Here is a 57,671-nt window from a genome sequence, read left to right as displayed (position 1 = left end):
TGAAATTTTGTGCTAATCGAGACGCGAATATTGCTGGGGAACAGCACCCATTAGTGGGGGAGTTCGCTCCGAAATCGGGGGGAGGGCCGCTCTTTCTGCCCATTCCTGCTCATCTGCCCCCGGCAGTTTTTAAACGAACGTGACTGGACAACGGTGGCGCCCTATTGAGTATCGACGACGTGCGCCAAGCCGTGTCGAAGGTGGGCGAAGGAACGCTGTTGCGTGCCTGGGTTTTGCCGACCACCTTTAAAAAATTGCCGCGCAGTTGACGTTCAGTTGGCGACCAACAGTTCCGGGCCGAGGTAGTCGTTGATGTGGTCGATATCGTCGTCGCCCAGACTGCCCACCGAAGAGGCCAGGCGCAGGCGCGACATCAAGTAGCGCAGCTTGGCCTCGAACAGATCGTGGCGCGCAACGAAGAGCAGCTCTTCGGCATTGAGGACGTCCGAGTTGGTGCTGGTGCCGCCTTCTTTGAAGCCCTTGCGTGTCGAAGTCAGTGAGCGTTCGTTGGACTCCACTGCCCGCTCCAGCGCGTGAATACGTTGGGCGCCGCTCTCTACGCCACGATACTCGCGGGTGGTGCCGGTGATGACTTCCTGGCGCGTGGCGTCGAGTTCGTCCAGCGCCTTATAGCTATTGGCACTGGCCTGGCGTGTCAACGCGCTGGTGCCGCCACCGTTGTACAACGGAAAGTTTACTTCCAGCCCGATTGAGGCGTATCGGTTGCGTTGATTCAGCTCGGAGATTGATTGGCTCTCGCCCGCGGTGTAACCGGCAACGAAATCCAGTGTTGGCCAGTGGCCGGCCCTGGCGCGCTTTACTTCTTCTTCGGCGAGGTCGCTGCTATGCCGGCGCGCATGGATCAGCGGGCTGTCGGCCTGGGCTTTGACCAACCAGTCTTGCAGGTTGCTCGGTAGCAGCGGTGGCGTATCGAAGCTCGGACGCAAGGTGGTCAGCGATTCGGGGGTTTCACCGATGAATTCCTCAAGCTTGCGGCGCGCGTTGACCAGGTTGTCCTGCGCTTCGATCAGCTCAACCGCGGCGAGGTCGCGGCGAGCGGCCGACTCGTCGATGTCGGTGACGGTGCCGGCCCCCAACTCCATGCGCCGTTTCGCCGAGGCGAGTTGCTCGTCGAAGGCGCTCAGCTTGGACTTGGCAAGGGTGATGGTTTCGCTGGCCAGGAGCACGTCGAAATAGCTTTCAGCCAGGCGCACTGCGGCGTCCTGACTCTTGGCATCGAACACCGCGACGCTGTAGTCGGCACGCTGCTTGCCTTGGCGGTACTCGGCCATCTTCTGTTTGTTGAACAGCGGCTGGCGCAGGCGCACGTTAGCGCCCTTGGAGTCGTAGTCGAGATCCCTTTCGATGCCGCTCTGACGCTGGGTGCCATTGACCTTGTTGTCGTAGGCCGAGGCATTGATTTGCGGTAGCAGGCCGGCCATGCCGATGGCGCGGTTTTCCACACCGGCCTCCTTTTCATGCACGGCGGCGCGATAGACGGGGCCTTGGTACTGCAACAGATCCCAGGCTTGTTTGAGGTCCATGGCGCTGGCCGGAAGGGACAGCGCCAGCAGGCAGAAGAACAGGCAATGACGGTCCATTTCATTGTTCCTTGAAGGAGCTGTCAACACGCTCAAGCATTGGTTTGAGAAGGTAGCTCATCATGTTGCGCTCGCCCGTCTTGATGGTGACGCTGGCGGGCATACCGGGACGAATGTGATTGCTGCCAAGAAGGCTCATGCCATCGGGCGTAACTTCCACCTGAGCCAGATAAAACGGTTGCTTGCTTTCCTCGTCGAGCAGACGGTCGGCAGAGACGGTCTTCACGCGGCCGGGTATGTTGGGCGTCCGGGCATGGTTGAAGGCCGGGAAGGCGATGTCCACGGCCAGGCCGGGGACCATCTTGTCGATGGCCTGCACGGGGATCATCGCGTCGACTTGCAGCGGTTCGTTGTCCGGAACGATTTCCATGATCTTGAAGCCGGGCTGAATGATCCCGCCGATGGTAGCGATGCTCAGGGACTGGACCATGCCATCGATGGGCGATCGAATCACCGTGTGGGTCACTTCATAGTCCAGCGCACGCAAGCGGTCGGCCAAGGTGGTGTTTTCCTTGGCGGTGTCGGTGAGCTGCGATTCGACTTCCTTCAGGTAATCGTGCTGGCGCTGCAGGATGCGCAGCTTGATTTCGGTGGTCTGGCTACGCACGCGAGCGATGTTGTTGAGGTTTTCGGCCTGGCCGGCGGAGAGGTCGGCATTGCTGCGTTCCAGCTCAAGCAGACGGTTGCGCGGCACATAGCCTTCGGCCGCCAGCACGCGGGTGCCTTTCAGTTCCTGGTCGAGGAAGTTGATCTGCGAGGCACGGGCGCCATAGACCTGCTGCAGACCCTTGAGCTGCACCGCCGACGCCGCGAGGTTTTCCTGCAGGATGCTGATTTCACCAGCGAGGCCGGCACGCCGTGTGTCCAGCAGGCGTTGTTGCAGATCCATGGCGGCCACCAGGCGGTAGTCATTGCCGAAGCGCTTGAGCAATTCGGGATCGTAGTTCACCACATCGCGGCCGTCACGTTCCGCTTCCAGGCGGTTTTCCACAGTCTTGCTGACGATGTACTGAGCGCTGACCGCACCCTGTTCGGCAGCGGCACGCAGCGAGTCGAGGCGGACCACTTCCTGGCCCTTTTTCACTGTATCGCCTTCGCGAACAAGAATGGCCTCCACGGTACCGCCGCTCAGATGCTGCACAGCTTTGCGATTGCTGGTGACTTTTACCGTGCCTGTCGCTACCACGCCGGCATCCAGCGGCGCCAGCCAGGACCACAGGAGGAAGCCGCCGAAGCCGGCGAGCATCAGCAACATGCCCCAGCGCACGGGTTTGCCGACGTCCAGATCCACCACGTTCCTGGGATCGGCGAGAATCATGTCGGTGTGTTGGCTCATTTGCATGATCGGTTACTCCCGTGCTTTGACGGAGGCCAGCGGAGTTGACGCGCCTGCAGGCATCACACTGGCCTTGCGCAGCGCTGCGAATACTTCGTCGCGAGTGCCGAGCATCTGCACACCGCCGTCACGCAGCATCAGCACCTTATCGACGGCGCAGAGCACATTGGGACGGTGGGAAATCAGAATGACGGTGGCACCGCGGCTTTTGAGTTGGGCCAGCGCATCGACCAAGGCCTTTTCACCGACGTCGTCGAGGTTGGCGTTCGGCTCGTCCAGCACAATCAGATTGGGTTCTCCATACAGCGCGCGGGCTAAGGCGATGCGTTGCTTCTGGCCACCGGAAAGCGGACTGCCATCGGTGCCCAGACGGGTCTCATAACCCTGCGCAAGACGCAGGATCATCTCGTGCACTCCAGTCGTCCTGGCGGCGCTGATGACCGCGTCGCTGTCCACTTCGCCAAAGCGCGCAATGTTGTCGGCGATGGTGCCCTCGAACAGCTCCACGTCCTGTGGCAGGTAACCGAGCCAGGGGCCAAGTTCGCCCTTGTTCCAGGTGAATATGTCTGCGCCGTCCAGGCGCACCTTGCCGGCCTGTGCCGGCCAGACGCCGACCAACAGGCGGGCGAGGGTGGATTTGCCCGAGGCGGATGGACCAATAATGCCAAGGCTTTCGCCGGGGGAAAGGTTGAAGCTCACCCCGCGCAGAATCGTGTTGCCGGTGCCGGGGGCGCCGGCATACACATTTTCCACCGCCAGCATGCCCAGCGGCCGCTGCAGTGACATGCTCGGTGGCCGTTGCGGATAGTCGTTCAGCATCTCGTTCAACCGGCCCCAAGCCGAACGGCAGCCAAGCAGCTGCTTCCACGACGCGATGACTTGTTCCACCGGGCCCAGCGCGCGGCCGGTGAGGATCGAGCAAGCAATCATCATCCCGGGGGTGATCTTGCCTTCGATCGCCAGCAGCGCGCCGGCGCCGAGGATCAGCGACTGCAAAGTGATACGCACGAAGCGCCCGGTGCTGCTGATCAGGGCGGCACGGTCGGAGGCCAGGGTCTGCATTTCCAGTATGCGCAAATGGCTTTGGTACCAGCGCTTGCCGATCGACGGCAGCATGCCCATGGCCTCGATGACTTCGGCGTTGCGCAGGTTGTTGTTGGCGTAGCTGGCGGAGGAGAGGGCGGCCTGATTGGCTTCGGCCAGCGGCTTTTGCGTCGCCTTCTCGGTGAGATAAGCCAGGCCCACCAGAATCAGCGAGCCGATCAGCGTGACCAGTCCGAGCAGCGGGTGGATCAGATAGGCGACCAGCAGGTAGATCGGCGTCCATGGCGCATCAAAGAAAGCGAACAGGCCATTGCCGGTGAGGAACTGACGCACCTGCGCGAGATCCTGCAGGGCCTGGGCCGGATTACCTCCGGCGCGGCTCAGGTTGCGCTCGAATGCCGCGGTGAAAATGCGTCGATTGAGGTCCATGTCGAGGCAGTTACCGACCCGGATGAGCACGCGGGTGCGGAACATTTCCAGCGTGGCCATCAGCAAGAACAGGCCTATCACCAGAATGGTCAACATCGTCAACGTTGTGACGTTGCGACTGACCAAGGCCCGATCATAGACCTGCAGCATATAAATAGCTGGCGTCAACATCATGACGTTGATGACGCCGCTGAACCCTGCCAGCGAGTAAAAACTGCGGCGAAGTCGAAAAAGCGCGTCAGCCAGTTCTGATCGAGTGCTCGATTGTTTGTGCATTTGGGTGACCCCTCTTCGAAAAGCCGTTAGCCCTTGCGGCGCAACAGCTAACAGATGTAGTCCGCAGGCAGTTTGTCGATACGCAGGGTGGTCGCTCTAGGGCGGATCTCCTGCAAATCTCTGCGTTGCTTCCATAGCCAGCAACGTAGGTGGCGTCGAAACAATCTGAAATAACATTTCGCTCTAATGCTGCAATGAACTATCTATAAGTCTTTTAAAAACAGATAGTTGTGAGGTCAATCGCCAGTCGTCTGTTTTGCATGTCGTAAAATTGACAATTTTTCGCTGTGCGACTTTAGTCTCAGTCATTGAGGGAGCCGCTCGCCTGAAGCCTGTCAACTTTTTGGCAACGCAAGGTGTGATGATTTTCCCGATGGAGCACACCATGTCGATGATTTCGTTCTACTGCGGAGTGAAGGGGCTGTTCAGGAAGTTCGCCGTTACTTCAAGTTTCCATGGCCCACCCAAGGCTCGGGTTCGCTCTGCCTAATCGCCGAGCGAGCCATTCTTTCGCGAATTCCAGGCGTGCATCCCGGGGAGCCGTGTAACGGCTTTGCCATCCCGCGCCAGCGATCGCCAAAAAAAAAAGAACCAACACACTGCGCAAGCCAGCACCGGACTGGGCGCGGGAGGATTCTTATCGTCCCGTGTCCTTTCCCCAAAGAGATCGAGGGCAATCAAAATGGCCAATTTCAACAAGTCGGACCTGGAGTTCATCCTCAAGCAAATCTTCATCGCAGAAGCGCATGCCGACGGCGCCAGCCTCAGTGATTTGCTACCTAACAGCCAAGTGCCATTCGGCCTGCGTACCGTCGATGGCAGCTACAACAATCTGGTCGCCGGGCAAAGCGAGTTTGGCGCCGCGGACAATTCCTTCCTGCGCCTGCTTGATGCCCAGTATCGAGCGGCGTATGCCGCGTCAGGGACGGTGGTCGACCCGCAGCCACGGATTATCAGTAACCTGATTGTCGACCAGACCGCCAATAACCCGGCCGCAGTAGCGGCGAATGGCGGTGCAGACCCGGTGATCAGCCCCGGTCTGGATGGCGTGTTCGGCACGGCCGACGACAAGGAAGTGTTCTTCATCCCCAACGTGTCGGCGGACGCCGGTCTGACCGCCGGCTTCAACTCGTGGATGACCTTCTTCGGCCAGTTCTTCGACCACGGCCTCGACCTGGTCACCAAGAGCAGTACCGACTTCGTTTTTATTCCGTTGCAGCCGGACGATCCGTTGTTCGTACCGGGCAGCCCGACCAACTTCATGGTGCTGCCACGTGCAGTGCATACCCCCGGCGCGGACGGAATACTCGGCACTGCCGATGATGGCCAGCCCAACACCACCTCGCCGTTCGTGGACCAAAGCCAAACTTACAGCTCGCACCCCTCGCATCAGGTGTTCCTGCGCGAGTATGTCCTCAACGCGGCAGGTGACCCTGTTGCAACGGGGCGCTTGATTACCAACCGCGATCTCGGCGCCGACGGCAAGTTCGGCACTGCCGATGATGGCGACGGCGAAAATGGCGGCATGGCGACCTGGGCAGTGGTCAAGGCCCAGGCCCGTGACATTCTCGGCATCAACCTGACCGACGCTGATGTGCACAACGTGCCGCTGCTGGCAACGGATGCGTATGGCAACTTCATCCGGGGGGCGAGCGGCATGCCGCAGGTGGTGATGCGCGTCAGCAACGGTGCTGACGGGATCGCCGGGACAGCGGATGACGTCACTCAACTGGTCGAAGGCAATCGGGATGCTCCGATCAGCCTGGCCAGCGCCGTGAGCGCCGGGCATGGCTTCCTCGACGACATCGCCCACAATGCCGCGCCGGTAGTCGTCGGCGGGGTTCTGCAGGCGGATGCTGACACTGATATTGGCAATGCTCAGCCGGTTGGTGCGGGCGGCAACAACCTGACCTACGACAACGAACTGCTCGACGCTCACTACATTGCCGGCGACGGCCGGGTGAACGAGAACATCGGCCTGACCACTGTGCACCATGTGTTCCACTCCGAGCACAACCGCCTGGTCCAGCAAACCAAGGACACCCTCCTTGCCGCCGGCGATCTGGCCTTCCTCAATGAGTGGCTGGTGGACGACGTGGCCGCCATACCGACTACACCCGCTGGAATCGCGGCGTTGGTGTGGGACGGCGAACGCCTGTTCCAGGCCGCCAAGTTCGGCACCGAGATGCAGTACCAGCACCTGGTGTTCGAGGAGTTCGCGCGGACCGTTCAGCCGCAGATCGACGGATTCCTTGCCCCCAACGGGTATGACACCTCGATCAACCCGGCAATCCTCGCCGAGTTCGCCCACGTGGTGTACCGCTTCGGTCACTCGATGTTGACCGAGACCGTCGATCGCTTCGACCCCGAATTCAATCCGCTCCTCACTGACCCGAATAACCCGGACTCGCAAATGGGGCTGATCGCGGCCTTCCTCAACCCGCTGGCGTTTGCCGGCAGCGGGGCTACTGCGGACGAAGCGGCAGGGGCGATCATTCGCGGTGTGACCCGTCAGCTAGGCAATGAGATCGACGAGTTCGTCACCGAAGCGTTGCGCAACAATCTGCTCGGTCTGCCGCTCGATTTGCCGGCCCTGAACCTGGCGCGCGGTCGCGACACTGGCATCCCCACGTTGAATGAAGCGCGCCGTGAGATGTACGCATCAACCGGCGACAGCCAACTCAAGTCGTACATCAGTTGGACTGACTTTGCGGACCACCTCAAGCACCCCGAGTCGCTGGTCAACTTCATCGCTGCCTATGGCACGCATGACACGATTACGGCGGCGACCACCCTGGCAGACAAACGCGCTGCAGCCTTGGCGCTGGTATTCGGCGGTGCTGGTTCACCGGCTGACCGCCTGGACTTCCTTAACAGCACCGGTGCCTTTGCCAACGTAACGCTGGCCGGCAAGGATGGGCTGCCGGGTACTGCCGACGACGTGACGGGTGTGACGATCACGGGCCTCGACGACATCGACTTCTGGGTCGGTGGCCTCGCCGAGGAGAAAATGCCGTTCGGCGGCATGCTCGGCTCGACGTTCAACTTCGTGTTTGAAACCCAGCTGGAGGCGTTGCAGAACGGCGACCGCTTCTACTACCTGTCGCGTACCGCGGGCCTGAACTTCGGCACCGAGTTGGAGAACAACTCCTTTGCCAAGCTGATCATGCTCAACAGCGATGTCACCCACCTGTCGAACACCGTGTTCCTGACGCCGACGTTCAGCCTCGAAGTGAATCAGGCCAATCAGTTCACTAACCTTGGCGCGGACGGCAGCGCCGATCCGACGGGCGGCCTCATGATCAACGGAGTGGAAATCGTGCCGCTGGTGATCCGCGACAACCCCAACACCGTGGGAGCGGACAGTAATTATCTGCAATACACCGGTGAAGACCATGTTGTCCTAGGCGGTACCGCCGGAAATGACATCATCATCTCCGGTGACGGCGATGACACTGTTTACGGCGACGGCGGTAACGATCGCCTCGAAGGCGGTGCCGGCAACGATGCGGTACTGGGCGGTGCGGGCGATGACATCATCACCGACTCGTTCGGCGACAACCGTCTGGAAGGTAATGCCGGCAACGATGTGATCGTGGCCGGTAGCATGCTGGTTGCAGGCAACCTGATCCTGGGGGGCGACGGCCAGGACTTCATCGTCACCACCGAAGACATCACCACCACCTTCGGCGGTCAGGGTGACGATTTCATCCTCGGCGCCAAGACCAACCTGCCACCTACCGGCAACGAAGGTGATGACTGGATCGAGAAAGGCACCCAGGACGGTGCACCTGGCGATAACGCCGCGCCGTTGCTCACTGACGATACGATCGGCAACGACATCTTTGTCGGTGGTGGTGGCTTCGACGAAATGATCGGCGAGGGTGGCGATGACATCTTTGTCGGCAGCGATGCCCAGGACAAGATGGACGGCATGTCCGGTTTCGACTGGGTGACCTACAAGAATGACAGGGTCGGCGTGACCGTCGACCTGTCCTTGGCCGCGCTGGCTCAGCCACACGGCAACGCGCCAAACCAGAACACCGGGGTGTTCAATCCGGTCGGTGCCTCGCCGGCCTCGATTCTCGACCGTTTTGCCGAGGTCGAAGGCTTGTCCGGTTCGAAGTTCGCCGATGTGCTCAAAGGCGATGATGTTGATGCGGTCACGATCATCAACCACGGTGGTGCCACGGGCGGTGCACTGACCAATGTGGCGTTGATCCGCGGACTGGAGCAGTTTCTGGCCGATGCCGGTTTGCCGACCACCGGTTTTGCCACGGGCAACATCATTCTCGGTGGCAATGGCAGTGACCTGATCGAGGGTCGCGGTGGCGATGATCTGATCGACGGCGACAAATGGATCAACGTCAGAATTGCAGTGTATGCCCCCGGTGACACCAACCATACCGGCCCCGAGATCGCCACCTTCGACAGCATGGTCGATATGATTCCGTTCATGCTGGACGGCACGTATAACCCGGGTCAGCTCAAGGCTGTACGGGAAATCATGCCCGGCACCTCGACGGGCGGGGCGGCCTTCGACACCGCCATTTACTCCGGGCTTCAGTCCGAGTATGTGGTGACGCGTGACACCCGCGGTACGGCCAATGTGGCGGACGATGTCTGGACGGTGACCGATACCGAAGTGGGTCGTGACGGCACCGATACCTTGCTGCATATCGAACGCCTGCAATTCGCCGATACCCAGCAAGTGCTGGTGACGGGGCTGAACGCACAACCGGTGGGCAGGCCGACCGTCACGGACGGAAACGGCGGCGCGATCACCGTGGGCGACACACTGACGGTGAGCATGGCCGGTGTGCGCGATGCCAACAACATCGGGCTGGGTAACCTGCAGGGTACTGTCAACAACACCTCAGTGTCCTACTACTGGCAGTTCGAATCCACGCCTGGCAGTGGCGTGTTCGAAGACATCATCCTGCTGCCTGCAGGTGACCTGGCGTTCCAAAGTGCCGACGGCACCTCGTTCAAGGTCTCCCCGGACCTTGCCGGGCTGTCACTGCGGGTCAAGGCGATCTACCTGGATGGTCATGGCACGACTGAAATAGTGTTCTCGCAGCCGACGGCCGTGGTGGTTCCCGGCGCGCCGGTTGTGCCGACGGTGCAGGCACCGGTAGTCGATGCCACTGCGGGTGGCGAGGGCCTTCACATGGTCCGCTCCGACCTCAACTTCATTCTTGATCAGATCAAGATTGCCGAGGCAGACGCGGCCGGTCAGGACATCCTCTCGCTGATCCCGAATATCCGCGCGCCGTTGGGCCTGCGTGCGGTCGATGGCTCGAACAACAATCTGATGAACCTCAACGGCATTAACAACACCGAGTTTGGTGCCGCGGATAACACCTTCCCGCGTTTGACCGATCCGGTCTTCAATCCGGCGGAAGGTGCACCTGCCGGCTTCTTTGGCCCCGGCTCGCCAGCCATCCCGGGATCGTCTTACCAGCAGAACAGCGGCTATGTGTTTGACTCGCAGCCGCGCACCATCAGTAATCTGATCGTCGACCAGACGTCGAACAACCCGGCGGCCTATGCCACGGCTTACGACGTGGGCGCGGACGGTGTGCTCAACTTCGGCACGGTGGATAACGACGACGTGCTCAAGGATGGCGTACGGATAGTCGCCAGCCCCGGCATGGATGGTCAGTTCGGTACTGCCGACGACCACGATGTGTATCTGTTCGAGAACACCGCGGCGGATGCGGGGTTGTCCGCGCCGTTCAACGCCTGGATGACCTTCTTCGGGCAGTTCTTCGACCACGGTCTGGACCTGGTGACCAAAGGCGGTTCGGGCACCATCTTCATCCCGCTGCAACCGGATGATCCGCTGTATGTGCCAGGCGGCCACACTAACTTCATGGTGCTGACCCGCGCGACCAACCAGCCAGGGGCGGATGGCGTTCTTGGCACGGCCGACGACATTCATGAACACACCAACACCACCTCGCCTTTCGTGGACCAAAACCAGACCTACAGCTCTCACCCGTCGCACCAGGTTTTCCTGCGCGGTTATGAGCTGACCGACAACGGCCCGATCGCAACCGGCAGGCTGATCACTAACCGTGACCTGGGGGCGGATGGCAAATATGGTACCGCGGACGACAGCGAAATCGGCGGTATGGCGACCTGGAAGGTGGTCAAGGCGCAGGCCAACGACATTCTGGGGATCCACCTTACCGATGCCGACGTCGAAAACGGCCCGCTGTTGGCGACTGACGCCTATGGCAATTTCATCAAGGGGCCGAATGGCTTCCCGATGGTCGTGATGAAGGGGGCTGACGGTCTTGGTGGCACCGCTGATGACGTGCTTGTCGAAGGCAATCCACTTTCTCCCATTAGCCTGACCAATGCTGTGCGCACCGGTCACCAGTTCCTCGCCGACATCGCCCACAATGCAGCGCCGGTGTTCAGCAGTGGTGTACTCGTGCCTGACGCGGATACCGACATTGGCAACGCAGTGCCGTTTAATCCGCAAACTGGGGCCAATCTGGCCTACGACAACGAACTGTTGGATGCGCACTACATCGCTGGCGACGGCCGGGTCAACGAGAACATTGGCCTGACCGCGGTGCATGCGATCTTCCACTCTGAGCACAATCGGCTGGTCGCGCAGACCAAGGACACCGTGCTCGATTCGGGTGACGTGGCCTTCCTCAACGAGTGGTTGCTCACTCCGGTGAGCGGGTTGCCAGCCAACCAGGCTGAGATCGATGCGCTGGTGTGGAATGGCGAGCGCTTGTTCCAGGCTGCCAAGTTCGGCACCGAGATGCAGTATCAGCACTTGGTGTTCGAGGAGTTTGCCAGGACTATCCAGCCCAGGGTCGACCTGTTCTTCGCACCGACCCAGGTCTATGACGTTGACCTCGATGCCTCGATCGTCGCCGAGTTCGCCCATACCGTGTACCGGTTTGGCCACTCGATGCTGACCGAGACCGTCGATCGCTTCGACGTCGACTTCAACGTGATCGGCGATCCGAACAGCGCTGATCCTGATCAGCAACTCGGCCTGATCGCGGCGTTCCTCAACCCGTTGGCGTATGCCGCCAGTGGCGTGACGCCCGAAGATGCGACCAGTGCGATCGTGCGTGGGATGACTCGGCAAGCCGGTAACGAAATCGACGAGTTCGTCACCGAGGCGCTGCGCAACAACCTGCTCGGCCTGCCGCTCGACCTGCCAGCGCTGAACATCGCCCGTGGCCGCGACGTGGGGATTCCTTCGCTCAATGCGGTCCGCCGCGACATCTACAGCCAAACCGGTGATACCCAACTCAAGCCGTACACCAGCTGGGTCGACCTGGTGCAGCACCTCAAACATCCGGAGTCGTTGATCAACTTCATCGCGGCCTATGGCACGCATGACACGATCACGGAGGCGACCACACTGGAAGGCAAACGCGCTGCCGCCATGGCGCTGGTATTTGGTGGTGCTGATGCGCCGGCTGACCGCCTGGACTTCCTCAACGGCAGCAATACCTGGGCCAACGTAACGCAGGCCGGCAAGGATGGGGCGCTGGGGACTGCCGACGATCTGAAGGGAGTGACGATCACGGGCGTCGATGCCATCGACCTCTGGATCGGCGGCCTGGCCGAAGAGAAAACGCCGTTCGGCGGCATGCTCGGCTCGACCTTCAACTTCGTGTTCGAGAACCAGCTGGAAAAACTGCAGGACGGTGACCGCTTCTACTACCTGGAGCGTACCGCTGGCCTGTCGATGAACGCCGAACTGGAAAGCAACTCGTTCGCCAAGCTGATCATGGCCAACACTTCGGCCACGCACTTGCCGGGCCTGGTGTTCTCGGACCCTGGGTTCTATCTGGAAAGGGATCAGACCAAGCAGTACAACGATGGCCTGGGCAACGCCGATCCGCTTGGCGAGAACGGCGAGCAGGTGGTGTTCCGCGACAACCCGCTGACCGCGGGGCCGGACACCAACTACATCCGGTACTCGGGTGAAGAGCACATCGTGCTGGGCGGTACCAACGGCGCAGACATCCTCGTTTCGAGTGAGGGCGATGACACGGTCTGGGGTGACGGCGGCAACGATCGCATTGACGGCGGTTACGGCAACGACCAACTGCGCGGTGGCGCCGGCGACGACATCATCACTGATGTCGGCGGCGACGATAACATCCAGGGTGGCGACGGCAACGACGTGCTGCATGGTGGCAACGGCGTCAACCTGATCATTGGCGGGTTCGGCAATGACTTCATCGTGACCGGTGAGGACGCTTCCGAGGCCATTGGTGGCCAGGGCAACGACTTCATCCTGGGCAGCAAAGCCAACGAACAGGACATGGGTAACGAAGGCGACGACTGGATCGAGAAGGGCACTTCGGACGGTGCACCTGGCGACAACTTCGACCCGGCTGGCAATGACCCGGTGATCGGCCACGATGTGTTCATCGGCGGTAACGAGAACGATAAGTTCAACGGCGAAGGCGGCGACGACATCATGGTAGGCAGTCTCGGCCTGGGTGACCGCTATATCGGCGGCTCCGGCTATGACTGGGCGACCTTCAAGGGGCTCGCCCAAGGCGTGACCATCGATTACACCGACCGCTTTTTCGATGTTCCACCGATGCCAGGTTCGGGTGCTTCGGCGCTGGTACGTTTCGACATCATGGAAGGTCTATCGGGTTCATCGCACGGTGACTTCCTGCGCGGTGATAACGAAGATGCCACTTCGCTGCCTACTGCGGGTGCAACCGGCAGTGTGCTGACCAACATCAACCTGATCAACGGCCTGGCTGATTTGCTGCCAGACGGAGCGACGTTCTTCGATGGCGGCAACATCATCCTCGGCGGTAGCGGTAGCGACCTGATCGAAGGTCGCGGTGGTGACGACATCATCGATGGTGACAAGTGGCTGAACGTACGCATCAGCGTACGGGCGAATGCTGATGGGACTGGCCCGGAAATCGCCACGTTCGACAGCATGGAGCCGATGGTGCAGCTGATGCTGAACGGTACTTACAACCCGGGCCAGTTGGTCATCGTGCGGGAGATTCTGACCGGCGATAACAGCTTCGACACCGCGTTGTTCTCCGGTAATTTGGGTGAATACGGCATCGAGATCGATGGGGACACAGTCATAGTGACCGACTCGGTGGCGGGGCGTGATGGCGTCGATCACCTGACGGGCATCGAGCGTCTGCAGTTCGCTGACGTGGCGCAATCGTCCGGAGTGGGCACCGCACAAAACAACGACCCATTGGGTCATCTGGCAATCCTCGATGCTGCCACCGGTGTGCGTGACGGAACGCCTGTCGCCGGCCAGTTGCTGCGCGTCAGTGATCGGGGGGTGCACGACGCGGACAACCAAAGCGTGGCTAACCCGACCGGTGCGGTAACTGGTGCGGTGGCTTACTACTGGCAGGTCGAAAACATTCCCGGCTCGGGCATCTTTGAAGACATCACCTTTGTCGCCGCTGGCGAGGCAACGCGGGCGACTGGCACCACCTTCCGGGTAGGGGCCGATGAGGCGGGTCTGAACATCCGCGTTCGCGCGGTGTACCAGGATGCCAAGGGCACGCTGGAGATCGTCGACTCGTCCGGGAACAGTACACCGACCGAAGGGCCGACCGTTACCGGGCTTGCCGTGCAGAACCAGCTGTTGACCGCTGACCCGGCGAGCATCGTCGACCTCGATGGCCTGAGCAATCCGCAGTTCACCTACCAGTGGCAGGCGAACGACGGGCTTGGCTTCGTCAACATTGCCGGCGCTACCGGTAGCACGTTCGCGCTTGGCCAGGCTCAGGTCGGCCAGGAAGTGCGCGTGGTGATGGGTTACGTGGATGACTTCGGTGTGACCGAAAGCGTTTCGTCCAACATCCTGGGGCCGGTGGATAACGTCAACGATGCACCGACTGCAGGGCCGAGCGTAACCGGGCTTGCAGTGCAGAACCAGGTGTTGACTGCTAACCCGGCGAGCATCATCGACGTTGATGGCCTCAGCAATCCTCAGTTCACCTACCAATGGCAGGCGAACAACGGGTCTGGCTTCGTCAACATCGCCGGAGCTACCAGTAGCACGTTCGCGCTTGGCCAGGCTCAGGTCGGCCAGGCAGTGCGCGTGGTGGTCGGTTACGTGGATGACTTCGGTGCGGCCGAAAGCGTTTCGTCCAACATCCTGGGGCCGGTGGCCAACGTCAACGATGCACCGACAGGTGTGTTGCTGATCAGTGATACGACACCGGATCAAGGGCAGGTGCTGACCGCGCTGACGGGTGGGATTGCCGATCCGGATGGGCTGGGCACCTTCAGCTTCCAGTGGCAGCAAGGTGTCGGCGCGTCCTTCACTAACATCAACGGCGCGACTGCTGCGACCTTCACCCCTGGTGCGGCGCAGGTCAACCTGCAACTGCGAGTGATCGTGCGCTACACCGATGGCTTCGGCACGCTGGAGTCGGTGACATCTGCGGCGACGGCGGCGGTTGTGATACAGGGCGTGGTACTGCAGGGCAATGCTTTGGCGAACACCCTCACCGGGACCGCGGGTAACGATGTGCTGTCTGGCCTGGGCGGGAACGATACGCTGAATGGCCTCGCCGGTATCGACCAGTTGTTTGGCGGCACTGGCAACGACATTCTCAACGGTGGAGACGACAACGACGTCCTCAATGGCGAGGACGGCAACGACACCCTCAACGGTGGGTTCGGCGCGGATGCCATGAGCGGCGGTGCCGGCAATGACACGTTTGTGGTCGACAACGTCGGTGACCTTGTCACCGAGGCGCTGGGTGGTGGTACCGATCTGGTGCAAACCAGCCTGACGAACTACCTGCTCGGTGCCAACGTCGAGAACCTGACCTATACAGGAACCGGTAACTTCACCGGTACCGGTAACGCGCTAGCCAACACCATCACCGGCGGGGTGGGTAACGACTTCCTCAATGGCGGTGCAGGTGCTGACCGGATGTTGGGGGGAGCCGGCAACGATACCTACGTCGTCGATGCAGCCTTGGACGTGGTGGTCGAGGTGGCGGGTGGCGGTACGGACACCGTGCAGACTTCGCTGGCCAGCTACACGCTGGGCACTGATGTCGAGAATCTGACCTACACCGGAGTCGGCAACTTCGTCGGCAACGGTAACGGGTTGAATAACGTCATCACCGGCGGGGTGGGTAATGACACCCTCAATGGTGGCGGCGGCAACGACATCCTCACCGGCAACGGCGGCAACGACACACTGAATGGCGACGCCGGTAACGACCAACTGTTCGGTGGCATTGGTACGGATACCCTCAACGGCGGCACTGGCGATGACAGCCTCGACGGCGGTGATGGGGCGGATGTCTTGAATGGTGGAACAGGCAACGACACGCTGCTCGGTGGTGACGGTAACGACACATTGTTGGGTGGTAGCGGCAATGACTTTATCGATGGCGGTGCCGGCGACGATACGGTCACTGGCGGTGCTGGCAACGACATAATGGTTGCCAGCAGTGGCAACGATATCTTCATGTTCGCAGCGGGCTTCGGGACCGATCAGATCATCGGCTTCGATGCCAACCCGGTGGGAGGCCAGGACCGGCTCGATATTTCCGCATTCGGCGTCACTGCTGCGACCTTTGCCGCCAGCGTCATCATCACCGATGTCGGTGCGGATACCTTGATCAGCTCCGCAGGAATAGCTGACTCCATCCGCCTGGTCGGTGTGGCCGATGCAACAACCGTCACTGCCGCAGACTTCATTCTCGCCACTTGAGGTCCTGATCAGTACGGTCGCAGACGCGTGAAAAGCGGAGGGGAGGGCATGGATGCCCTCCCTTTTTTTCTTTAAAAAACTGGCTGTTTGTTGAGCTGAAAATGGGTGAACTACCCTGGCAGGTCGGTATGTCGGAGCGTAGGAAACGCTCGATCAACATTTGACTGGGAAGTGGAAAAAGAAGGACCGTCAACGCTCTGGAAGTATCGGGCGTTGGATCTAGAGCAGCAGGCAGCGATCCAAATTGGATAAATGCGGTCTTCGACGGATTTTCAGCGAATGACTGTCGCGCAACTCAATAGGACTGCCTGCGAACCTGAGTGCTTCCCACTGACTCTTAACTGCTGAACAAGCTGATAAGACTCCAGGCTGCCCCTATCGCAAAAATGAAAAGAATGAGTACCAGCGTGAGGATTAGCGGCTCGACGCGCATGAAAGTGACTCCTCAGAAGGGCTAGCAATGCGCGCCTGATCTGCGGCGCAGGTGTTTTTCAAGGCAACGGTTGCCTGTATAGGGAGTGCCTCAGGAAAGTTGTTTTTCCAGTGGTAACAGCTTCAAACTCTCAATTAATGCGCTAGTGAACTCACAGCATTCTCTATGCCAAAAAATTTAACAGCCTATAATTCCCCGCCGTCGGGGCTGCCTGATTCTGTGGCCAGTTCTCCATCAAAAAAGTTGAAACAGGATGCGGGTAATACAGCCCATTTATGGGGGATCTCTCACAATGTGGGTACGGCAATACCACAGATGCTTGCGCCTTTCGCAACCTGCTGATAACGACCTGATGCGGACACTGAAAAAGGAACTGCAGTTGAACGAACACACATTGTCCCAGCGCCTGGAGCGCGTGGCGGCGCATGTGCCAGCAGGTGCTCGCCTGGCCGATATCGGCTCGGATCACGGCTACCTGCCGGTGGCGTTGATGCGCCGTGGTGCCATCGCGGCGGCGGTGGCCGGCGAGGTGGCTTTGACGCCGTTCCACTCGGCCGAACGCACCGTGCGCGAGAACGACCTGGACCAGCGGATAACCGTGCGCCTGGCCAATGGCCTGGCGGCGATCGAGCCGGGAGACGGGATCACGGCGATCAGCATCTGCGGCATGGGCGGCGAGACGATTCGCGACATTCTCGACAGCGGCAAGGCGCGGCTGAGCGGCCAGGAGCGCCTGATCCTGCAGCCCAACGGCGGCGAGCAGCCACTGCGCAAATGGCTGATGGAAAATGGCTACCGCATCCTCTGTGAGGAACTGCTGCGGGAAAATCGCTTCGACTACGAAATCATCGTCGCCGAGCGCGCCGGGCCGGTGATGTACACCGCCGAGGAGCTTTACTTCGGCCCGCTGCAGATGCAGGCACGCAGCCCTGCGTTCCTGATCAAGTGGCAGCGCATGCTGCGCGAGAAGCAGAAGACCCTGACTCACTTCGCCCGTGCGCGGCAGGCCGTGCCCGAGGAGAAGGTGCAAGACATCGCCCGGCAGGCCCGGTGGATCACCGAGCTGCTGGCTTGAGCCCGGTCCAGGGCTTGTACAAAAAGTCGCCGAGCGGCGATCAGTGCAAGCCGAAAACAGGCGAAGAACGGCCGGGGTCGCGCTCGACTTTACTGGTTGTAAATGAGCATTTCGATCGGACTAGCGACGATAGTAGCGGTGGTCGTCCTCGTAGCGGTACCGCATAGCCCGATCTTGCTGGCGCTCCCAATCACGATGGCGTTCAGCTTCTCGGCGGGCTTGCTCTCTACGCCAATTATCTCTACGCCAGTCGTCTCGGCGCCAATCGTCTCTCCGATCGTGCCAACGGTCGTCATGCCAGTCTCGGTCGTCATGGGCAAGCAACGGCCCTGGCTGCTTGCCGGCCATACTGGCCAAGGTCGGCCAAGGGTTGCCGGCGGCCTGGACAGGAGCCTGAACGGCTGTGACTTCAGTTGCGAAAACAGGGGTTGAGATCTTCATCTGTGTTGCTGATGCCGAGCCCACTGCCGCAAACGCGAACAGGCCGAAGAGCACCATCCGTAGGTCATGGAATTTCATGAGCGAAGACAACCTCTGATTGACAATTGGACGTGTGGCCATCTGGCTGCGGGAAGCCTGCGGGTTCGCGCTTGCCGAGCGGATGTGCCTATCCACATAGACAGATAAATAGGGAAAAGTTCTAGGGAGCCGCTGCTTAAATAGCCAACGGCCTCAGTGTTCGGCGCCCCCTTTGAGGTTTGCTATCTCGATGTCCCTTCTGGCCGATAGCTACCGGTTGCGAAGGGCAGCAATCGACTGATTCTGTTGAAAAAGTCGGTCATCCAAAGCTGCTTGATCATTGACCGGTGAAAACGCCTTTTTTACACGCTGCTACGTGAAATCTGCGTCTGGAAACCTCTGCTAAAAGTAAAGATTTCAATCTCGGACGCGTACTTTTCAACTGCGGAAACCATGGCCGACTTTTTCAATAGAATCGACTCAAAGCAGCCAGTGGATGGAGTGTTGGAAAATGAGAGCTAAGCTTTCTTCTAATGTCGGGCTTATTGAGCAGATCAGGTTTTCCGTCCATGGCGTATAACCGCCTTCAGCGGTCACCACTCCGTTACAACACCCTGTCTGATCAGAAGGCAAGCGCGAACAGGGAGTGCTATCCACCAGTCCCGCGGAGGCGCTATCACCCCACTGCGGTCTATTTAGAGTTAGCGCTTCACAACAGCCTCGGAGGGGAGCCAATGAAACGCTTCGTAATGCTCATCGCGATCTCTTTGCTTACCACTGCTTGTCAGAGCACAAATGATAACGGCATCACCCGGCTTGATAATTGTGTCTGCTATAAATCGTCCGAAGGACAACAATCGCAGCTATCGCAAGCGGCATGGAAAGACCCCGAAGCGTTGCAGAAACAATTCTCACATTGCATTTGCCGAGCCTTGGTTGACCTGAAAAAGGTCGATGATCCCAGCAAATTTTTCGTGCCCGGAACCGAGATAAGAACGGAACTGAAATAAAACAAGTGTTGTGGTCTAGCAGACTCAGCTTTTGACTTATTCAGTGCGTTTTCACACAACTTCGGTCGATTGCGGCCGTTCGTGACATCCCGGTTTTGGCCGATTTCTGTCTGCCGCGACCGGCTGAAAACGACTGATTCTGTTGAAAAAGTCGGTCATCCAAAGCTGGCTGACCATTGACCGGTGAAAACGCCTTTTTTACACGCTGCTTCGTGAAATCTGCTTCTGGAAACCTCTGCTAAAAGTAAAGATTTCAATCTCGGACGCGTACTTTTCAACTGCGGAAACCATGGCCGACTTTTTCAACAGAATCGACCCATAACAGACGTTCAGCAGCCTCGACAATCCCGTGGTCTGTCCTCTTCTAGCTTATTGCGAAAGTCGATTTCCGAGAGCGCTTTGATGCTGTCTAGGGTGTTCTGGTGTGCCGCAGGCTGGGGCATCCCCAGTAGCAGCAAGCTTTCTTGATGATGCACGTCCAGCCAGGTAGGCAAACACGGCCGCAACCATCAGCACTGCCGCGCTCAACTCGAAAGTCGCTCGATACCCACTAAGATCGAATGCCAATCCGCCAAAGGTCGCGCCTGAACCAATCGCCAGCTGAACAATTGCCACCATCAGTGCACCTCCCGCTTCCGTGTCATTTGGCAGGGTTTTTGCCAGCCATAACCACCAACCTACCGGTGCTGCAGTTGCAACCAGGCCCCAGAAGCCGAGCAAGACGGTTGCAGTTATCGCCGAGTTTCCAAACCAGACGAGCGCAAGAGCAATGACGGCCATCAGCATGGGAATGGCGATCAACGTCCGATATATGCCTTTCTTCAGGAAGCCTTCAATCAGGAAAGTACCCGCGAGGCCCGCCGCCCCTAAAACGAACAGCATTAGCGACAGCACGGAGGCGCCAACGTGGGTGACAGCTTCCAGAAACGGTCGCAAATAAGTGAACAGCATGAACTGGCCCATGAAAAACACACTGACCGCCAGCATGCCCAACGCCACCGGCGCGCTCTTCATCAGTCTGAACAGATTGCCGCTGGCGGCACGGCGCTCGGTCTTCATCTTGGGGAAGCTGAGCAGCAGCCATACGACGGCAATCGCGGCGACCGGCACAATACAAAAAAACGCGCCCCGCCAGCCGATCAGCGCACCGAGAAAACTGCCCAGGGGCGCCGCAATCACTGTGGCCAGAGCATTACCGCCATTGACGACTGCCAACGCGCGTGTCACTTGCTCATCCGATACCAGCCGCATGGCGGTAGCCGCCGAGAGTGACCAAAAGCCGCCAATGGCGACGCCGATAAGCGCGCGACCAACCATAAATACGGAGTAGTTCGGCGCGAAGGCCACCACCGTTGCGGAAACGATCATCAGCACCGTCAGGGACAGGAGCAGCTGTTTGCGCTCAACCCGTGCCGCTACCGCTGCGATGACAAGACAGGTCAGCAAAGCGAACAGCCCGGAGACGGAAATACTCTGGCCGGCCTGCCCTTCAGTGATGTGCAGGTCGGCTGCAATTGGCGTCAGCAGGCTGACGGGCATGAACTCCGATGCCACCAGCGCAAACGCGGCGAGCGACATGGCGAGAACTGCGCCCCAGGGTTGCTGGCGATTCTGCGGGGAGACAATTTGATCGGTCATGGATAGAAGAACCTGGGTTTCTTGATGCGCACTGCCGGTGGAATTGACAGGCGTGTGGTCTCTGTCATCCGCCGAACCCTTGATGAAAGGGTGACTCAAGGCGTGGTACAGATGCTGAAACGCGGCACCAGGATCAGTACCGCGAGAGAAACGGTGCCTATCTCAGGCACCCATCAATCACTTCAGATTTCTCTGGAAGAACGCGGTCAGTTTGGCGAACGGGATAAGGCTGACCCGATCGTACAGATCCACATGACCTGCTCCCGGAATGATCAGCAATTCCTTGGGCTCGGCTGCACGCTGGTAGGCGTCCTCACTGAATTCGCGAGAGTGTGCTGCAGCGCCGGTAATGAACAGCAAGGGGCGTGGCGAGATAGTCTCGATGTCGTTGAGCGGGTAGAAGTTCATGAACTTCACGTTGCTGGTCAGTGTCGGCATGGTGGTCGTTTGTGGCGTTGCGCCGGCAGGTGTGACCTCGCCTCGCGAGGTGCGATAGAAATCGTAGAACTCGTCACCGATTGGGTTGCCCGTCAGTTTCTGCGGCGTGCCGCCAGTGAGCTTGGTTGCACCGCCCTGGAATTCTACATCGCGCTGTTCGGCCGCCTCGCGGATGATCCGCTGTCGTTGCTGCGGGGTGACGGCATGCTGCAAACCGTTACGGTTGGCCGCACCCATGTCATACATGCTGACGGTCGCGATAGCTTTCATGCGTGGATCGATCTTGGCGGCACTGATGACAAAACTGCCGCTGCCGCAGACCCCAATGACGCCGATGCGCTCACGATCAACCAACGGCTGGGTGCCCATAAAATCCACGGCGGCACTGAAGTCTTCCGCGTAAATATCAGGGGATACGGCGTTACGCGAGGTGCCCGCGCTTTCGCCCCAGAAGGACAAGTCCAGCGACAGCGTGACGAAGCCTTGTTCAGCCATTTTGGTGGCATAAAGATTCGCGCTCTGCTCCTTCACCGCGCCCATCGGGTGACCCACGATGATGGCGGCATGCTTGGCTATTGCGTCGAGGCGCTTCGGGGTGAACAGGTTTGCTGCCACCTTCATCCCGTATTGGTTGTTGAAGGCGACCTTTTGCATGGTCACCTTGTCGCTCTGGTAGAAATTGTCCGCGCCGTTTGACATGTCGGCTCCCATTGATGAGAAAGAGGTGATGAGCAGCCCTAAGGCCAGCAGCATGCTTTTCATGTGATATTCCTTGCCGTTGAGTTATTGCCCGTCAGGGACACATTCTCCGGCGCTGCTCGTCTGTCCTGTAGTGCATTTCGCTGGATTACTTGCCTAATCCGATGCGCTTTCATTTTCTCGGTGGGAAGGACACGGGCTGGCGAGTTAGAGTTCGTTCACGAGGTATACGCACCCATGACCATCAAGAACGACATCCACGCGCAGAACACATCGCCCCAAGAGTCACTTGCGCAGATCATTGGCGCTCGGATCACCCAACCGGGTGATTACCCAACGCCTATCGCTGGTCTCGGTTTCTTTCGGCGTGAACACCCATCACCCCCAGTCGTCTGCATGGTCGAGCCAAGCATCATTCTCGTCGCCCGAGGCGAGAAGCGCCTGTGGGTCGGCGGTGCAGGATATCTGTATGACACATCGCGATTTCTGCTCACCTCGTTGGGCTTGCCCGCCAATTCTGAAGTGCTGGTGGCGAGCCCTGAGCAGCCTTGTTTGGGGCTGACGTTGAAGCTCGATCTGCGCATGTTGGCTGAGTTGATCGCCCAGGGCGGCCTGCCGCCAAGCCGTGATAAAGCCGCTGGGACAAGCGTGGGAATCAGTTCAGTGACCCCGGCATTGTTAGCCTCATTTGGGCGTCTGCTGGAACTGCTGGAAGAGCCCGAGGCGATCGCTGTACTCGCGCCATTGATCCAGCGAGAAATTCACTACCGACTGCTGCTGAGTGACCAGGCGGCCAGGCTGCGCCAGATCACAGCTGTGGATGGTCAGGGCTATCGGATTGCCAAGGCTATCGACTGGCTGAAACTGCACTACACCTCGCCGCTTCGCGTCGAGGAACTCGCCGCACAAGTGCAGATGAGCGCACCGACCTTTCACCACCATTTCCGCCAACTCACTGCGATGAGCCCATTGCAGTACCAGAAATGGCTGCGGTTGAACGAGGCAAAACGCTTGATGCTTAATGAACACCTGGACGTATCGAGTGCAGCGTTCAACGTCGGTTACGAAAGCCCCTCCCAGTTCAGTCGCGAGTACAGTCGACTGTTTGGCGCACCACCCAAGCGGGATATTGCGGTGTTGCGTGGGGCCGTCAGCTAGTTTCGATGAGGGCAGGAGCGGCACATGAAAAGCGGGATACATCATGAGTGACGACCTTGCCGACAGGCTGCTCCTGGCCGATCTCTGCTCATCGAGATAGTCAGAAATCGGCCAAAAGCGGTCGAAGCTGCATCGCATCGAGTACCGACTCATGCGCCCAGCACTAATCTACACTCCTGGCTAATGGTTCGATCAATGCTGCATCTGACATCGGCAACGCAAGTAGATGTCCAACCTCCGTCCCACTTCACTAGATAGAGGTCAGTTATGCCCAGCAACTCCATTCGAGCACTGCTCACCACTATCTTGGTCACGGCCTCCTGTTTATCAGGCGCTGCCGAGTCCGCAGCAGCGAAAAGTACAGGAGAGAACGATATGTCCCACCCTTCGGCATTGTCCTATGAAGTACTCGTTACTGACGGGGTAACTAGGGCGAGCGATAAACGCCTACCCAATGGTGATCGCATCGTTTCATCGCCGATCACCTCAACCCTGATCTTCGGGAAAACCGACGCTGTGCTGATCGATCCGCCAATGAGCCGTGAGCAAACGCAAAAGGTCAGCGACTGGGTTGCGCAATCCGGTAAGCACTTGAAATACATCTACGTGACCCACGGACATGGCGATCACTGGTTCGGCACTGAACAGATCCTCGAGCGGTTCCCAGGGGCCACTGTATATGCCACCGAAGGCACGATCCGACTCATGCATCAGCAGGCCACTGTCGGACGCGAAAAGGTATATGACAAGGACTTTCCCGGGCTCATTGGAAAGACCGATGTTAATGCTCAACCGATACCTGCTGAAGGCTTCACGCTTGAGGGCAATACCATCCAGGCCATAGATGTCGGTCATACAGATACTGACGACACCACGGTGCTGCACGTGCCATCCATGGGACTGGTGGTGGCCGGAGACGTTGCCTACAACGGTGTACACCAATATCTCCTCGAAGGTGGCAACGGGGGGCTCCAAGCTTGGGTCAAGGCGATCAACCAAGTAGAAGCTTTGAAACCGCGCATCGTTATTGCTGGGCACAAACAGAAAAGTCGTGCCGATGATCCAGTCATTCTGGAGCAGACCCGCCAATACCTGTTGGATGCCATAAAGCTACTCGCCGAGAAGCCGACCCCACGCGAGTTCTTCGACAAGATGATCGAACTCCACCCAGACCGCATCAATCCAGGACCGCTCTGGTACAGCGCTATCGGACTGCTCGGAGCGCCGACTGCATCTTCGGGCGATGCCCCCCAGCCCAAGAATTAAACCTTTAGCCGTTTAGCTGAGGATCACCCCCCATGTCTACTTTTTTGACCCGTATAGTACTTCTCGCAAGCCTGGTTACAGCCCCATATTTCGCGTCTGCGGCAGAAGAAAAAGTCACCTTCTCCGTTGAGGGAATGAACGTCGTCGGCACTCTGAACCTGCCCGACGGCGTTAAAAAGCCCCCAGTAATCCTGTTACTTCACAGTTTCGGGGGCAGTAGGGATGAGCTCATCATTCCGGCCGTCAATGAAGGTATTTTTGCCCGTGCCGCACGTCTTTGGGCCAAACAAGGCATTGCCAGTCTCCGTATCGATTACCGCTTTGATGGTGACAGCGATGGTGCCAAGACCGACGGCACACTCGATACGGATGTTGTGGATGGGCTGGCTGCTCTCGACTATCTAGCCAAATCCAAGCGCGTCGATGCCAGCCGCATGGCGCTTGTTGGATGGAGCATGGGCGGAGCAGTGGGTGCTGCTGTAGCAGGACGGACCCCGCATAAACTCGACGCGGTCGCACTCTGGAACCCCGCAACCAATATGGGAGCCGCGTTCCCGCTGCTGTGGGGCGCCGAGAAGATCAAGGAAGCGTTGCACAGCGGTGACACCCCCGTCGCACTGGCATTACCTGCTGGTGGCGAGGTCAAGCTTAAATCCGCGTTCTTCGTCAGCTTGATGACCCTCGATGCCGCCGCCGAGATCACCCGTTACAAGGGTCCACTGCTCGTCGCGGTCGGCACTAACGACGACATCGTTTCTCCGCAGCCAGCCCTCGGGAAAAGCTTTATCAGCTATCACCCTGGAAAACATGAGTTGCTTGTCCGGCCCATGGATCACTTCTTCAACATGAAAAAAGACGAGAAGCAGATCGACGAACTGATCTCGACGACAGCTACCTTCGTCAAGAAGCACATTCACTGATCCCGGTATCCCCGACTCTTTCAAGTTGCTTGAAACGAGTCCCTTGCCGTTGACTAACGACTGGCAAAGGGCTTAGTCGCTAAAGCCGCATGACGTGACCGTGTTCGGCGAATGCGTGAGCGTCAACACGAAGACCACGCAACGGCACCTGGACTCAGACGTTGACCAGAAAAGAACCGTTCCATGTCTCAGTCGAATCAACAAAAACGGCCGTTTTCTGCCCTTCATGACTGACTGCTTTGGGTCGAATAGCGACCACCACTCATTGTGACTGATCCACCCTTGTCCTCCCTGAACGTGGAGGACAAGCCATGAACACTATTGCTACATACAGCCATCAGCCTTGGAACAAGGGAAAAATTGTCGGGCAGAAAGCCCCGCTCCGAGTCAGAGATATCTGGGCAATCCGAGTAAGACTCCAGCTTGCTGAGAAGACACGAGATTTGGCGCTTTTCAACTTGGCCATCGACAGCAAGCTACGTGCTTGTGACTTAACCAAGTTGCGAGTACGAGACATAGCCCATGGTGAGCGCGTGTCGTCACGGGCCATCGTGATGCAGCAGAAAACTCAACACCCAGTGCAATTTGAAATTACTGAGCAAACCCGAACTTTTGTGGAGGCTTGGATGCATCAGGCCCACCTCCGCAGTGAGGACTTCTTGTTTTCGACCCGGTTGCACGACTCAGAACATCTCTCCACCAGACAGTACGCTCGGATAGTCAAAGCGTGGGTAACAGCCATTGGCCTTGACGCAACGATGTACGGTACTCATACGCTACGGAGAACCAAAGCATCGCTGATTTATCGGAGGACGAAGAACCTGAGAGCTGTTCAACTACTGCTTGGTCATACGAAGCTTGAAAGCACCGTCAGATACCTGGGAATCGAGGTCGATGATGCCTTGGAAATGGCGGAACAGACGGAAGTTTAACCACCCGTTGCGACGGTCGATGCTAGACCGTCGCGATCCGACCCGTTGCAGCCATTCGGGACGTGTTCCTTTGGAAGAATGCCAGAACAGTCCATAAATGTTGGCGTAAAACCAGCCGAAACACTCTGGTGCGACTGTCGCTCGGGCCGTTAGCCAAGACTGCTTGGATCCGTGAGTCAGAGGGGGTCGCGCATTTTTGGGGGCCTAGGGCAGCGAGCAGCAGGACGGAATCACTCAAGCAATTCCGCTATGGCGGCGTTTCATGCACTAACCCCCGCCAGCCTAACTCCCTGTGAGCTGTTTGCTTGCTTGTATAGTTCGCGGGTCAGGAATAGATTCGATCCTTCAAGGACCTATCAAGCTACAAGTTAAAGGGAAATTGCCGTGATTTACTCAAAATCGCTCGGTTACAACCTCACCCCTTGATCTCAACGACGTCTATGTTTGCTTTTGGCTGATAGTCAGTTACTAAGACGTTGCTAAGTTGCGTGTCAATCCAGTGAGGATTATCAAATGCGTGTGATGATTCTGGATGATGATCCCTGGATATCAGATCTCTTAAAACAGCTCGTGTTGAGCATCCGTCCGGTTGCTCAGGTCGATTGCTTTATCGATGTCGCTAGCGCTTTAGAGGCTTGGCAGCCAAGCACCTATCAGTTGGTGATGGCCGACTGGAATCTACCGGATGCCCCCGGCGTCAAACTGCTGCAGAAAATTCGCGAAAAAGATCAAAGCACGCCGCTGATCATGATCACTGGGCGCGCTGATCGAGACAGTGTGCTGGCGGTAAAATCGCTGAGGATCAGTGCCTTTTTCACCAAGCCATTCCAGGTTTCGCGCGTCGTACAATGCCTGGACGCGCTCCTTCCGCTTGATGAGCCCTCCCGAGCGATCGCTGTCAACACTGAAGACCTGATCAGCTATCTCAGTGGTTTGTCTGCGGGTGAGTTGGACTTACCTTTACTGGCCTCGGTAAAAGACAAACTTCAGCTCGGCTATGGCGGGGCGTCAATGGATTTACGAGAACTCGCCAATGATTGGCAGTATGACCCGGCGCTATGCGCCCACTTGATCGCCGCCGCCAACGGTGCAGCGTATCTCGGGCTCGGCCAGCCATGCACGAATTTGAACGGTGCTCTGACACGGTTAGGAGGGCTTACCAGCGTTAATCTGGCGATTAGCCAGGCACTGCGACAGACCAATACTCAACCTGACGGCATGCTGATGACTTTCATCCAGGCTCATCTGGATGATGCCGAGCGTTTAGCTGAAAGGGTTGTGCTCCTAGCTCAACAATGTGGCCTGGATCCCGCTCCGCTGCAAGGTGCCGCCCTGTTGCACCGCTTGGGCGAACTCTGTGTTCTGTACCAAACTTAGAAATGGGAGAACCAGGGCAATAGCGTGACCGAAGAAACGCTCACCCACGCTGTCCGTGATTTTTCAGCGCCTTTTGCCATTCGCTTGAAAGCGCGCTGGGGGCTGCCTATGGTTCTACGCGAGTTGATAGGCGCAATTTATGCGTTGCCCCACATGCAAGTTCGCCGCGAACAAGTGGTGATGCGCCTTGCTGCCGCTATGAACAACGGCGAACCCGAAGCAGACATAGACAGACTTCAACGATTAGCCGGGCTGACCTGAGCGTATTCGTGACTTGCAGGTTGGACATCTTGCGGCCCCCCAACAGGGTTTGAACTTTAATCTTGAAGGCTGAAGGCCTTCTGCGATGGGACAATGCGGGTGAGAAAACATAAGTTTTTTGCATGGAACTGGGGAGTAGCAATCACTCTTGCCGTGGGGTTAGGGGCAAGCATTCTGGGTGTCTGGATCCTTGAGCGCATCAACGAACAGCAGGCTCAAGAAGCGATTACAGCGGCGACCGAAGACGCCGCAGAGTTGGTTTTAATGCGTCTCAATCTTTACCAATACGGTCTGCGAGGCGCTCGTGGAGCGGTGCTGACAGCAGGCGAACATGACATTAGCCGTGAAGTGTTTCGGCGATATCACAGAACCCGTGACCTCGCTTTCGAGTTCCCCGGCGCCAGTGCCTTTGGTTTTATCAGGCGTGTACCAGAGCGCGATGAATACGAGTTTCTCAAGCAGGCTCAAGCTGACGGCGCAGCGGATTTCTCCATTCATCAATTCTCAGCGCATTCAGGCGAGCGCTACGTTATTCAGTATGTCGAACCGGCTAAAGATAACCAGGCTGCCATTGGCTTGGACATAGCGTCGGAAACATCGCGGCGAGAGGCTGCCCAATCCTCGATACAAAGCGGTGCGGCACGGATTACTGGGCCCATCACGCTAATACAGTCCATAGGAAAACCGCAGCAGTCTTTCCTGGTGTTGATGCCCATCTTTCGCGGCGGAGTGACTCCGGTGACTGCTGCTGAACGCGAGGCCGCAGCTTTTGGCTGGAGCTATGTCGTGTTGCGGACAGAGGAGGTACTCAGAGGCCTGCGCATAGAAAATGAGACGGTACATTTACGATTAAGGGATATCACCGTCCCAGGACAAGAGAAGCTGTTTTATGAAAGCACCGACGACTCGGCTCGCCGTGAAACGCTGATGACCCATCAGATGGAGCGCGAGGTATACGGGAGGCGGTGGCAAATCGAACTCGGCGCAAATTCGCTGTTCATCCAGCGCCTACATCAGGTCTCACCAAAAGTTGTCCTGTTTTTCGGTGGTTTTCTCACGCTTCTTCTGGCGACCTTGGTGAGTGTCGTGAGTGTCAGCCGTCAACGTCGGCGGGAGATATTTGCCGAGCAGGCAAGGCTGGCTTCCATCGTTGAAAGCTCGGCAGATGGCATTATCGGAAAAACACTCGATGGCATCATCACCAACTGGAACAAAGGAGCCGAGCACCTTTTTGGTTATACCTCCGAGGAGGCCGTGGGCCAGACACTGGCCAATTTGATTGTTCCGCTGGAGCTTGTCACAGAGGAAGCTCATATCCTTGCGCGCATCAGGGCGGGTGAGCGTATCGGCAGCTTTGATACGCAACGCCATCACAAAGACAGACGACTGATCGATGTCTCCGTCAGCATCTCACCCATTTATGGTGAGGGTGGTCGCGTCATTGGGGCGTCCAAGACGTTAAGGGATATCTCGGCGAAAAAAGTGGCGGAGGCCAGAATTCTTGAACTCAACACCAACCTCGAAGAGCAGGTTGCGCAACGAACATCCGAGTTGCTGCATCTCAATCTGTTGTTGGACACGGTGCTGCGCTCGGCCACTGAGGTTTCGATCACTGCGACGGATCTCGATGGCGTTATCCGTGTGTTCAACAAAGGCGCCGAGTATTTGTTGGGTTATGACGCCGATGAGTTAGTAGGTAAAGACACCCCGGCGCTCTTCCATGTCCCAGAGGAAGTCGCTGCACGTGGCGTTGAGCTGAGCGAGGAGTACGCTCAGACTATCGACGGTTTCCGTGTGTTTACCCATAAACCTGAGCTTGAAGGTGCAGAAACCCGAGAGTGGACTTACACACGCAAGGATGGCTCGCGGTTTCCTGTCACGCTAGTGGTCACCTCCATGCGCGATGCCGATGGGGTATTGAACGGTTACCTGGGTATTGCGGTAGATATCACCGAACGTAAAGCGGCAGAAAAGGAACTGGCTGCGAGCCTGAAGACGACACTGGAACAACGTAGCGAACTGATGGTGGTGCACGATCAACTGCTGATGGCTGCTGAAGTAGCCGAATTGGGCGTCTGGTCTTGGACGTTGGCGGACAATAACTTGCAGTGGAATGACCGTATGTTCGAGTTCTACGGGCAGCCACTGACGTTGCGCAATACCGGTCTGAGCTATATGCACTGGTACTCACGTGTTCACCCTGAGGATGTCGTGGCAGCGGCTGCAAAGCTGAATGCCGCCGTCGAGGGGACTGATGTGTATGACACAATTTTTCGTGTCGTTCGCCCGGACGGTCAGATCCGCTTTATACAGGCCGGCGCGCAGATTGAACGCAGCCCGAACGGTGCGGCATTGCGTGTGACCGGGATCAATCGGGACATCACTGTCCAACGCGAGCTAGAGTCACATCTGCTTTACGCCAAGGAACAGGCCGATGCAGGGAGTGCGGCCAAGTCTGCCTTCCTGGCCAACATGAGTCATGAAATACGCACACCGATGAACGCGGTGTTGGGTATGTTGCAGTTGGTGCAGAACACTGACCTGAATGGTCGCCAACTCGATTATGTGACCAAAGCGCAGACCGCTGCGAAATCACTGCTGGGTTTGCTCAATGACATACTCGATTACTCCAAGATTGAAGCCGGCAAGTTGCAACTCGATGTGCACCCGTTCGAGCTTGAACCGCTCATGCGTGACCTCGCCGTAGTGCTGGCAGGTAACCAGGGCGAGAAGGAGGTTGAGGTCATGTTCGACCTGGACTGCAATTTACCCAACGACCTGATCGGCGATAGCCTGCGACTGCAACAGGTACTGATCAACCTGGCGGGTAATGCCCTCAAGTTCACTCTGGAAGGCCAGGTCGTGGTCAGCGTTGAACAACTGAAGCGCACGGAAAATGCTGTGAGCTTGCGCATCGCCGTTTCTGATACCGGCATCGGTATTAGCCCGGAACAACTTCAGCGCATTTTTGAAGGCTTCACTCAGGCCGAGGCTTCAACTTCCCGGCGCTTTGGTGGCACAGGTCTGGGCCTGGTGATCTGCAAGCGGTTGGTCACCTTGATGGGTGGTGAACTTCAAGTGGAGAGTCAGCAAGGTGTCGGGAGTCGTTTCTGGTTCGATATAACTCTGGATGTAGCGCCGACGTCACTGCTGAGATCCGCATGTACTGGAGTCGATGTGTCCTTACGGATTCTGGTCGTTGACGACAACGCCACGGCGGGTGAATTGCTGTTGCGAACCGTTCATGCATTGGGATGGAAGGCTGACCGCGTGAGTGGTGGCACGCAAGCGGTGGAATGGGTAAAGAAAGCCCAAGCGCTAGGTGAGGCCTACGACGTGGTGCTGATGGACTGGCGGATGTCCGATATGGATGGGCTGAGCGCTGCGCAATTGATTCATCAGCAGGGTAACGGTGTGCCACCTCCGATGGTCATTATGATCACTGCTTACGGCCGCGAGGTATTGGCCGACGTCCACCAGGCGGGAGACGCTCCCTTCGTGGGGTTCCTCACCAAACCTGTCACTCCCAAGCAGCTAGCCGACGCTGTTCAGCGAGCGTTCAATGGCAAAGGCCTTCTGCATTCCCCCATTCCCCGCTCAACGGTTGAGAGACCACTGCGTCTGGCCGGGCTACGGCTATTGGTGGTGGAAGACAACATGCTCAATCGACAGGTAGCCGATGAGTTACTGACAAGGGAAGGCGCGCAGGTGACGCTGGCTGAAGGCGGGCTGGAAGGTGTGAGCAAGGTGATGAATGAGCGTGTGTCCTTCGACGTCGTATTAATGGATATCCAGATGCCAGATATTGATGGCTTGGAGGCGACTCGTCGCATTAGATCGAACCCACGCTTCGCAACACTGCCGATTGTGGCGATGACCGCAAATGCCTCCAGTACCGACCGTGAAGCCTCTCTTGCTGCGGGGATGAATGATCATGTCGGCAAACCTATAGACCTAGAACAACTCGTCGTAACGCTGCTCTTTCAATCAGGCCGTGAAGATAGCCAGGCATCTTTAACCTTGGGGCAAGTCAATACAGGAGAAGGCGTTATCGAGTCTCGTTCATCAACTATTGACCGCTTTGGTGGTGACCTCGATTTGATCCGCAAGGTGCTACGTACCTTTGGTCCAGAGATGGAAAAACAGCTTGTCCAGTTGCGCGATCAGATCCAGCGGCAAGATGCATCGGGGGCCGCGTTTGTACTCCATACCATTAAAGGTAGCAGCGGTACTATGGGCGCCAAGGCATTGTCGCTGCTGGCAGGCGACCTGGAGCACAAACTGAAATCTGCCGATTCAGAGTCTGTAGCGAGTCTTTTGGCCGACCCAATATGGTTTGACGGGTTGAGCAGGTTACTGCAACAAAGCCTTGAGCAAATGAATGCCGATTTTGGCCAGAGACTGCGTGTAAAAAGCAGTGCTGACGAGGACTCCATAGCGCCGGCGCAATGGAGAGAGTCCCTAGAGGAAATTTTGCTATTGCTGGAAGCGGGTAACCTTCAAGCCATAGAATTGGCAGACGCATTGGCGTCAAAAATGCCGCAATCCCTGCGCCCACAGTTCGACGAACTTGTTGTCAGGGTGCAGTCGCTAGACTTTTCCGCTGCGATGCCGATTGGTCGTGACCTGTTGAGATCTGCCTGATGGAACAATCGATGGAAACCTGGTTACCACATTCCTTTAACCGTCCAAAACTCCTTATTGTCGACGACCAACCGACTAACATCCGGGTACTTCACGAGCTATTTCGTCAGGACTGCGATGTGTTCATGGCCACCAGCGGTGAGCAGGCAATCAGCGTTTGCCAGACACAACTACCCGATTTGATTTTGCTGGACGTGGTCATGGAAGGCATGGATGGGCATGAAGTATGCCGTCGACTCAAGGCTGACCCTGCAACCCAGGGCATCCCCATCATCTTCATTACCGCACAGCAGCAGGAGTCAGATGAGGTGCTAGGTCTGGAGCTTGGCGCGGTGGACTTCATCACCAAACCCATAAATACCACCATTGTCAGAGCACGGGTACGAACACATCTAACCCTGAAACTACAGAGCGATCTGCTGCGTTCCATGGCATTGATGGATGGTCTTACTGGAGTGGCCAATCGACGTAAATTTAATGAGGACATATTGGCGGCTTGGCGTCTGTGCTTTCGAGAGCAAAAGCCGCTATCGCTCATTTTGGTGGATGTCGACTATTTCAAACGCTACAACGACCGGTACGGACACCAGGCTGGAGATGACTGCTTGAAATCCGTTGCCCAAACGTTATCTGAAACGGTTAGACGGCCCTACGACCTAGTCGCTCGGTATGGTGGCGAAGAGTTCGCCTGCGTTCTGCCCAATACAGTTCTTTCTGGTGCGGTCGAGATTGCAGAAAGAATGCAAGAGCGTGTTCGGACATTGGGCATCGAACATTCTGCTTCTGATGTAGATCGTGTGGTGACAATTTCTCTAGGCGTCGCAACATTGACACCCACTAGAGATCTTGAGTTTCAGGCTTTGATAGAAGCTGCGGACAAGCAACTCTACGAAGCGAAGAACGCAGGCAGGGCGCGGGTGTGTTCATCTGCAATGTCGTCCTGTTAAGAGTTTTTCCTGTCGCTGATTACATTTTGGTTGGAGCTTACTACCGGCAGCAACGGGCCAAAGGGGAGCGTCTAAGCAACCCGAAACAATGGTTAATCTCTATTACCTTACTTTGCACAAGCCGGCGATCAGGGCTAATGCATCTGAACAGTTTGCTGCTTGGCTTTGGGCCGCTTCACCCCCTGAGGAAGTCAGTCAACCTAAATCGAGGTTCTTGAGGAGCTTTGAACCACGCTTCCTCAAGGCATTCAAATAGGTGCTTTCAAGCTTCGTATGACCAAGTAGGAGCTGGACAGTCGGCGCTGATGAGATTTTGACCCAAGCTGCTGGAGTTCATTTACCCACCCGAATACTCAGCAAACGATGGCCTTGCTCGGGATTTCAGAAGCTGCTTATGGGTCATCCAAAATTAGCCACCGGGGTCAAATTCGTATCAGCGCCAACAGCTCGTGCCACCATAGATGGAGCGGTGATGAGGCGAACGTCCGTTTCCGGAAAATAAAATGCAAACGATTTATGAAGACGGTCTCCGAACTTATCGAAGCCCGAGGACCGATAGAACAACCAGGACGATCACAACTGCCCCGACGATATAGACGATACTGTTCATGGGATCTATCTCTCAAGCTGAACGGGATTACGTCACCAAGATATGCCAACTGCGCTCGCAATTCTGTTCGGCAGCACACATAGCTCTGCTCTTATCGTCGGCTACTTCATTTAAATACAGAGGTCTGAGCAGGTTTAGGATTTCCCAGGGTCTTGGCCCGCCATGTCGTCACCTTTCCTGGCTGCGTGGAGCAGACCCTTCACTGCTGTTTTGAATGGCGCCTTGACGTGTTCTTCGGCGAAGCTTTCTTTGGCGCTTTCACAATCCATTACAGTTGGGAATGGGCGTGCGTTGGGGCTGCGGCGTGGCCGGCGATGAGAAATTCGGTCCAGGGTTTCTGGTTTCATTAGACCACTACAGGTCTGTTCGTTACCGAACAGACGTGATGGCGCCAGACGTGCAGATTTGGATTTCCGTACTTGGGGCCACATTCATCGGGACAGGCACCTTGTAGCGTATCCACTGACCTGCCCTGGTCGAATGTTCTGCGTTCAAAACTTGTGAAAGGGAGAGCACCATGCTTCGCCAGACGAAAGACCTGCAGGATCTCGTCATAGACGCCACCGATGGCGCCATCGGCGACGTGAAGGATCTCTACTTTGATGACGAGGCCTGGGTGATTCGCTACCTCGTCGTTGAGGCCGGCTCATGGCTGTCCAGCCGCAAAGTTCTGATCTCGCCCATTGCCGCCGGCACGCCCGATTGGACCGCCAAGTTGTTGCCGGTTTCGCTGACCCGCGAGCAAGTCAAGAATAGCCCCGTCATCGATAGCGACAAGCCGGTATCGCGGCAACAAGAGATGGATTACATGGGGTACTACGGTTATCCCTATTATTGGGGAGGTGCCGGGCTCTGGGGCGAAGGAGCTTCCCCGGGAATGCTCATGAGCGGCTATTCCAACCTCGGTGTGGCGCAGTCTTCCGGGCGGCTTGAAGTGGCTGAAGCTTACGAGCAGGCCGACGCGACGGCGCATCAGGATGACGACCTCCACCTGCGCAGCTGCAAAGCGGTCAAGGGCTACCATATCCACGCAGATGGCGACATCGGCCACGTACAGGGTCTGATCGTCGACGTGGAGACCTGGGCCATTCGATACATCATTGTGGACACCAGCAACTGGTGGCTTGGTCATCAAGTTCTGATTCTGCCGCAATGGATCCAGGACGTGAGTTGGCCCGATGACAAGGTCTCGGTCAACCTCACCCGCCAAGCCGTGAAAGACGCGCCTCCCTACGATGCAGCGGTGCAGCTGGATCGCAAGCAGGAGTCAAGAATCTACGAATACTACGGCCGTCCCGGCTATTGGGAGGGCGGGGAGTAGTGCGAAGCAGCGATTTAGTGCCCATCACGTCCGGGTCTGAAGCTATACACGCAACCCGCTTAAGTCGGGCCATAACGCAACAGGGAAAACACGTCATGAAACGCAATAGGGGAAAAAGAACCATGAAACGTTCAGCGCTTGCCGCTTCGCTGACAGCGTTCTTTTGCTTTGGCTTCGCCGCCTGATCGCGGCTCCAGCGCCGGAAACCGCTGGGGTGCACAAGCCGTCTCCTGACACAAAGGCCGCCTCAAACAGGCAGTCGGCGCAAAAATGCTTGAGCGATCTACGCGCCTTCAACAGCCAGTCGCAAAAGGACAGCTATCGTTATGAGCCCGCAGACAGGCAAGATCGCTTACTTGGTAATTGGCCGCGGGGGCGTATTCGGATTCGGTGAGAAATACGTTCCGGTGCCCTAGGATAACTTCAAGACGACTACCGGCGCCAACCTGCTGGTGTTGAGCACGACCAAAAGCAACTTGGACGCTGCTCCACTCGTGAAAGAAGACCGGTTCTCTCCGCGTGGCGATTTCGGCCAGCAGAGTCAAAAGGTGGACGACTACTGGAAAGCGGACCTGTCGAAGTGAACTCGGGCAACCAAGTGGTGCTGGGCACGTTCGTGGCCACGTTTTTGTACTGCCTGATCGTGCTACGCACCATCCGGCGCGCCGACGAAGTTGCATTCGTGCCTCATCTCTCCATCAGCATCGGCGTGTTGTTGGCCATTGTCAGTGTTGGGGTGCTGATCTACTTCATCCACCACATCTCGGTCTCGATACAGGCGGATCAGGTCGTGGCTCGGGTCGGCCGGGAACTCGATGACGGTATCGACAGGTTGTTTCCCGGTGACCTTGGCAACCCTGGATCCGAAGCCTCTAAAGCGCCAAGGGAAGCCAACCTGCCAGCCGAGTTCGCGCGCGAGGCATGTCCTGTGGGTGCCCTTGAAGACGGCTATCTCCAGTTGATCGATGCTGACGCCCTGATGGCGTTGGCCAGCAAAGACGATCTGCTGCTTCGGCTGGAGCGCCGGCCTGGGCACTACCTCACCAAGGGCAGGGTGATGCTGATGGCCTGGCCCGGTGATCGAGTCACTGAAACCCTTGCGGGCAAATTGAACGCCGCCTTCGTGTTGGGGAACCAGCGCAGTGCTGCCCAGGATGTCGAGTTTTCTCTCCAGCAGTTGGTCGAGATCGCCGTGCGGGCGTTGTCACCGGGTATCAACGATCCGTTCACGGCAGTCGCCTGCGTGGATCGGCTGGAATCGGCCCTGTGCAACCTGGCCCGACGCGACATGCCATCCCCCTATCGATTCGACGGGCACGGAAAGCTGCGGCTGGTAGCACCGGGGGCCACTTTTGCCGGCATCGTTGATACTGCTTTCAACCAGATAAGGCAAAGCACTCGATCGAACCCGGCTGTGGCAATCCGCATGCTCGATGCCATCGTCCAGATCGCTGGCCATGTGAACTCCATGCAGCAGGCGACATGCCTCCAGCGCCACGCCGACATGATCGTCAAAGGGGCGCGAGAAGCTGTGCCGGAAGTGGACGATGTGCTCGCCGTCGAGGCGCGCTTCACCGCGGCGACACTTGCTCTGCGCGTTTTTTGCTGCTGACCAACGACGCGTCTCGCCGTCAACCGCTCACTGTGGGCCGGGCACCCGCATGAACATCGACGCCAATGCATGCAAGGTCTGCGAAGGCGACGAGTTGTTCCTGCACCTGTTGAAGGAGCACCGCGCAAGCGCCTGCTGGCGCGCATCGACGAGTCCGACAAAAGCTGCAAGTTCTTTGTTGCCGGCAACGCCGAGCACACTGTGGGACGCTTACGTGCATCATAGGGATGCCGGCAACGCTGATTGCTCAGGTTGAGCGTGGGCGTTTTGAGGAGTGAGCCAGCGCCTTCGAGTGACCCGGCGGTCGCTCGAAGGCGCTCCGGTTACTTCAAGTTGCCGCTGAGGAATTGCTGCAGGCGTTCGCTTTTGGGTTTGCCCAATACGTCCTCGGGCGCTCCCTGCTCTTCGACCCGCCCCTGGTGCAGGAACAGCACCTGGTTCGACACTTTGCGTGCAAAGCTCATCTCGTGGGTCACCATGATCATGGTTCGGCCTTCTTCGGCCAGACCCTGGATCACCTTGAGCACTTCGCCCACCAGCTCCGGGTCAAGGGCCGAAGTCGGCTCATCGAACAGCATGATCTCCGGCTCCATGCTCAGGGCACGGGCAATGGCGACCCGTTGCTGCTGACCACCCGAGAGAAATGCCGGGTATTGATCTGCAACCCGTGCCGGCAAACCGACCTTGTCCAGGTAGCGCCGGGCGCGATCCTCTGCGTCCTTTTTACTGACGCCCAGCACCCGGCGTGGGGCCATGGTGATGTTTTCGAGCACGGTCATGTGGCTCCACAGGTTGAAGTGCTGGAACACCATCGCCAGGCGAGTGCGGATGCGTTGCAGTTCATTGGCGTCGGCCACGCGCATGCCGTGGCGATCATGGACCATTTGAATCGGCTGGTTGTCCAGGCTCATGGCGCCGTCGTTGGGCGTTTCCAGGAAGTTGATGCAACGCAGAAAGGTGCTCTTGCCCGAGCCGCTGGCACCGATCAGGCTGATCACATCGCCAGTTTTGGCCTTGAGCGAAACGCCCTTGAGGACTTCGTGGTTGCCGTAGCTTTTGTGTAGGTTTTCAACGGTCAGTTTGTACATGTGGAAGCATCCTGAATTAGTGAGCCGGGCCGAGGAAAGACAGCCAACGGCGCTCTGCCAGGCGGAACAGGCCGACCAGCGAGAAAGTGACGGCCAGGTAGATCAGCGCGGCAATGCCGAACGACTGGAAGGTCAGGAATGTCGCCGAGTTGGCGTCCCGCGCGACTTTTAAGATGTCCGGGATGGTCGCGGTGAAGGCCACAGTGGTCGAGTGCAGCATCAGAATCACTTCGTTGCTGTAGTAAGGCAGCGAGCGACGCAGGGCGGACGGCATGATCACGTAGGTGTACAGCTTCCAGCCGGTCAGTCCGTAGGCTTTGGCCGCTTCGACTTCACCGTGGTTCATGCTGCGAATGGCCCCGGCGAAGATCTCCGTGGTGTAGGCGCAGGTGTTCAGGGCAAAGGCCAGGATCGTGCAGTTCATCGCATCGCGAAAGAACGCATCCAGCACTGGCTGAGCGCGCACGGCGGCCAGGCTGTAAATGCCGGTGTAGCAGATCAGCAACTGGATATACAACGGCGTGCCGCGGAACAGGTAGGTGTAGAACTGCACCGGCCAGCGCGCCCAGACATTAGTTGAGACCCGGGCAATCGACAGCGGGATCGACATCACGAAGCCGAAGAGAATCGAGGCACTGAGCAGCCAGAGGGTCATGGCCAGCCCGGTGATGTGATTGCCGTCCTGGAACAGGAAAGGTTTCCAGTATTCCTGCAGTAGCTCGATCATCGCACGGCCTCCCGGGTGCCTGCGGCGTAGAAGATTTCCAGCCGGCGCAAGACGTAGTTCGAAACGGTGGTTATCACCAGATAGATCAAGGCAGCCAGCATCAGGAAGAAGAACAGCTGATAGGAGCTCTTGCCCGCGTCCTGAGCCACCTTGACCAGATCGGCCAAGCCAATGATCGACACCAGCGCGGTGGCCTTGAGGATCACCATCCAGTTATTACCGATGCCCGGCAGGGCAAAACGCATCATTTGCGGGAACACCACTAAGCGAAAGCGCTGAGCACGGGTCAGGCCGTACGCGGTAGCCGCTTCCATCTGCCCTCGCGGTACGGCGAGGATGGCGCCGCGGAAGGTTTCGGTGAAATACGCCCCGTAGATGAAGCCCAGGGTAATGACCCCGGCGCTGAACGGGTTGATCTCGATGTATTCCCATTCCATGAAGTCAGTCAACGAGGTCAGCCAGGTTTGCAGGCTGTAGAAAATCAAGAGCATCAGCACCAGGTCCGGCACCCCGCGGATCAGCGTGGTGTAGGCCTGCGCAGGGACGCGCAGCAGCGCCGATTTCGAAAGCTTGGCGCTGGCGCCGATCAGGCCCAGGCCAACGCTCACCAACAAGCACAGAAAGGATAATTTGACAGTCATCCAGGAGCCTTGCAGCAGCAGCGGGCCGAAGCCCTTGAGGCTGAAGCCTGACAGTCCGAGAATCTGCAATAGGTTTTCTAGCATTGAGCAGCCCTACGTCAATCAAAAAAGTGCCCATCCGGAAATGGGCGCAGGGTCATTATTTGCCGCTGTAGAGATTCAGATCGCCAAAGTGCTTCTGCTGGACGGCCGCATAGGTGCCATTGTCGTGCAGTGCCTTGATACCTTTGTTCAGCAAAGCCTGGAGCTCGGCGTTGCCTTTGGTCAGACCCACGGCGGTTTTGGCTGGCAGCAGGGGGCTTTCGACCGGCTCGCTGACTTGGAAGTCAGCGCCTGGTGGCGACTTCAGGAAGCCCAGTTCGGCTTGCAGCTTGTCCTGGATTGAGGCATCAAGGCGTCCGGAGATCAGGTCCGCGTACACCTGGTCCTGGTTGGCGTAGGCCTGGGTTTCTACCCCAGCCTTGTCCAATACGGCCTTGGCGTAGGCTTCCTGGATGGTGCCTTGTTCGTAGCCGACTTTCTTACCCTTGAGGGAGGCCGGATCGGTGCCGATGGCCGCGCCTTTCTTGAATACTAGCGCGGTCGGGCCAGAGAACAGCTCGCTCGAGAAATCGATGACTTTCTCACGCGCTGGCGTGGCGGTCATGGAGGAGATCACGCCATCGAACTTGTTGGCCTTGAGGCCGGGAATCATGCCGTCGAAGTCGCTTTCAACCCACTTGCACTTGACCTTCAGCTCAGCGCAGATCGCGTTGCCAAGGTCGATATCGAAGCCCACGAGGCGGCCATCGGCGGCCTTGGATTCGAACGGCGCATAAGAGGGGTCGACGCCAAAGCGCAACTCCTTGTACTCCTTGGCCAGCGCAGAACCGGCAGCCACACACAAAGCCAATGCAGAAAGGGAGAGAAATGCTTTTTTCATTATTTTATTCCCAAGGACCATCGAAAGCGCTTGTGCCGCAAGAGCGCGTGTACTGCGCAGCGTAATGTCTTATGCACACGCAGATACTTGTACAGACAAGCATATGCAATCAGCCGGCCAATTCGCGGATTGGACGTTTGAGAAAGCCTGCACAGCGCTCTGGGATGGCCTTTGCAGGCAGGTTGGCGCAGGGGGGGAGGCAGTCTGCGAGGCTGTTACCAAAGCAGGTTTTTACACCCTGCTGGGGTATGCGGTAACAAAGTGTGAGATTAAGGGCGCCGACTTTCCCGGCTCAATCCTTGATGCTCCAACAGCATCGACGGGCAGAACGGCATCCCTTCGGGACGCTCAAGCAATGGATGGTGTGACGCACTTCCTGACCCGAAAACTCGCCGGTATCGAGTTGATTTCAATCGATGTTGTGGAGTGAAAAGTCCTATTTAGTAGAAGCATGGAGTGTTCGCTTTTGGCTGTGGATTCAACCGGTCGCGCCGAAGATAGTCTGGATCGAATCTAATCACTGGCTCGCCAGGGGCGCGTCCGAGCGAAATGTTGATTGGCAGCACCAGGCCTGAATTCATCCCTCTATTTGAGTCTTCAGGCGCCGTACCAAGCGGCTATAACAATGAGCGCAAGAAAACAGACCAACTGCACGCTAAAGAAGGTAAATCGAACCGCCACGAACGTATCGGTTTGCACATGGGACACGTGAACCAGAGACTGGCACACGCGAGCGATCAGGACGATTATGGATAAGTAGCTCACTGCAGGGCCGTCGACCCCAAGGGCTGAAATCACGTACACGATGACGGCAAAGACAGGCAGATTTTCCACACAGTTCGCGTGTGCTCTTGTCCCGCGCCGATACCAATCCTCGCCTTCGAGCTGATCGCTTCGGAAAGAAGCAATCGGAACATTCGAGAACAAGATTCTGACCCAGCGATACACCCCGACGGTTGCCATCAACAACAGTAAAGTCCAGGTCGTAAATCCAAGCAGCATCCACATCGGAATCGTCATGGCTGCCATCCTCAATCAATCATTTTCAGCACGTCATCCCACCATCGTGCGACCGACGCGCGGTCGGTCGCCCCTGTCGATCAGTTGCTCATGATGGGTGCCAGTGCGGTCTGAATCCTGGACATCTGTGCTGGCGTTGTCATGCGCGTAAGCAGCCGGCCAAAGTGTGGGTGCTGCACGCCCGAGATAATGTATTGCCAGCGGTAGGCGCTCAGCACGCAGGCTTCGATTTGCGCTGTCTCATCGACACTGAACGATCGTGAAGCATTTCGAATGAAGTAGTCGGCATCGGATGCCGACTGTGCCTGCAGGATTGCGTCGACGGCCGCCACTAGCGCAATCAGATCGTTCACTGCCTGGTCGCGCTCGGCTGGCGAGCGTTTCGCGTGCTCCGCCTTCCACTCCAGTTCATCAAGTACGACGTGCCGGCTTTCATCCTTCCAGTGAAATTTGAAGACATCCTTGAAGAGTGGGCACAACTCCTCGTGCGGGGCGATGCTTTGCACGTAGTGCGTCTGAACAAACAGCTCGATATGACAGGTCAGTGCCAGTACCGACCAGGTGCTGGCCGCAAGTACCGCGCGCGCCACATCGTTTGGATCGGCAACTTGACGATATCCCGCTGGCAATTGCGTACCCATCATCGTCTCAATGCGCCGGAACAGCTCCTGGTGTTTGATCTCGTCGTTGGAAAAGCGCACCAGCGCTTCGAGTGCGAGCTGATCGTCAAATACATGGGCCCGACCTTGATCGAGCATTTTGGCACTGATGAAACGCTCGACCAGGCCAAAAATATACGCATAGGTTCGGCCCTGAATCTGGCTGAGCAGGCGCGCCTCGTCCGCATCGAGAAAGGTCAGGCGATCGATCCGCGATAGTCCGTCGGGCAAGAATTTGCGCGAGAAGTCGAAGCTGCGGCCCTGTAGCAAATCGCGATCGATCTGCCATTCCGCTTTCTTCGATGATCTGACAAGTTGAGCATAACGGGCGGCGTTGCCCGAATCCGGGCTGGGTAGGGTAACTGCGGTGTTCATATTGATCTCCGGCTTCCGTGGTCGAGTTGGAATGGGCCAATTACGGTTAACGCTGGAGTCAATGACCATGGGTGAAGCATCTGAGGATCGTCTCGATCACTGAGTCCACGTTGGTGCTAATCTAGGCCTCGCAGTTCAGGCGGTGAATGACCAGCGCGCCTGATTACATGCTCCGGACTCCGGAAAGGAGGGCTGGCAATTGTTGGATGCGCTATCTGATGTGTTACGTGTGATTCGGCTGTCTGGAGGGGTCTTCCTCGAGGCGGAGTTCACTGCGCCCTGGTGCGTCAACGGAAGAATCTCGGCAGACGATTGCAAACCGTTCCTGGCGGCACCTCGACATGTCATTGCGTCGCATTTTGTCGCCGCTGGGCACATGCAATTGCGAATCGACGATGGCGCCCCCCTCGACGTGCGGGCAGGCGAACTCATTCTGCTTCCCCGCAATGACGTTCATACTTTTGGCAGTGATCTAAGCATTGCGCCCATGTCGGGGCGCGAAGTTATTCAGCCGCCGGAAGTCGGCGGCATTTCACGAATCAAGTACGGCGGGGGCGGCGAGGCCACACAACTATTGTGCGGATTCCTCGGCTCTGAAACACCGTTCAGTCCGTTGCTTTCGTCGCTGCCATCCTTGTTGAAGTTAGATGTCCGCGCGACGGCTTCGGGAGCCTGGATTGAAAGCTCATTCCGTTTCGCTGTCAGTGAGATTGCGGCGGGGCGTGTCGGCTCGACAACGGTCCTCGCCAAATTATCCGAATTGCTGTTCGTCGAAGCCGTCAGCCAGTATGTCGCGAACCTCCCCACTGAGCGGCGCGGGTGGCTGGCGGGTTTGCGAGATCCGCATATCGGGCGCGCACTGGCGCTGCTCCATGCTCGTCCAACCGAGGGCTGGACGGCAGAAGCACTGGCGCTTGAAGTGGGCATGTCGCGCTCGGTATTCGCGGAGCGATTCACGACATTGGTCGGACAGCCACCGATGCAATACCTGACGCTCTGGCGTATGCACGTGGCGGCTCAGCACCTGCGCGAAGGTCGCGGTAATGTGGCGCAAATCGGCTTTGCTGTTGGCTACGAATCCGAAGCCGCGTTCAGTCGCGCATTCAAACGCCAGTTCGGCACATCACCCGGCACCTGGCGCAGACAATCAGCATGAGAAGGCTGCGGATTCCAGGCCATCCGCAGTGGCCGTTGCAGCGGGAACTTCAGGGTACTGGTCAGGTCGATAGGGGCCCTGTATCGGAGATGCCGAGCAGCGCTGGGGCCTGTTTTACGGCCGTGCCGTCCTAGATCAGCCGAGTCCGCCCCCCCTGATGCCAACCAAGAGTTTTCTGCCGGGTCTCATCCTGGTGTTCTGCGCCGTCGTGTCGCTTTGCTCGGTTGCTGCCGAGCGAAGAGCGCCCTCGCAAAGTAACAGCGCATCAACCACGCTAATCGAAACCGCCTCGCGGCAGTATGAAAATGGCCAGTGGGACCAAGCCGCTGCCACGCTGGAGCGTGCCCTGCATATCCAGCCGAACAATCCCGCGACGCTGCATTACCTTGGTGTGTTGCGTCTTCAGCAGGGGCAGTACCAGCAGGCTGAAACGTTGGCGGCGCGCTCGAACATGCGGGTTGGTAGCAACGTCGAGTTACGCAACCGCAACTTCCAATTGATCCAGGCGGCGCAGCAGGCCAAGGCTTCGAGTACCTCACCCAACGCCAAAGAGGACCTGGTCGCAGTACAGAAGGGGCTCGAAGAGGAGGCCCGAAAGCGCCGCGAAGCAGAAATGGCCGCGGCTGAACAACCCAACGCTGGCAACTTCGCTCGCGCAAAGGCAGAGAGGGTATCGGATTTGCCGACGGCTGGCAGACCACAGCCCGAAGAGGAATTGCCAGTGGCTTCCGTCGAGCCAGAGTCCGCTTACGATGAGGTTGAGATTCCCCGCGGCCATTGGCCGCCTCCGGGTAAATGCCGAATCTGGTTTCCTGATCGCCCGCCCGGGCATCAGCCCGCACCCGGCAGCTGCAAGAAGCTGCGATATCGGGTTCCGTCAGGAGCCTATCTGGTGCGCGGTTGAGTTTCTGAGTGTCCTGCGCGTTACCTCCCAGTACTAAAGGAGGTGCCAATGAAAGCTAAAGGACCATTCCAGCCTGGCGTCATAGGTTTAGGCTCAATCCCATGATCAAAAGATAACGGCTGCGATGGCCCATTCACCTCTGCGTCTTAAAACACTGTTCGCCTGAACACTTGATGCAGCACGTCTCCCGCTGAACTTCGTCAATGATGACAATCAGACCCGCCTCACAGCCTGCGATATGAGTAGAAGACCTCACCTGATTTCCGGGTTTCCAGAATAAAAGAGGAATTATCATGAGCAGCACCTTCTTCATCCCATCCGTGAACATGATGGGCATTGGCAGTCTCGACGAAGCAATGCTCGCAATCCGCAAATATGGTTTCCGTAAAGCCTTGATCGTCACTGATGCAGGCCTGGCCAAAGCCGGCGTGGCCGCCAAGGTAGCCAGCCTTCTGGCCCAGCAGGACATCAACTCCACCCTGTTTGATGGCGCCAAACCGAATCCGACGGTCAGCAATGTCGAGAAAGGCCTTGAGCTGCTGGGTCGCAGCGACTGTGATTTCATTATTTCCCTGGGAGGCGGTTCACCCCATGACTGCGCCAAGGGTATTGCCCTGTGCGCCGCCAACGGCGGACACATCAGTGATTACGAAGGCGTGGATCAATCCGCCAAGCCACAGATGCCATTGATCGCGATCAATACCACCGCCGGAACGGCGAGTGAAATGACCCGTTTCTGCATCATTACCGACGAAGTCCGACACGTGAAAATGGCCATCGTCGACCGTAACGTCACTCCACTGTTGTCGGTCAACGATCCTTCGCTGATGGCAGGTATGCCCAAAGGCTTGACCGCTGCCACCGGCATGGACGCGCTGACCCACGCTATCGAAGCCTACGTATCGACTGCGGCAACGCCGATCACCGATGCCTGTGCACTCAAGGCCGTGGAATTGATCTCGGCCAACCTGCGCACTGCCGTTGCCCAGGGTGACGACATGACCGCCCGGGAAAATATGGCCTACGCGCAATTTCTTGCCGGCATGGCCTTCAACAATGCTTCGCTGGGTTATGTCCACGCCATGGCGCACCAATTGGGTGGGTTCTACGACCTGCCGCACGGCGTCTGTAATGCGATCCTGCTGCCCCATGTCGCCAGCTTCAACGCCAGCGTATGCCCGGCCCGGTTTAAAGACATCGCCAACGCCATGGGTGTCGACACCCAGCATCTGGATGCGGAAAAAGGCGCCGCCGCGGCCATCACCGCCATCCGTAAACTGTCTTCGGATATCGGTATTCCGAGCGGCCTCGCCGAACTGGGCGCCAAGGCCGACGATATCCCGATCCTGGCAAGTAATGCCATGAAGGATGCCTGCGGCTTTACCAATCCGCGTCCTGCCAATCAGGACGAGATCGAGCAGATTTTCCATACCGCGATGTAACCGATGTGAAGTGACGCCAGCCAGATCAAAAGCCCCGCCTTCGGTTGAAGTGCGGGGCTTTTTTTTGGTTCTTTACGGGTTACCTGACCGCTATCGACTGTGGATTCAAGGAAACAGTGGTCTGCCATTTCCTGCGATTATCTTTGAGGCGCTTGGTTCGGGACTACGCTGAAGCCATGCGGATCGTCGATCAATTGTGACCCCCTGTTCGCGCTGCGTCCGTCCCTGGAGCGCCCAATGCTGTCCATCACCGCGCGCCTGGTGGCGCTGTTTGTTCTTTGCCTGACGCTTGAAGTGCCAGCCCAGACCAACGCCTGCCCACCTGGCGAGAAACAAGTGTGCCTGGACGGCTGCATCTGCCTGCCCGACGTGGTGCCTGATGGCATCTACCAGATCGCGGCACCTGCCCTGGCGCTGTGGCTGACCCAAGCCCGCGCTGAAGCAGCCAGCGCCGGCATCCAACCCATTCCACCGCGCATCCGGGAGCAACTGCTGCGCTGGTACGACCCCAGCGTTCTCGATACCGCGCGCTACAAAGTGAGCGACAACGGCCAACTCAGCGCCGCCACAGCCATGCTGCAAAACCCCGATGTCGGTGCCGTGACGCTGATCGACATCATCCTCTTCCGGGACGCTCAAGCTGCAGAACAGAACGTCGCGCTCTGGGCTCACGAATTAAAGCATGTGCAGCAGTATCAGGAGTGGGGGGTAGAAGGATTTGCCCAGCGGTATACACAGGATTTCAATGCTGTGGAGGCGCCGGCTTATGCCATACAGGCTGAGGTCAGGCGGTGGGTGCGGGAAGGGACTGACTGAAGAGTAGCGAACCCTGCGGCTCGGCCACCAACAGCAATGACTGCGGCACAGGACTTTGCGGATGCTGCGGCTCCTGCAGGGCGACCAGCTGAAAACCGGCCATGTCCAGCGCATTGATCCAGCTGGACAAGGTGCGCAAGTACCACGGCATGGGTTGCCACTGCCCCTTGAACCCGGCAAAAGTCTCTTCCCGCCAGCCATCCTGATAGTCGCCCGCCGCCACGGTCCACGGATGCAGCGTCTGGATCACCAGCGCGCCGCCAGGGACGAGCAGGGCGTTCATGGCGGCGAGCAGCGGGATGATGTCCTGGTGCAGCAGGGCGAAGTTGGCGCAGATCAGCTCGTAGTCGCTGCCGATGTCCACCTTTGCCTCCATCAACTCTTCATAGCTCGCCAGATGCACCGGCGAAGAGCCCGCCGCCCGCGCCGCCTCGACCAGCGTCGCATCGCCATCCACACCGACCGCCTTGATGCCCCGTTCAGCCAGCGCGCGCAACAGCCAGCCCTCGCCGCAGCCCAGGTCAAGCACGCGCTCGGGCTGGCGGCCCAACACCGCCAGCAGGATTGCCTGGTCGGTGACCTTGAGGCGGCTTTCGATGGCGCCGGTGCGGATGGCTTCAACCCAGGATTGGGCGTTGTGGTGCCAGCTTTGCAGGAGGGTGGATTCGGGGGTGGACATGTCGGTGACCGGAGTTGTTGGTTGGATTAAAGGATAGGACAAGTGCGGGTGGATCGCAGACGCTTTACCGGCGTCCGGTCGAACGCGGCAAGGTCATGCTCATGCTCATGCTCATGCTCATGCTCATGCTCGTGCCCGTGCCCGAACTGGGCGTACTCCTCGAACAAACCTTTTTGCAGGTAGAAGCCAAACGCGTTGGCTTCATCCCTGTTTTTAAATCGACCGTTGATTCACCCGCTGAGTCAGTTCTTGCGCTGACTCCTTGCGTTCGGAGTAGCGGTCAACCAGATCAGGGCGTTCGCGCAGCAGCAACGTGAACTTCACCAGTTCTTCCATGACATCTACCACCCGGTCATAGAGGAAGGACGGTTTCATGCGGTTCCCTTCGTCAAACTCCAGAAAAGCCTTCGGCACGGAAGATTGATTAGGGATTGTGAACATCCGCATCCAGCGTCCCAGCACGCGAAGCTGATTCACCGCGTTAAAGGATTGTGAACCGCCGCTGACCTGCATGACGGCGAGCGTTTTCCCTTGGGTCGGGCGAACGGCGCCTAACGCCAGCGGCACCCAGTCTATCTGCGCCTTGAATACGGCAGACATGGACCCGTGACGCTCAGGTGAACACCAGACCTGTCCTTCAGACCATTGCATCAGCTCAAGCAATTCCTGAACTTTCGGGTGATCGTTGGGTGCGTCGTCCGGTAGCGGGAGTCCCGATGGATTGAAGATCCGCGTTTCTGCACCGAAGTGTTCGAGCAGCCGGGCTGCTTCTTCGACCAGCAACCGACTGAATGACCGTGCGCGGGTCGACCCGTACAGCAACAGGATTCGTGGCTTGTGTTGGCCGTCACCTCTGGCAATGGGTTGAATCAATGACGCGTCGAGATTAGGCAGTGAGTGGGTCATGGGGGCTCCCGTTACAGCGTGCTGATGCGGTCGAGTTCGCGTTTAAGTGCATCGCGATCCAGTTGGGCGAAGGGCAGGGCGAGGAATGCCCGGCAGCGTGTTTCGATGCGCGCAAGCGTCGAGTGGAATGCAGCGGCGACGACCGTCTCGTCACCCTTCACGTCTGATGGATCTTCCAGCCCCCAATGGGCCTTCAGGGCCGGTCCGAAGTAGACCGGGCAGGCTTCACCGGCGGCCTTGTCGCAGACGGTGATGACAATGTCCGGTGGATTGGCCTCGAAGGCGTCGTTTCCTTTGCTGCTTAACCCGTCGATCGCAATCCCGGCCTCTTGCAACGTGGTCAGGCTGCGCGGCAGAACCTGTCCTTTGGGGAAGCTGCCGGCGCTGATCGCCTGGAAGCCTTGCGGTGCGAGGTGATTGAACATCGCTTCGGACAAAATGCTGCGGCAGCTATTGGCGGTACACATGAACAGAACGCGCATGACGACTCCTCTTTCCAGACGGGCAGGTGCTAAACGCCCAGGCGCAAGGCCAGGGCAGATAAGGTGATGAACAGAATCGGCAGCGTCAGAACGACACCCACCTTGAAGTAATAACCCCAGGTGATGCGGATGCCCTTGCGCTCCAGAACGTGCAGCCAGAGCAGTGTTGCCAGGCTACCGATGGGGGTGATTTTCGGGCCCAGATCAGAGCCGATGACATTGGCGTAGATCATGGCTTCACGCACCACACCGGTGGCGTCACTGGCCTGGATCGACAGCGCACCCACCAACACCGTAGGCATGTTGTTCATGCCGGATGACAGCAACGCCGTGAGAAAACCAGTCCCCAACGCGGCGCCCCAGATGCCGAATTCGGCAAAGTAGTTCAGGGCTACCGTCAGATAGGTTGTCAGGCCAGCGTTTTTGAGCCCATAAACCACCAGGTACATGCCCAGCGAAAAGGTCACGACCTGCCATGGCGCTTCACGCAATACGCGTCGGGTTGAAATCACATGCCCACGCGCCGCAACGGCGAACAGCATCGCGGCGCAGACAGCCGCAATGGCACTGATCGGAATGCCCAGAGGCTCCAGCGCAAACAGTCCAATCAGCAACAAACCCAGAACAATCCAGCCGACGCGAAACGTCAGCGGGTCTCGCACGGCCCGTTGTGGATCTTGTAGATCATCCAGTGAATAGCGTTCGGGTATGTCACGACGGAAAAACCAATACAGCACCCCGAGGGTGGAGCCCACGGCAACGAAATTGACCGGGACCATGACCGAAGCGTACTCGCTGAAGCCCAGGCCGAAGTAGTCGGCTGAAACGATATTGACGAGATTCGACACCACCAGGGGCAGGCTGGCCGTGTCGGCAATAAAGCCCGCTGCCATGACAAACGCCAAAGTGGACGCTGGCGAAAAGCGCAGGGCAAGCAAAATTGAAATAACGATGGGGGTCAGTATCAGCGCCGCACCGTCATTGGCAAACAGGGCGGAAACGGCTGCGCCCAGTAGCACCGTGAAAGCGAACAGGCGACGGCCATCGCCCTTGGCCCAGCGTGCCACATGCAGTGCGGCCCACTGAAAGAAGCCTGCCTCATCAAGCAACAAACTAATGATGATGACCGCGATAAACGTAGCGGTGGCGTTCCAGACAATGCCCCACACCAGTGGAATATCGTCCAGCGTCACGACGCCTGCAATCAGTGCAAGAGCCGCCCCCAAGGAGGCGCTCCAGCCGACACCCAGCCCCTTGGGCTGCCAGATGACCAACACAATGGTGACGAGAAAAATGGCGAACGCAGTAAACATGAGCAGTCTCGATGGGTGATGGGTCAGCAGCAGGCGGCAGTGTTGACAGGACGGTCGCCCATTGCTTTGAGTCGAGTGCTGTTTGCCTCAAGCCAGTCGGCGTTGGCTTCCAGTGTTGTCTCAAGAATGGTGCGAACCCACTTTGGCAGTTCGGGGTTGAGCCGGTAATACACCCACTGACCCTGACGGCGGTCTAGCAGCAGGCCACCTGCTCGGAGCTGGGCCAGGTGGCGGGAGATTTTGGGCTGACTGTCGTCCAGGGCGCAGACCAACTCGCAGACGCATAACTCTCCCTCACGGGTGATCAGCAAGGTGGCCCGCGTGCGAGTTTCGTCGGACAGGCATTTGAATACGGCGGCAGGGTTCAGCATGGAGGCGTCTTCAATACATGTGGTTATCCGAATATACGTTTATCCGTATGTATCGAGCAAGCCAAAATCAGATCGACGTCAGTAAGACGATCTGTCGGAAGTGACTTTGCAAAGGGGCTTGAATCAGTGAATGGCTGCTTCTGGGCCTTTTGCTGTCTGTCGCGACAGTTGTATCGCGGTCGGTGCCAGCCTAGGAATGAATGCTCATCTTGAAAATGCAATTGCAAATTTGTATCATTCGTTTTCAATTCAGCGAAGCAGGGAACGCAGCGCCAAAACAATAATAAGGTCAAGTCAATGCTCAAAATGCTTCTCGTATACGGTCATCTGCTTGCTACGTGTATTGCCTTGGGGAGGGTGCTGCAGGCGGATCACAAGCTTTGGAGTTGGCGCAAGGAAATACTGGACCAGGCGAGGCTTGAGTACCTTGATGAAACTCAGAGGATCGTCAGCCTCGCACTACTGGCCCTTTGGGTAAGCGGACTGTTGCTGGTGCTTCAGGGTTATCTCAATGAAGGCGACGCGTATCTGCTCAATCAGAAACTCTGGGCCAAGGTAACTGTCGTCGCGCTGCTTAGCCTCAACGGTGCATTACTGCATCGAGTCGGCTTCCCGTTGCTGCAAAAGGCTCCATTCGTCGCACTGCGCAGTGCAGGCCGCACGCGGCTCGCCTTGTTGGGTGCGCTTTCCATGAGCGGTTGGCTATTCGCCGCTTTCCTGGGGGTGGCTCGAGCCTGGAATCACGTGTTGCCTTATCTACATGTGATGGGCGCATTCGCCGCATTCTCGTTACTGGCTTGTTGCGTGGCACTTGCAGTTGCCGGTAGGGCGGGCAGTGTCGGTGCACAAAAATCCTCGATACCGGGGTAGCTATCAATAATGTGCAGTTGGCTCTGAGGGATCGTACGGAAACCGCAGTTGCTCGTTATTGCTGCAGATTTATGGCCGTGCCGGTTGGCTGGCCGCTCCAATGGGCGGCCGCGAATTCACTGGACATTGCATTCGATACGGAGATGACTGCGCAACTCCAAGCGGAGGTGCATCATGCTGCTCAAGAAATGTTTGTGGGCTCTGGCAATTGGCGTGTTAATCAGATGCCTTCGGTCATGACGCGACTGGCGTTCGGTCAAGTGATTGACCGCGAACCGAACGGCCCGCTTTCACTGCCCCTCTATTAATTTTTGCACTCTGCCAACACCACTTTGCAGGTATTGGGCGTGCCACCGGATCGGCCGGCATAGCGTATGCAATTATCCAGGGATTTTTTGCGTGCCATGTTCAAGTTGGAGCCCCAAGCCAGGCCGCCATCGCCGGCAGTGGGTAGTGCTTTTGCATAGCAGCTGTCGCCTATGCTTGAGGTCGAATAGTGAGCCGTGGAAGCTTTGCCTGTACATCCCGCTGTCAGCGCCAGGTTGATGGCGAGCAGGGAGAGCAGGCCCCATGACGAGCATCGGCGTGCTGTTTTTCCGGTCATCCCATCTCCCCTGTATCAAGAGGCTAGAGGCATGTTTGTGGTTGTGCTTCATTCAGATTAGACGCTGTTGTGCCCGCCCCAGGGTCGGTTTAGCGGAATTAGCGCATTTGGGTCATTCTTGCTGACAGCCGGAGTAAACCGTACGACAGCGAGCGGCGATCCGTTTGCGCACAGCGTGGCCTTCCGGCAGCTATTGCCGAACGCTGCCAGTCACCAGAATTCTCCCGCAACAACAGCGCTCGCTGGACGCCATAACCGCGCCTATGGCATCGTCGAAAAAATACGCCATGTAGTAAACAGGATAAAAACAATGGAGGAGGGTGATGAGGTCGGCGCCAAAGCGTCGATGGCGACGCTGAAGGCGTTCAATCGTTGCGTGTTGCACCTGGGTCGCCTTGCCCGAGATCGCGGCGCCTCCCAATTCATCGCAGACGGCTTGCAAGCCTTCCGTCAACTGGTGCCCTTCGCTTCGGCATGGTGGGGCGAGATGTCTGCGTCAGGCGTTAATGCGCCTCCCAAAAGCTGGATGCACGGACGGATCAATCTGCCCGAATCGTTTGCCACCGAATGGCACAAGAGTGCGGGTAACGACAAATTCTCCCATGACACCTTGAGTCGACCCGGTGAGGTGGTGCGCGACATCGGGTTCACCGATCCCTGTGAGGAGGTGAACGACTTCGCACGGCGCCACGACCTCTACCACGTGATGTGCATCACCTTCGAGTTACCCGAAAGCGGCTTGATGTTCTTCGTCTGTCTCTACCGTGGCAGTGATGCGCCTGCGTTCAACGACAGCGAGGACGGGTTGTTTTCGGCGTTCTGCGACCATCTGTTGCAGTTGTGGCGCTTTCAGGTGCAGGACATGATTCGCTGCGACACGGGCAACGGGGCGAGTGACTTCGGGGTCGCCCGGATGGACGGCAGTTTGCTGTATGTGGGCGCAAGTCTGTGCGCCGCCATTCAGCGCGAGTTACCCGGGTGGAGCGGTTCAATGCTTCCCTTTGATGTCATCGCACAACTGCAAAAGGCGCCGTGTGTGATTCGCCTCGGTCGTTGTGCGCTGACGCTGAGTCCTAACGCCGAACATGTGATTCTGTCGCTCGAATCACAGTCGCGCGGGGCGATGCTGGCGCCACGCGAGCGCACGGCTGCGATGCTGTTCGCCGCCGGCCACTCCTATAAGGAAATTGCCAAAATCCTTGCACTGAGTCCGGCCACAGTGCGCACTTATCTGCGCAACTGCTACTTGCAGCTCGGCGTGAAGAGCAAAGTGGAGCTGGGTTCTGTCCTGCGGTCATCGACCTCGCTTGCGGAAACTGCACGTCGTAATTAAGCGCAGCGCCTTAAGCCATAACGCATACCTTGTAGCAGCTGCCGAACGCAGCCTTCGGCAGCTGCTACAAAGTATGCGTTGCTGCTCAACTGACCGGTATTTGCCTTACCCCTCCTCATTTGTGGAGGTCCATCCGACCGCCGCGCTCTATAGGGTATGCCCTGCATATCAGGGGCTTGCGACCGTCCGTTCGGGCCACTTCCAAAACTATAAAAACAGAGGTGAGGCAGTTGAAATTTTCCAGGCTATTTATCGCCATTGCCGCGACAACGGCATTTTCCTGTGTGGCGCTGGTGGGGTGTCAGACACACGCTTCGACAGGCGCCGACATGGTCATGCGCAACGGCTATGTCTACACCGTCGACGGCAAGAATTCCGTGCAGCAGGCGATCGCGGTCACGGGTGGGAAGATCGTGTATGTCGGCAGCGATGCAGGGGTTTCCTCTTACATCGGTACGCAGACACAGCTGGTCGATCTGGCCGGCCGCATGGTGATGCCAGGCTTCATCGATGCGCACATGCATCCGGGAGACGGCGGTCGCGCCATGACGTTGTGCGACCTGAAATACCAGACGATGACCCGCAAGGTTTTCCAGGAAACCATTCAGGCGTGCCTGGATGCCGACAAGGACAAAGGCCCCGATGTCTGGCTCGAAGTGGGTAGCTGGGACCGAATTGGCATGACCGGACTCGACGGCGATCCCGACAAGTCGACACTGGACGCGCTCAAGACCAACCGTCCAATTCAAGTCCGTTCCACCGACTTCCATACGGTGCTGACCAACTCTCGCGGCCTGGCGGTCGCCGGCATCAACAAGCACACGACCAATCCCGGTGATGGCAAGTACCTGCGCGACAGCGCCGGCAACCCGAACGGCATCTGCGAAGACGGAGCCGCCGAGGCCATCGCCGCCGTGGTGCCGCCCGCCACCGATGCAGAGAAACTCAATCAAACCCGCGCGGCGCTCGACGCCATGCGTCAGCAAGGCATCACCAGTTTCTTCGATGCCTTGTCGGGGCCGGAAAACGGCAAAGCGTTTACCACCCTGCAGCAGTCGGGTGAGCTGACGGCCCGGGCCTTGCTGGCGATCAAACTTGACCCTGCCGCCGCGGCTGCCGACCCGGACAAAACCATCGCCGAGGCCAAGGCACTGGCCACCACCTATGACCAGGGCGAAGCGAAACCGGCGCCGGGCGTGAGCATGCGCCACGTCAAATTGTTCATGGACGGCATCATCAACGCACCAGCCGACACGGGTGCCATGTTGAAGCCGTACCTGCGCAATGTCGGCACCGATACGGCGCCGAAGTGGACCCCCGGCAAGAACACCGGTGAGCTTTACTTCCCGCCGCAAGTGCTCAACCCGCTGCTGCTGAAGGCCGTTCAGGCCGGCCTCGATCCGCACCTTCACGCTACCGGAGACCGCGCGGTGCGTGACTCTCTGAACGGCATCGAATACGTGCGCCAGCAACTGCCAGGCAATGGCTTCCGCCCAGCCATTACTCACAACGAGTCGGTGGACCCTGCCGACTATGCGCGCTTCAAGGCGCTCGACGTGACCGCCAACATGTCCTTCCAGTGGGCCCAGCAGGCACCCTCTATGGTCGACGGTACTAACGAGCATCTGGGGGCTGCACGATTTGCCCGCATGGAGCCGTCCGGCAGCATCGCCCGTGCTGGCGGCCGCGTTGCGTATGGCAGCGACTGGCCGGTCGACCCGCTCGACGAGTTCCTGGCGCTGAAGATCGGTGTTACCCGCTCCGGCGATCCGCTGAACCCGCACAGTTACGGCCTCCAGTATGCGGGCAGGCTGAATGCCGACCCGGCGCTGTCGCGCACGGAAGTGCTGCGCACCATCACCATGAACGCTGCCGAGCAGCTGAAACTGGACGCTGTCGTCGGTTCGGTCGAGGTCGGCAAGTTCGCCGACTTGATCGTTCTGGACAAGAACTTCATGCAGGTCCCCGAGGAGGAGTTGGCTCGAAATAACGTGCTGCTGACGGTAGTGGGCGGCCAGGTCGTGTGGGCCAAGGCGCCGTTCGTTGGCCTTGATCCGAAGGCGTTGTCCCAGGCATCAGCCGCCCGCCCAGCCCAATAAAAACAAGAGAGCGTTCCGATGCAGCGATTTATTCCAAACCTGTTGGCCGCAGCCCTGGCCTTTTCCTCGGTGCACGCCATGGCCGCCGCTGACCTTGTGTTGTTCAACGGCAAGGTGTTCACCGCCGAACCCGGTCAGGGACTGGTCCAGGCCGTGGCCGTGCAAGACGGCAAGATTCTCAAGGTGGGCAGTAATGCCGAGATCAACGCCTTGGCCGACCCCCGCACGCAACGGATCGATCTGGCGGGCAAGGTGCTGATGCCAGGAATGATTGATACCCACAGTCACCCGGTGGTGGCGGCCTTCGACAGCATGGGGGCGAACCTGCTGGATGAAGTCAAACCGTTGCCGGAGCTTGAACAGTGGATTATCGAACAGGATCAGGCGGGCGTTGCCCGTGCCGGTGACGTGATCAGCATCGCTGGGGTCAGTTCGGCTTATTGGGACAAGAGCCGTGAGCTGGGCCAGCGTTTCAATCAGGGACGCTGGGTGGATCAACCGGTGGTCCTCAGCGGGATCGACGGGCACACCGGCTGGGCCAACAACGCCATACTCAAGCGTCTGAAAATCGACGCGACTCTGGTAAAAGGCCTGTCGGAACAGGATCGTAGCTATGTGGGGCACGACGCGGCTTTCACCCCCAATGGTTATTTTGCCGAGTCTCGCTGGGACCTGGTACGCAGCCAGCTCCCCGCGCCCAGCGACGAGATCATGTTGAAAGCCGCCCGCGAGGCGGTGAAGGTCAATAATCAATACGGCGTCACCGCCTGGATGGACGCGGCGGCGAATGCCGGCAGTGGCGATTCGTTGTTCGATTTCAAGGCAACCGAGCAAAGTTACGGTGTGCTGCCGCTATACCGCGAACTGGCAGAGAAGGGCGAGCTCAATGCCCACGTCGCTGCGCTGCTGTTGGCCAACCCGAAAAGCCGACCGGCCGACCTGGAGGTGCTGGCCAAGGTGATGAAGAAATTCGAGGGTGTACCCAACCTGAGTTTTCCTGGCATCAAAGTCTTCGCTGACGGCGTTCTCGAGTTTCCGGGGCAGACGGCAGCGGTCATCGTTCCCTTCAAGAACAGCCATAAAAACGGTCAACTGCTGATCGACCCCGCGCACTTCGGTGAGTTGGTCGTGGCAGCGGAGAAGCGCGACTGGATCGTGCACATGCACGCGGTTGGCGACCGTGCGGTGCGTGAATCACTCAATGGTTTTGCCTACGCGCGCAAACTCAACCCGACACCCGTGGCTCATAGCATCAGCCACCTGCAACTGGTCAACCCGAAAGAGTTTCCGCGCTTCAAGCAACTTGGCGTGATCGCCTCCATGCAATTGCTGTGGGCCACCGGCGAGAGTTACACCGTCGAGCTCGTCAAACCCTATATCAGCGCGTTTGCTTACGGTTATCAGTATCCCGCCAAGTCCCTGCATAACGCCGGTGCGGTCATCGCCGGTGGCAGTGACTGGCCGGTATCCAGCCCCAATCCATGGAATGCCATCGCTCAGGCCAGCACGCGCAAAGGGCCGCTGGGCGTGTTGAATGCCAAGGAAAGCATCGATCGCCAGACCATGTTCTACGCCTACACGCTCAATGCCGCCAAGGCCCTGCGCCTGGAACAGCAGATTGGTTCGCTGACACCCGGCAAACAGGCCGATCTGATCATCCTCGACCGCGATGTCTTCAAGGTCAGCGATGACGAACTGTTCGACACCAAGGTCCTGAAGACCTTCTTCGCCGGCAAAGAGGTGTACGCGCCCGCGTCCTGACCCTCCGTTCACCCGCACCACGCAAAAGACGCCTGGCTCCTCGTATGGCGAGGGGCTCGGCATCGCCATGGCTGAAATAACCTGCACCTCCATAACAATAAGAGACTTGTATGAACGCACGCTCAGTATTGACCCTTGCCACGCTTGTATTGGCCCCTCTGACCACCCAGGCACTGACACTCAACGATGACTTCAATCTGGACATGACCCTGGGAGTCATCAGCGACTACCGAACCCGTGGCATTTCGCAAACCCTGGGTGATCCGGCGGCTCAGGCCGGCGCCACGCTGGT

Annotated in this window: 40 protein-coding genes (1 of these 40 only partly in view); 23 read left to right on the top strand and 17 right to left on the bottom strand. The window is 58.1% G+C overall.

What is annotated here, in order from left to right; translation table 11 throughout:
• Positions 1 to 272 precede the first annotated feature (272 nt).
• From MO767_RS11985 to MO767_RS11975, 3 genes are read right to left on the bottom strand one after another with little or no spacing between them, the layout of a single operon-like run.
• Positions 273 to 1,601 (bottom strand): TolC family outer membrane protein, encoded by a 1,329-nt coding sequence (locus tag MO767_RS11985; RefSeq protein ID WP_282480665.1) that lies wholly within the window; start codon positions 1,599 to 1,601, stop codon positions 273 to 275.
• A gap of 1 nt (position 1,602) precedes the next feature.
• Positions 1,603 to 2,943: an HlyD family type I secretion periplasmic adaptor subunit gene (locus MO767_RS11980; RefSeq protein ID WP_282480664.1), complete on the bottom strand. Its 1,341-nt coding sequence runs from the start codon at positions 2,941 to 2,943 to the stop codon at positions 1,603 to 1,605.
• A 6-nt stretch (positions 2,944 to 2,949) separates the two neighbouring features.
• Positions 2,950 to 4,686: a type I secretion system permease/ATPase gene (locus tag MO767_RS11975; protein WP_282480663.1), complete on the bottom strand. Its 1,737-nt coding sequence runs from the start codon at positions 4,684 to 4,686 to the stop codon at positions 2,950 to 2,952.
• Between the two features lie 682 nt (positions 4,687 to 5,368).
• Here MO767_RS11975 and MO767_RS11970 point away from each other — a divergent pair.
• The 3 genes from MO767_RS11970 to MO767_RS11955 all read left to right on the top strand — a co-directional run bounded on the left by MO767_RS11970 (position 5,369) and on the right by MO767_RS11955 (position 19,388).
• Positions 5,369 to 16,411, top strand: a complete 11,043-nt coding sequence (locus MO767_RS11970; RefSeq protein WP_282480662.1) for a peroxidase family protein — start codon at positions 5,369 to 5,371, stop codon at positions 16,409 to 16,411.
• Between the two features lie 812 nt (positions 16,412 to 17,223).
• Positions 17,224 to 17,919 carry a tRNA (adenine(22)-N(1))-methyltransferase TrmK gene (locus tag MO767_RS11965; protein ID WP_282480661.1) on the top strand — a complete coding sequence of 232 codons (696 nt, stop codon included), beginning with the start codon at positions 17,224 to 17,226 and terminating at the stop codon, positions 17,917 to 17,919.
• Between the two features lie 1,193 nt (positions 17,920 to 19,112).
• Positions 19,113 to 19,388 carry a hypothetical protein gene (locus MO767_RS11955; RefSeq protein ID WP_282480659.1) on the top strand — a complete coding sequence of 92 codons (276 nt, stop codon included), beginning with the start codon at positions 19,113 to 19,115 and terminating at the stop codon, positions 19,386 to 19,388.
• Between the two features lie 369 nt (positions 19,389 to 19,757).
• On the opposite strand, the gene MO767_RS11950 is transcribed toward MO767_RS11955, so the two are convergent.
• Positions 19,758 to 21,026, bottom strand: a complete 1,269-nt coding sequence (locus tag MO767_RS11950; protein WP_282480658.1) for an MFS transporter — start codon at positions 21,024 to 21,026, stop codon at positions 19,758 to 19,760.
• 177 nt (positions 21,027 to 21,203) lie between these two features.
• Complete coding sequence (locus tag MO767_RS11945) at positions 21,204 to 22,226, bottom strand: alpha/beta hydrolase (protein ID WP_282480657.1); 1,023 nt, start codon at positions 22,224 to 22,226, stop codon at positions 21,204 to 21,206.
• Between the two features lie 174 nt (positions 22,227 to 22,400).
• On the opposite strand from MO767_RS11945, the gene MO767_RS11940 reads away from it, so the two are divergent.
• From MO767_RS11940 to MO767_RS11890, 11 genes are all read left to right on the top strand, one after another.
• Positions 22,401 to 23,321, top strand: coding sequence for an AraC family transcriptional regulator (locus MO767_RS11940; protein ID WP_282480656.1), 921 nt, complete (start codon positions 22,401 to 22,403; stop codon positions 23,319 to 23,321).
• Positions 23,322 to 23,696: 375 nt separating this feature from the next.
• On the top strand, positions 23,697 to 24,587 hold the full coding sequence (locus MO767_RS11935; RefSeq protein WP_282480655.1) for an MBL fold metallo-hydrolase: 891 nt from the start codon (positions 23,697 to 23,699) through the stop codon (positions 24,585 to 24,587).
• Between the two features lie 32 nt (positions 24,588 to 24,619).
• Positions 24,620 to 25,507: an alpha/beta fold hydrolase gene (locus tag MO767_RS11930; RefSeq protein WP_282480654.1), complete on the top strand. Its 888-nt coding sequence runs from the start codon at positions 24,620 to 24,622 to the stop codon at positions 25,505 to 25,507.
• Positions 25,508 to 25,818: 311 nt separating this feature from the next.
• On the top strand, positions 25,819 to 26,439 hold the full coding sequence (locus MO767_RS11925) for a tyrosine-type recombinase/integrase (RefSeq protein ID WP_282480653.1): 621 nt from the start codon (positions 25,819 to 25,821) through the stop codon (positions 26,437 to 26,439).
• A gap of 513 nt (positions 26,440 to 26,952) precedes the next feature.
• Positions 26,953 to 27,816 carry a response regulator gene (locus tag MO767_RS11920; protein WP_282480652.1) on the top strand — a complete coding sequence of 288 codons (864 nt, stop codon included), beginning with the start codon at positions 26,953 to 26,955 and terminating at the stop codon, positions 27,814 to 27,816.
• Between the two features lie 24 nt (positions 27,817 to 27,840).
• Positions 27,841 to 28,077: a hypothetical protein gene (locus tag MO767_RS11915; protein WP_282480651.1), complete on the top strand. Its 237-nt coding sequence runs from the start codon at positions 27,841 to 27,843 to the stop codon at positions 28,075 to 28,077.
• A gap of 93 nt (positions 28,078 to 28,170) precedes the next feature.
• The gene (locus tag MO767_RS11910) at positions 28,171 to 32,721 is read left to right on the top strand and encodes a CHASE domain-containing protein (protein WP_282480650.1); all 4,551 of its coding nucleotides are present in this window, start codon (positions 28,171 to 28,173) and stop codon (positions 32,719 to 32,721) included.
• Between the two features lie 11 nt (positions 32,722 to 32,732).
• Positions 32,733 to 33,668, top strand: coding sequence for a diguanylate cyclase (locus tag MO767_RS11905; RefSeq protein WP_349016918.1), 936 nt, complete (start codon positions 32,733 to 32,735; stop codon positions 33,666 to 33,668).
• A 1,127-nt stretch (positions 33,669 to 34,795) separates the two neighbouring features.
• Positions 34,796 to 35,599: a PRC-barrel domain-containing protein gene (locus tag MO767_RS11900; protein WP_282480648.1), complete on the top strand. Its 804-nt coding sequence runs from the start codon at positions 34,796 to 34,798 to the stop codon at positions 35,597 to 35,599.
• 580 nt (positions 35,600 to 36,179) lie between these two features.
• A complete protein-coding gene (locus MO767_RS11895) occupies positions 36,180 to 37,211 on the top strand; it encodes a DUF2254 domain-containing protein (RefSeq protein WP_282480647.1) in 1,032 nt (343 codons plus the stop codon).
• 49 nt (positions 37,212 to 37,260) lie between these two features.
• Positions 37,261 to 37,467 (top strand): hypothetical protein, encoded by a 207-nt coding sequence (locus MO767_RS11890; protein WP_282480646.1) that lies wholly within the window; start codon positions 37,261 to 37,263, stop codon positions 37,465 to 37,467.
• 67 nt (positions 37,468 to 37,534) lie between these two features.
• Here the strand turns inward: MO767_RS11890 and MO767_RS11885 are convergent, their stop codons facing one another.
• From MO767_RS11885 to MO767_RS11860, 6 genes are all read right to left on the bottom strand, one after another.
• Positions 37,535 to 38,299 carry an ATP-binding cassette domain-containing protein gene (locus tag MO767_RS11885; RefSeq protein WP_282480645.1) on the bottom strand — a complete coding sequence of 255 codons (765 nt, stop codon included), beginning with the start codon at positions 38,297 to 38,299 and terminating at the stop codon, positions 37,535 to 37,537.
• Between the two features lie 16 nt (positions 38,300 to 38,315).
• Positions 38,316 to 39,026 (bottom strand): ABC transporter permease, encoded by a 711-nt coding sequence (locus tag MO767_RS11880; protein ID WP_282480644.1) that lies wholly within the window; start codon positions 39,024 to 39,026, stop codon positions 38,316 to 38,318.
• On the bottom strand, positions 39,023 to 39,751 hold the full coding sequence (locus MO767_RS11875) for an ABC transporter permease (RefSeq protein ID WP_282480643.1): 729 nt from the start codon (positions 39,749 to 39,751) through the stop codon (positions 39,023 to 39,025). The genes MO767_RS11880 and MO767_RS11875 overlap by 4 nt, the downstream gene beginning before the upstream one ends.
• Positions 39,752 to 39,806: 55 nt before the next feature.
• Positions 39,807 to 40,589 (bottom strand): transporter substrate-binding domain-containing protein, encoded by a 783-nt coding sequence (locus MO767_RS11870; RefSeq protein ID WP_282480642.1) that lies wholly within the window; start codon positions 40,587 to 40,589, stop codon positions 39,807 to 39,809.
• A 597-nt stretch (positions 40,590 to 41,186) separates the two neighbouring features.
• Positions 41,187 to 41,609, bottom strand: a complete 423-nt coding sequence (locus MO767_RS11865; protein WP_282480641.1) for an MAPEG family protein — start codon at positions 41,607 to 41,609, stop codon at positions 41,187 to 41,189.
• An 80-nt stretch (positions 41,610 to 41,689) separates the two neighbouring features.
• Positions 41,690 to 42,643 carry a diiron oxygenase gene (locus MO767_RS11860; protein ID WP_282480640.1) on the bottom strand — a complete coding sequence of 318 codons (954 nt, stop codon included), beginning with the start codon at positions 42,641 to 42,643 and terminating at the stop codon, positions 41,690 to 41,692.
• 199 nt (positions 42,644 to 42,842) lie between these two features.
• Here MO767_RS11860 and MO767_RS11855 point away from each other — a divergent pair, with 199 nt between their 5' ends.
• From MO767_RS11855 to MO767_RS11840, 4 genes are all read left to right on the top strand, one after another.
• Complete coding sequence (locus MO767_RS11855; protein ID WP_282480639.1) at positions 42,843 to 43,799, top strand: AraC family transcriptional regulator; 957 nt, start codon at positions 42,843 to 42,845, stop codon at positions 43,797 to 43,799.
• Between the two features lie 157 nt (positions 43,800 to 43,956).
• Entirely contained in the window at positions 43,957 to 44,703 is a 747-nt protein-coding gene (locus tag MO767_RS11850) for a tetratricopeptide repeat protein (protein ID WP_282480638.1), read from the top strand.
• 293 nt (positions 44,704 to 44,996) lie between these two features.
• Positions 44,997 to 46,145, top strand: a complete 1,149-nt coding sequence (gene yiaY, locus MO767_RS11845) for an L-threonine dehydrogenase (protein ID WP_282480637.1) — start codon at positions 44,997 to 44,999, stop codon at positions 46,143 to 46,145.
• 237 nt (positions 46,146 to 46,382) lie between these two features.
• Positions 46,383 to 46,961: a DUF4157 domain-containing protein gene (locus MO767_RS11840; protein ID WP_282480636.1), complete on the top strand. Its 579-nt coding sequence runs from the start codon at positions 46,383 to 46,385 to the stop codon at positions 46,959 to 46,961.
• On the opposite strand, the gene MO767_RS11835 is transcribed toward MO767_RS11840, so the two are convergent.
• The 5 genes from MO767_RS11835 to MO767_RS11815 all read right to left on the bottom strand — a co-directional run bounded on the left by MO767_RS11835 (position 46,930) and on the right by MO767_RS11815 (position 50,712).
• A complete protein-coding gene (locus tag MO767_RS11835; RefSeq protein ID WP_282480754.1) occupies positions 46,930 to 47,640 on the bottom strand; it encodes a class I SAM-dependent methyltransferase in 711 nt (236 codons plus the stop codon). The genes MO767_RS11840 and MO767_RS11835 overlap by 32 nt on opposite strands.
• A 213-nt stretch (positions 47,641 to 47,853) precedes the next feature.
• Positions 47,854 to 48,546, bottom strand: a complete 693-nt coding sequence (gene arsH / locus MO767_RS11830) for an arsenical resistance protein ArsH (RefSeq protein WP_282480635.1) — start codon at positions 48,544 to 48,546, stop codon at positions 47,854 to 47,856.
• Between the two features lie 11 nt (positions 48,547 to 48,557).
• Positions 48,558 to 49,028: an arsenate reductase ArsC gene (locus tag MO767_RS11825; protein WP_134422558.1), complete on the bottom strand. Its 471-nt coding sequence runs from the start codon at positions 49,026 to 49,028 to the stop codon at positions 48,558 to 48,560.
• A gap of 29 nt (positions 49,029 to 49,057) precedes the next feature.
• The gene (locus MO767_RS11820) at positions 49,058 to 50,341 is read right to left on the bottom strand and encodes an arsenic transporter (RefSeq protein WP_282480634.1); all 1,284 of its coding nucleotides are present in this window, start codon (positions 50,339 to 50,341) and stop codon (positions 49,058 to 49,060) included.
• Positions 50,342 to 50,364: 23 nt separating this feature from the next.
• On the bottom strand, positions 50,365 to 50,712 hold the full coding sequence (locus MO767_RS11815) for a metalloregulator ArsR/SmtB family transcription factor (protein ID WP_282480633.1): 348 nt from the start codon (positions 50,710 to 50,712) through the stop codon (positions 50,365 to 50,367).
• A 297-nt stretch (positions 50,713 to 51,009) separates the two neighbouring features.
• Here MO767_RS11815 and MO767_RS11810 point away from each other — a divergent pair, with 297 nt between their 5' ends.
• Entirely contained in the window at positions 51,010 to 51,582 is a 573-nt protein-coding gene (locus MO767_RS11810; RefSeq protein WP_129436853.1) for a DUF2214 family protein, read from the top strand.
• Between the two features lie 304 nt (positions 51,583 to 51,886).
• On the opposite strand, the gene MO767_RS11805 is transcribed toward MO767_RS11810, so the two are convergent.
• A complete protein-coding gene (locus tag MO767_RS11805; RefSeq protein ID WP_282480632.1) occupies positions 51,887 to 52,186 on the bottom strand; it encodes a hypothetical protein in 300 nt (99 codons plus the stop codon).
• Between the two features lie 310 nt (positions 52,187 to 52,496).
• Here MO767_RS11805 and MO767_RS11800 point away from each other — a divergent pair, with 310 nt between their 5' ends.
• The 4 genes from MO767_RS11800 to MO767_RS11785 all read left to right on the top strand — a co-directional run.
• Positions 52,497 to 53,519 (top strand): helix-turn-helix transcriptional regulator, encoded by a 1,023-nt coding sequence (locus MO767_RS11800; RefSeq protein WP_282480631.1) that lies wholly within the window; start codon positions 52,497 to 52,499, stop codon positions 53,517 to 53,519.
• A 230-nt stretch (positions 53,520 to 53,749) separates the two neighbouring features.
• On the top strand, positions 53,750 to 55,618 hold the full coding sequence (locus MO767_RS11795) for an amidohydrolase (protein ID WP_282480630.1): 1,869 nt from the start codon (positions 53,750 to 53,752) through the stop codon (positions 55,616 to 55,618).
• An 18-nt stretch (positions 55,619 to 55,636) separates the two neighbouring features.
• Positions 55,637 to 57,379, top strand: a complete 1,743-nt coding sequence (locus tag MO767_RS11790) for an amidohydrolase (protein ID WP_282480629.1) — start codon at positions 55,637 to 55,639, stop codon at positions 57,377 to 57,379.
• A 110-nt stretch (positions 57,380 to 57,489) separates the two neighbouring features.
• Positions 57,490 to 57,671, top strand: partial view of a TorF family putative porin gene (locus tag MO767_RS11785; protein ID WP_282480628.1) — the 5' portion only. It continues 559 nt past the right edge of the window; the window shows 182 of its 741 coding nt (coding positions 1-182); the start codon lies at positions 57,490 to 57,492; the stop codon falls past the right edge of the window.

Source organism: Pseudomonas sp. UYIF39 (assembly GCF_029963765.1).
Taxonomy (GTDB): Bacteria; Pseudomonadota; Gammaproteobacteria; order Pseudomonadales; family Pseudomonadaceae; genus Aquipseudomonas.
Note: the sequence above shows the minus strand (reverse complement) of the source record. Positions and strands in the feature narration are given on the sequence as shown.

What these genes read in the sequence shown, in the direction of transcription:
- arsH (WP_282480635.1), bottom strand. Translation starts at nt 48,546, where the DNA reads ATGACCCACTCACTGCCTAATCTCGACGCGTCATTGATTCAACCCATT.
- MO767_RS11875 (WP_282480643.1), bottom strand. Translation starts at nt 39,751, where the DNA reads ATGCTAGAAAACCTATTGCAGATTCTCGGACTGTCAGGCTTCAGCCTC.
- MO767_RS11900 (WP_282480648.1), top strand. Translation starts at nt 34,796, where the DNA reads ATGCTTCGCCAGACGAAAGACCTGCAGGATCTCGTCATAGACGCCACC.
- MO767_RS11800 (WP_282480631.1), top strand. Translation starts at nt 52,497, where the DNA reads ATGGAGGAGGGTGATGAGGTCGGCGCCAAAGCGTCGATGGCGACGCTG.
- MO767_RS11865 (WP_282480641.1), bottom strand. Translation starts at nt 41,609, where the DNA reads ATGACGATTCCGATGTGGATGCTGCTTGGATTTACGACCTGGACTTTA.
- MO767_RS11980 (WP_282480664.1), bottom strand. Translation starts at nt 2,943, where the DNA reads ATGCAAATGAGCCAACACACCGACATGATTCTCGCCGATCCCAGGAAC.
- MO767_RS11920 (WP_282480652.1), top strand. Translation starts at nt 26,953, where the DNA reads ATGCGTGTGATGATTCTGGATGATGATCCCTGGATATCAGATCTCTTA.
- MO767_RS11970 (WP_282480662.1), top strand. Translation starts at nt 5,369, where the DNA reads ATGGCCAATTTCAACAAGTCGGACCTGGAGTTCATCCTCAAGCAAATC.
- MO767_RS11805 (WP_282480632.1), bottom strand. Translation starts at nt 52,186, where the DNA reads ATGACCGGAAAAACAGCACGCCGATGCTCGTCATGGGGCCTGCTCTCC.
- yiaY (WP_282480637.1), top strand. Translation starts at nt 44,997, where the DNA reads ATGAGCAGCACCTTCTTCATCCCATCCGTGAACATGATGGGCATTGGC.
- MO767_RS11850 (WP_282480638.1), top strand. Translation starts at nt 43,957, where the DNA reads ATGCCAACCAAGAGTTTTCTGCCGGGTCTCATCCTGGTGTTCTGCGCC.
- MO767_RS11940 (WP_282480656.1), top strand. Translation starts at nt 22,401, where the DNA reads ATGACCATCAAGAACGACATCCACGCGCAGAACACATCGCCCCAAGAG.
- MO767_RS11975 (WP_282480663.1), bottom strand. Translation starts at nt 4,686, where the DNA reads ATGCACAAACAATCGAGCACTCGATCAGAACTGGCTGACGCGCTTTTT.
- MO767_RS11955 (WP_282480659.1), top strand. Translation starts at nt 19,113, where the DNA reads ATGAAACGCTTCGTAATGCTCATCGCGATCTCTTTGCTTACCACTGCT.
- MO767_RS11835 (WP_282480754.1), bottom strand. Translation starts at nt 47,640, where the DNA reads ATGTCCACCCCCGAATCCACCCTCCTGCAAAGCTGGCACCACAACGCC.
- MO767_RS11870 (WP_282480642.1), bottom strand. Translation starts at nt 40,589, where the DNA reads ATGAAAAAAGCATTTCTCTCCCTTTCTGCATTGGCTTTGTGTGTGGCT.
- MO767_RS11950 (WP_282480658.1), bottom strand. Translation starts at nt 21,026, where the DNA reads ATGACCGATCAAATTGTCTCCCCGCAGAATCGCCAGCAACCCTGGGGC.
- MO767_RS11910 (WP_282480650.1), top strand. Translation starts at nt 28,171, where the DNA reads ATGCGGGTGAGAAAACATAAGTTTTTTGCATGGAACTGGGGAGTAGCA.
- MO767_RS11880 (WP_282480644.1), bottom strand. Translation starts at nt 39,026, where the DNA reads ATGATCGAGCTACTGCAGGAATACTGGAAACCTTTCCTGTTCCAGGAC.
- MO767_RS11945 (WP_282480657.1), bottom strand. Translation starts at nt 22,226, where the DNA reads ATGAAAAGCATGCTGCTGGCCTTAGGGCTGCTCATCACCTCTTTCTCA.
- MO767_RS11885 (WP_282480645.1), bottom strand. Translation starts at nt 38,299, where the DNA reads ATGTACAAACTGACCGTTGAAAACCTACACAAAAGCTACGGCAACCAC.
- MO767_RS11840 (WP_282480636.1), top strand. Translation starts at nt 46,383, where the DNA reads ATGCTGTCCATCACCGCGCGCCTGGTGGCGCTGTTTGTTCTTTGCCTG.
- MO767_RS11810 (WP_129436853.1), top strand. Translation starts at nt 51,010, where the DNA reads ATGCTCAAAATGCTTCTCGTATACGGTCATCTGCTTGCTACGTGTATT.
- MO767_RS11930 (WP_282480654.1), top strand. Translation starts at nt 24,620, where the DNA reads ATGTCTACTTTTTTGACCCGTATAGTACTTCTCGCAAGCCTGGTTACA.
- MO767_RS11890 (WP_282480646.1), top strand. Translation starts at nt 37,261, where the DNA reads ATGAACATCGACGCCAATGCATGCAAGGTCTGCGAAGGCGACGAGTTG.
- MO767_RS11790 (WP_282480629.1), top strand. Translation starts at nt 55,637, where the DNA reads ATGCAGCGATTTATTCCAAACCTGTTGGCCGCAGCCCTGGCCTTTTCC.
- MO767_RS11860 (WP_282480640.1), bottom strand. Translation starts at nt 42,643, where the DNA reads ATGAACACCGCAGTTACCCTACCCAGCCCGGATTCGGGCAACGCCGCC.
- MO767_RS11815 (WP_282480633.1), bottom strand. Translation starts at nt 50,712, where the DNA reads ATGCTGAACCCTGCCGCCGTATTCAAATGCCTGTCCGACGAAACTCGC.
- MO767_RS11985 (WP_282480665.1), bottom strand. Translation starts at nt 1,601, where the DNA reads ATGGACCGTCATTGCCTGTTCTTCTGCCTGCTGGCGCTGTCCCTTCCG.
- MO767_RS11925 (WP_282480653.1), top strand. Translation starts at nt 25,819, where the DNA reads ATGAACACTATTGCTACATACAGCCATCAGCCTTGGAACAAGGGAAAA.
- MO767_RS11820 (WP_282480634.1), bottom strand. Translation starts at nt 50,341, where the DNA reads ATGTTTACTGCGTTCGCCATTTTTCTCGTCACCATTGTGTTGGTCATC.
- MO767_RS11905 (WP_349016918.1), top strand. Translation starts at nt 32,733, where the DNA reads ATGGAAACCTGGTTACCACATTCCTTTAACCGTCCAAAACTCCTTATT.
- MO767_RS11825 (WP_134422558.1), bottom strand. Translation starts at nt 49,028, where the DNA reads ATGCGCGTTCTGTTCATGTGTACCGCCAATAGCTGCCGCAGCATTTTG.
- MO767_RS11935 (WP_282480655.1), top strand. Translation starts at nt 23,697, where the DNA reads ATGTCCCACCCTTCGGCATTGTCCTATGAAGTACTCGTTACTGACGGG.